The sequence below is a fragment of the uncultured Fibrobacter sp. genome, assembly GCF_946062555.1.
Classification (GTDB): Bacteria; Fibrobacterota; Fibrobacteria; order Fibrobacterales; family Fibrobacteraceae; genus Fibrobacter.
In genome coordinates, this window is sequence record NZ_CAMGVQ010000023.1 from 1 (window position 1) to 53,673 (window position 53,673).

The 53,673-nt window shown below is 51.0% G+C and carries 50 protein-coding genes, 1 tRNA gene and 1 pseudogene; 22 read left to right on the top strand and 30 right to left on the bottom strand.

All coding sequences use genetic code 11. The annotated features are described in order from the left end of the window. Positions 1-219 (top strand): annotated as a pseudogene (locus Q0P86_RS08485) (hypothetical protein); the annotation flags it as partial. Between the two features lie 81 nt (positions 220-300). On the opposite strand, the gene Q0P86_RS08490 reads toward Q0P86_RS08485, so the two are convergent. Together Q0P86_RS08490 and Q0P86_RS08495 are read right to left on the bottom strand one after the other, a co-directional pair. Beyond that, positions 301-666: a hypothetical protein gene (locus tag Q0P86_RS08490; RefSeq protein ID WP_295038805.1), complete on the bottom strand. Its 366-nt coding sequence runs from the start codon at positions 664-666 to the stop codon at positions 301-303. 143 nt (positions 667-809) lie between these two features. Then, positions 810-1,940: a hypothetical protein gene (locus tag Q0P86_RS08495; protein ID WP_290995243.1), complete on the bottom strand. Its 1,131-nt coding sequence runs from the start codon at positions 1,938-1,940 to the stop codon at positions 810-812. A 124-nt stretch (positions 1,941-2,064) separates the two neighbouring features. On the opposite strand from Q0P86_RS08495, the gene Q0P86_RS08500 reads away from it, so the two are divergent. From Q0P86_RS08500 to Q0P86_RS08515, 4 genes are all read left to right on the top strand, one after another. Next, positions 2,065-2,697: an outer-membrane lipoprotein carrier protein LolA gene (locus Q0P86_RS08500; protein ID WP_290995246.1), complete on the top strand. Its 633-nt coding sequence runs from the start codon at positions 2,065-2,067 to the stop codon at positions 2,695-2,697. Between the two features lie 3 nt (positions 2,698-2,700). Beyond that, positions 2,701-4,332, top strand: coding sequence for a hypothetical protein (locus Q0P86_RS08505; protein ID WP_290995249.1), 1,632 nt, complete (start codon positions 2,701-2,703; stop codon positions 4,330-4,332). 143 nt (positions 4,333-4,475) lie between these two features. Further along, entirely contained in the window at positions 4,476-5,480 is a 1,005-nt protein-coding gene (locus Q0P86_RS08510) for a hypothetical protein (RefSeq protein WP_290995251.1), read from the top strand. After that, complete coding sequence (locus Q0P86_RS08515; RefSeq protein WP_294112608.1) at positions 5,477-6,688, top strand: DNA replication/repair protein RecF; 1,212 nt, start codon at positions 5,477-5,479, stop codon at positions 6,686-6,688. Before Q0P86_RS08510 ends, Q0P86_RS08515 begins: the two co-directional genes overlap by 4 nt. A 126-nt stretch (positions 6,689-6,814) precedes the next feature. Here the strand turns inward: Q0P86_RS08515 and mscL are convergent, their stop codons facing one another. Then, a complete protein-coding gene (gene mscL, locus Q0P86_RS08520) occupies positions 6,815-7,258 on the bottom strand; it encodes a large-conductance mechanosensitive channel protein MscL (protein WP_290995255.1) in 444 nt (147 codons plus the stop codon). A gap of 82 nt (positions 7,259-7,340) precedes the next feature. Between mscL and Q0P86_RS08525 the strand changes: the two genes are divergently transcribed. Both Q0P86_RS08525 and coaE read left to right on the top strand, forming a co-directional pair. Beyond that, the gene (locus tag Q0P86_RS08525) at positions 7,341-8,210 is read left to right on the top strand and encodes a DMT family transporter (protein WP_294112609.1); all 870 of its coding nucleotides are present in this window, start codon (positions 7,341-7,343) and stop codon (positions 8,208-8,210) included. Next, entirely contained in the window at positions 8,211-8,777 is a 567-nt protein-coding gene (gene coaE / locus Q0P86_RS08530) for a dephospho-CoA kinase (RefSeq protein WP_294112610.1), read from the top strand. 94 nt (positions 8,778-8,871) lie between these two features. On the opposite strand, the gene Q0P86_RS08535 is transcribed toward coaE, so the two are convergent. Both Q0P86_RS08535 and Q0P86_RS08540 read right to left on the bottom strand, forming a co-directional pair. Continuing rightward, entirely contained in the window at positions 8,872-10,773 is a 1,902-nt protein-coding gene (locus tag Q0P86_RS08535; protein WP_295038810.1) for a glycoside hydrolase family 9 protein, read from the bottom strand. 97 nt (positions 10,774-10,870) lie between these two features. Continuing rightward, positions 10,871-12,445, bottom strand: coding sequence for a hypothetical protein (locus Q0P86_RS08540; protein ID WP_295038812.1), 1,575 nt, complete (start codon positions 12,443-12,445; stop codon positions 10,871-10,873). 165 nt (positions 12,446-12,610) lie between these two features. On the opposite strand from Q0P86_RS08540, the gene Q0P86_RS08545 reads away from it, so the two are divergent. Genes Q0P86_RS08545 through Q0P86_RS08560 form a run of 4 tightly spaced genes read left to right on the top strand, consistent with a single transcriptional unit; the run spans position 12,611 to position 15,700 of the window. After that, entirely contained in the window at positions 12,611-13,825 is a 1,215-nt protein-coding gene (locus Q0P86_RS08545) for a class I SAM-dependent RNA methyltransferase (RefSeq protein ID WP_295038814.1), read from the top strand. A 55-nt stretch (positions 13,826-13,880) separates the two neighbouring features. Beyond that, positions 13,881-14,315: a lipoprotein gene (locus Q0P86_RS08550; RefSeq protein WP_295038816.1), complete on the top strand. Its 435-nt coding sequence runs from the start codon at positions 13,881-13,883 to the stop codon at positions 14,313-14,315. Between the two features lie 3 nt (positions 14,316-14,318). After that, on the top strand, positions 14,319-15,233 hold the full coding sequence (locus Q0P86_RS08555) for a hypothetical protein (protein ID WP_294112974.1): 915 nt from the start codon (positions 14,319-14,321) through the stop codon (positions 15,231-15,233). 5 nt (positions 15,234-15,238) lie between these two features. Then, the gene (locus tag Q0P86_RS08560) at positions 15,239-15,700 is read left to right on the top strand and encodes a hypothetical protein (protein ID WP_290995274.1); all 462 of its coding nucleotides are present in this window, start codon (positions 15,239-15,241) and stop codon (positions 15,698-15,700) included. Between the two features lie 70 nt (positions 15,701-15,770). Here the strand turns inward: Q0P86_RS08560 and Q0P86_RS08565 are convergent, their stop codons facing one another. Together Q0P86_RS08565 and Q0P86_RS08570 are read right to left on the bottom strand one after the other, a co-directional pair. Continuing rightward, positions 15,771-19,319, bottom strand: coding sequence for a hypothetical protein (locus Q0P86_RS08565; RefSeq protein ID WP_295038818.1), 3,549 nt, complete (start codon positions 19,317-19,319; stop codon positions 15,771-15,773). A gap of 95 nt (positions 19,320-19,414) precedes the next feature. Beyond that, complete coding sequence (locus Q0P86_RS08570; RefSeq protein WP_366941286.1) at positions 19,415-21,484, bottom strand: cellulase family glycosylhydrolase; 2,070 nt, start codon at positions 21,482-21,484, stop codon at positions 19,415-19,417. 255 nt (positions 21,485-21,739) lie between these two features. Here Q0P86_RS08570 and Q0P86_RS08575 point away from each other — a divergent pair, with 255 nt between their 5' ends. The 4 genes from Q0P86_RS08575 to Q0P86_RS08590 all read left to right on the top strand — a co-directional run bounded on the left by Q0P86_RS08575 (position 21,740) and on the right by Q0P86_RS08590 (position 24,121). After that, positions 21,740-23,116 (top strand): nitroreductase family protein, encoded by a 1,377-nt coding sequence (locus tag Q0P86_RS08575; RefSeq protein ID WP_294112976.1) that lies wholly within the window; start codon positions 21,740-21,742, stop codon positions 23,114-23,116. Positions 23,117-23,195: 79 nt separating this feature from the next. Beyond that, positions 23,196-23,585 carry a hypothetical protein gene (locus tag Q0P86_RS08580; RefSeq protein ID WP_295038820.1) on the top strand — a complete coding sequence of 130 codons (390 nt, stop codon included), beginning with the start codon at positions 23,196-23,198 and terminating at the stop codon, positions 23,583-23,585. Between the two features lie 4 nt (positions 23,586-23,589). After that, entirely contained in the window at positions 23,590-23,961 is a 372-nt protein-coding gene (locus Q0P86_RS08585) for an FISUMP domain-containing protein (protein WP_295038822.1), read from the top strand. Between the two features lie 19 nt (positions 23,962-23,980). Then, complete coding sequence (locus tag Q0P86_RS08590; RefSeq protein ID WP_294113004.1) at positions 23,981-24,121, top strand: hypothetical protein; 141 nt, start codon at positions 23,981-23,983, stop codon at positions 24,119-24,121. A 12-nt stretch (positions 24,122-24,133) separates the two neighbouring features. Here Q0P86_RS08590 and Q0P86_RS08595 read toward each other — a convergent pair whose 3' ends face one another. Beyond that, the gene (locus Q0P86_RS08595) at positions 24,134-24,823 is read right to left on the bottom strand and encodes an LrgB family protein (RefSeq protein WP_290995288.1); all 690 of its coding nucleotides are present in this window, start codon (positions 24,821-24,823) and stop codon (positions 24,134-24,136) included. Continuing rightward, entirely contained in the window at positions 24,820-25,260 is a 441-nt protein-coding gene (locus tag Q0P86_RS08600; protein WP_290995290.1) for a CidA/LrgA family protein, read from the bottom strand. Before Q0P86_RS08600 ends, Q0P86_RS08595 begins: the two co-directional genes overlap by 4 nt. Before the next feature lie 104 nt (positions 25,261-25,364). Here Q0P86_RS08600 and Q0P86_RS08605 point away from each other — a divergent pair, with 104 nt between their 5' ends. Genes Q0P86_RS08605 through Q0P86_RS08615 form a run of 3 tightly spaced genes read left to right on the top strand, consistent with a single transcriptional unit; the run spans position 25,365 to position 28,581 of the window. Further along, positions 25,365-26,978, top strand: coding sequence for a phosphomannomutase (locus Q0P86_RS08605; protein WP_295038825.1), 1,614 nt, complete (start codon positions 25,365-25,367; stop codon positions 26,976-26,978). Between the two features lie 24 nt (positions 26,979-27,002). Beyond that, complete coding sequence (locus tag Q0P86_RS08610; RefSeq protein ID WP_290995295.1) at positions 27,003-27,806, top strand: hypothetical protein; 804 nt, start codon at positions 27,003-27,005, stop codon at positions 27,804-27,806. A gap of 31 nt (positions 27,807-27,837) precedes the next feature. Next, positions 27,838-28,581, top strand: a complete 744-nt coding sequence (locus Q0P86_RS08615) for a YebC/PmpR family DNA-binding transcriptional regulator (protein WP_290995297.1) — start codon at positions 27,838-27,840, stop codon at positions 28,579-28,581. A 283-nt stretch (positions 28,582-28,864) separates the two neighbouring features. Here Q0P86_RS08615 and Q0P86_RS08620 read toward each other — a convergent pair whose 3' ends face one another. From Q0P86_RS08620 to Q0P86_RS08660, 9 genes are all read right to left on the bottom strand, one after another. After that, on the bottom strand, positions 28,865-30,091 hold the full coding sequence (locus tag Q0P86_RS08620) for an N-acetylmuramoyl-L-alanine amidase (protein WP_290995299.1): 1,227 nt from the start codon (positions 30,089-30,091) through the stop codon (positions 28,865-28,867). Then, positions 30,091-30,561: an SsrA-binding protein SmpB gene (gene smpB / locus Q0P86_RS08625; RefSeq protein WP_291022111.1), complete on the bottom strand. Its 471-nt coding sequence runs from the start codon at positions 30,559-30,561 to the stop codon at positions 30,091-30,093. Before smpB ends, Q0P86_RS08620 begins: the two co-directional genes overlap by 1 nt. A 3-nt stretch (positions 30,562-30,564) precedes the next feature. Further along, a complete protein-coding gene (gene obgE / locus Q0P86_RS08630; RefSeq protein ID WP_295038829.1) occupies positions 30,565-31,704 on the bottom strand; it encodes a GTPase ObgE in 1,140 nt (379 codons plus the stop codon). A gap of 30 nt (positions 31,705-31,734) precedes the next feature. Further along, positions 31,735-32,700 (bottom strand): N-acetyl-gamma-glutamyl-phosphate reductase, encoded by a 966-nt coding sequence (gene argC / locus Q0P86_RS08635; RefSeq protein WP_295038831.1) that lies wholly within the window; start codon positions 32,698-32,700, stop codon positions 31,735-31,737. 87 nt (positions 32,701-32,787) lie between these two features. Beyond that, a complete protein-coding gene (locus Q0P86_RS08640) occupies positions 32,788-33,285 on the bottom strand; it encodes a YchJ family protein (protein WP_290995308.1) in 498 nt (165 codons plus the stop codon). A 679-nt stretch (positions 33,286-33,964) separates the two neighbouring features. Next, positions 33,965-34,585 (bottom strand): methyltransferase, encoded by a 621-nt coding sequence (locus Q0P86_RS08645; protein ID WP_290995311.1) that lies wholly within the window; start codon positions 34,583-34,585, stop codon positions 33,965-33,967. Further along, the gene (gene rlmN / locus Q0P86_RS08650; RefSeq protein WP_294113018.1) at positions 34,579-35,652 is read right to left on the bottom strand and encodes a 23S rRNA (adenine(2503)-C(2))-methyltransferase RlmN; all 1,074 of its coding nucleotides are present in this window, start codon (positions 35,650-35,652) and stop codon (positions 34,579-34,581) included. Before rlmN ends, Q0P86_RS08645 begins: the two co-directional genes overlap by 7 nt. 86 nt (positions 35,653-35,738) lie before the next feature. Beyond that, positions 35,739-36,095 carry a helix-turn-helix domain-containing protein gene (locus Q0P86_RS08655; RefSeq protein ID WP_294113021.1) on the bottom strand — a complete coding sequence of 119 codons (357 nt, stop codon included), beginning with the start codon at positions 36,093-36,095 and terminating at the stop codon, positions 35,739-35,741. A gap of 436 nt (positions 36,096-36,531) precedes the next feature. Next, a tRNA-Arg gene (locus tag Q0P86_RS08660) sits at positions 36,532-36,605 on the bottom strand. A 106-nt stretch (positions 36,606-36,711) separates the two neighbouring features. On the opposite strand from Q0P86_RS08660, the gene Q0P86_RS08665 reads away from it, so the two are divergent. Then, positions 36,712-39,018: a penicillin-binding protein 1A gene (locus tag Q0P86_RS08665; protein ID WP_295038834.1), complete on the top strand. Its 2,307-nt coding sequence runs from the start codon at positions 36,712-36,714 to the stop codon at positions 39,016-39,018. Between the two features lie 113 nt (positions 39,019-39,131). Here Q0P86_RS08665 and Q0P86_RS08670 read toward each other — a convergent pair whose 3' ends face one another. After that, complete coding sequence (locus Q0P86_RS08670; RefSeq protein WP_290995319.1) at positions 39,132-39,677, bottom strand: TlpA disulfide reductase family protein; 546 nt, start codon at positions 39,675-39,677, stop codon at positions 39,132-39,134. Positions 39,678-39,840: 163 nt separating this feature from the next. Continuing rightward, positions 39,841-41,643 carry a hypothetical protein gene (locus Q0P86_RS08675; RefSeq protein ID WP_295038836.1) on the bottom strand — a complete coding sequence of 601 codons (1,803 nt, stop codon included), beginning with the start codon at positions 41,641-41,643 and terminating at the stop codon, positions 39,841-39,843. 130 nt (positions 41,644-41,773) lie between these two features. On the opposite strand from Q0P86_RS08675, the gene Q0P86_RS08680 reads away from it, so the two are divergent. Continuing rightward, positions 41,774-42,634 carry a hypothetical protein gene (locus Q0P86_RS08680; protein WP_295038838.1) on the top strand — a complete coding sequence of 287 codons (861 nt, stop codon included), beginning with the start codon at positions 41,774-41,776 and terminating at the stop codon, positions 42,632-42,634. A gap of 13 nt (positions 42,635-42,647) precedes the next feature. Continuing rightward, positions 42,648-43,193: a DJ-1 family glyoxalase III gene (locus tag Q0P86_RS08685; protein WP_290995325.1), complete on the top strand. Its 546-nt coding sequence runs from the start codon at positions 42,648-42,650 to the stop codon at positions 43,191-43,193. Between the two features lie 115 nt (positions 43,194-43,308). On the opposite strand, the gene sufB is transcribed toward Q0P86_RS08685, so the two are convergent. Further along, a complete protein-coding gene (gene sufB / locus Q0P86_RS08690) occupies positions 43,309-44,724 on the bottom strand; it encodes a Fe-S cluster assembly protein SufB (protein ID WP_291022125.1) in 1,416 nt (471 codons plus the stop codon). Positions 44,725-44,913: 189 nt separating this feature from the next. On the opposite strand from sufB, the gene fliB reads away from it, so the two are divergent. Beyond that, positions 44,914-45,894, top strand: coding sequence for a flagellin lysine-N-methylase (fliB, locus tag Q0P86_RS08695; RefSeq protein WP_295038840.1), 981 nt, complete (start codon positions 44,914-44,916; stop codon positions 45,892-45,894). Here the strand turns inward: fliB and Q0P86_RS08700 are convergent. The 9 genes from Q0P86_RS08700 to Q0P86_RS08740 all read right to left on the bottom strand — a co-directional run bounded on the left by Q0P86_RS08700 (position 45,891) and on the right by Q0P86_RS08740 (position 53,573). Then, on the bottom strand, positions 45,891-46,157 hold the full coding sequence (locus Q0P86_RS08700; protein WP_295038842.1) for a hypothetical protein: 267 nt from the start codon (positions 46,155-46,157) through the stop codon (positions 45,891-45,893). The genes fliB and Q0P86_RS08700 overlap by 4 nt on opposite strands. A 194-nt stretch (positions 46,158-46,351) precedes the next feature. Next, the gene (locus Q0P86_RS08705; RefSeq protein ID WP_290995331.1) at positions 46,352-46,519 is read right to left on the bottom strand and encodes a hypothetical protein; all 168 of its coding nucleotides are present in this window, start codon (positions 46,517-46,519) and stop codon (positions 46,352-46,354) included. Positions 46,520-46,597: 78 nt separating this feature from the next. Further along, the gene (locus Q0P86_RS08710; protein WP_295038844.1) at positions 46,598-47,218 is read right to left on the bottom strand and encodes a formate/nitrite transporter family protein; all 621 of its coding nucleotides are present in this window, start codon (positions 47,216-47,218) and stop codon (positions 46,598-46,600) included. Positions 47,219-47,277: 59 nt separating this feature from the next. After that, the gene (locus Q0P86_RS08715) at positions 47,278-48,384 is read right to left on the bottom strand and encodes an iron-containing alcohol dehydrogenase family protein (protein ID WP_290995336.1); all 1,107 of its coding nucleotides are present in this window, start codon (positions 48,382-48,384) and stop codon (positions 47,278-47,280) included. Positions 48,385-48,413: 29 nt separating this feature from the next. Continuing rightward, positions 48,414-51,476: a DNA methyltransferase gene (locus Q0P86_RS08720; protein WP_295038846.1), complete on the bottom strand. Its 3,063-nt coding sequence runs from the start codon at positions 51,474-51,476 to the stop codon at positions 48,414-48,416. Positions 51,477-51,544: 68 nt separating this feature from the next. Next, positions 51,545-52,198, bottom strand: a complete 654-nt coding sequence (locus Q0P86_RS08725; protein WP_295038848.1) for a hypothetical protein — start codon at positions 52,196-52,198, stop codon at positions 51,545-51,547. 2 nt (positions 52,199-52,200) lie between these two features. After that, positions 52,201-52,776, bottom strand: coding sequence for an HD domain-containing protein (locus Q0P86_RS08730; RefSeq protein WP_295038850.1), 576 nt, complete (start codon positions 52,774-52,776; stop codon positions 52,201-52,203). Between the two features lie 347 nt (positions 52,777-53,123). Beyond that, a complete protein-coding gene (locus Q0P86_RS08735; RefSeq protein WP_295038852.1) occupies positions 53,124-53,393 on the bottom strand; it encodes a hypothetical protein in 270 nt (89 codons plus the stop codon). A 15-nt stretch (positions 53,394-53,408) separates the two neighbouring features. Further along, a complete protein-coding gene (locus Q0P86_RS08740; protein ID WP_295038854.1) occupies positions 53,409-53,573 on the bottom strand; it encodes a hypothetical protein in 165 nt (54 codons plus the stop codon). Positions 53,574-53,673: the final 100 nt, after the last annotated feature.

The following is a 53,673-nucleotide window of genomic DNA, read 5'->3' on the forward strand; positions in this document are numbered from 1 at the left end:
AAGGGTAACAGCGGCTGGTGCGAAGCTGAAGTGCTCGTGGGCAAGAAGGGCCAGGAAAAGATCGAAAAGAAGAAGCAGAACTTCAAGGGTAAGGGCAAGCTCATGAACGAGTTCCAGTGCTCTGTGAATGTTTCCTTCTCTTACGCCAAGGACTTCGTTCCGGACTACATCGAATACAAGGATGAATTCGGTATCGGTCGTAAGTACCTCGGTCAGTAACTAATAGTTACTAGGAAGTTAAGTAGACGCCTCCGGTTAACCCCCGGGGGCTTTCTTGCTCCCGAGTAGTAAGTTCGGAATTCAGAATTCGGATTTATAAAGCCGGACGGCGAGATTTTCCCGCCGTCTTTTGCGTATAAAGCCGGGTGTTGTTGCGGACAGCACAGGTCTATATCCTTTAGTGCGCATGGCCTCCATGGTGGAACTGGCACCTGAAGCCCGCGGGTTCACTTCAAAATCAGGGGGAGGGTTCCCCTTACAAAAAAACACCGGGCAGAACCTGGTGAAGAATGCTTTATGCTGGAGCTCCTGTCCGTGAGTAACAAACGCCTCGTATTGCAATATGATTGCATAAACCGGCGCCTCAACAATAGAAACAAGTAAACTTGTTTCTGCTGTATTCGGCTTAGGTTTATTTAACGAGGCGTGGTTACGACCTTTGATCACTTAGCGCTTTTATACGATACTTGGTGCTTTAGCACCTTAGTAGAGTTATCCTCTTTGGGGAAGCGCTTAGGTGAGCATGGCCCCCCCCCTGCGGGGGTAGCGAGCGCTCTGGGTATGTACTTTTATGATTGGGCGCGAGCGGTCTAAAAACTTGCCTTGCCGCTCAAACCGAGGGAGAACCTTGCCTTGCCGAACGGCGTGTCGTCGGTGTCGGTGAAGTTATAGCCGTACCAGATGACGATTTCGGTGTTCATGGTCGGGTAGATGTAATGGTTCATGCCCAGGAACTGGAAGTCGTCGCCATGAATTTCCTTGTCCGGATCGTGGTATTCGTAGCTGACACCCAGGGTGTACTTCTTGTGGATGTTGAAGCTGGGTTCAACGGCGAACAGCATCTGGTCGTCTGTCATGAGCTGGGGCTCGGCCGCGTAGCTCTTGTCGGTAATGGTGTAGAAGTAGGTCAGAGCGAGGTTGAAAATGGAGTAGTTCATGCTCGGTTCGAGCAAGAAGGAGTGGACACCCTGTCCCTTGTACGGGTGGAGTCCCCATACGGCGTAGATGCCGTAGTTGAAATTCTCGTAGCTCTTGGAGTAGTCGATTTCGGTACCGAGGACGTAGGTGTGGGACCGGCTGATTTCGGAACCGAACACCCAGTCGAGGCTCGGGGTGATGATCAAGTGCTCGTCAGTGTGGTTGATGAGCGGAAAGCCGTAGGTGGCGAAGAGGGCTACGGTGTGGTCGGTCGCATCGGATGCGCCCAAGTACAGGGAGCCGCGTCCGTACTTGTCGTTACCGACATCGAAGCCGATACCGCGGAGGTTTTGTTCACGGACGATGACGGCGTAACGGGAAGCATCGCGCCAGAAGTAGTAGTTGAAGGCGCCCGCGCTGTAAGTCATGTCGCCGAAGATAAGGGTGACTTCGTGGCTGACATCCCAGCGGAACTGGACTCCGTCAAATTCAAAGGAATTGTAGCGGCCATCCGAACCCATGGCGGTGGAACGGGCAAGTCCGTGGCGGACTTCGGATTCCTGGAGTTCTCCGTTTTCGTTGACAAAGGTGCTGTGGGTCGTTCCCTTGACGACGACGGCGATGTTTTCGTCGAGGTGCGCCTTCAGGGCGAGGTTGATGTCCTGGTTGCCGGCGTTAGTCGGGTCAAAATCGCTGTCAAAGTAGCTGGCGTAGTCCATGTTCACGTCGCCGTGGATTTCGATATCGGCGGCGGAAGCGATGGTGGCGGTGGCCATGGCCAGGGGCAAAATCAGTTTGCGCATACGTTTTTTCCAATAGAATTAAATTTTTCTTGAGCAAAGATAGAAATTTCGCCGGATAAAAGCCAATCGCGAATAGGCGTAATTTTGTAAATTTGCACATATTCTTAAAGGATGGAGTTCCCTGATGCTGTATTTACTTCGTTTATTTGCGTTTGTTCTGTTTTTCGCTGTGTTGCCGGTGATGTCGATGACCGCTGACGAGGCAATGGAAAAATCCAAGGCCTGGTTCAAGTCGGGCAAGGCGTGGGATCTCAGTTTCCGTGTGCAAGTGTTCTATGTGGATTCTCCGGAAATCGCTTCCCAGGACGGCAAGCTCCTGGTGGCCGAAGGGGACCGCTTTGTGCTGGAAATGGCGGGAATCAAGTTCTATAGCGACGGAGAAAGCCTCTGGCAACACAATGTGGAACAGAAACAGGTGCTGATCAAGGCGGTGGAAGACCTGTCCAGTTCGCTGCATCCGTCGGAACTCCTGTTCAAGTATTTGAATTGCAAGGCGAAGTCTATTTCTGAAGGTGAATTTGGCGGCGAAAAACTGTGGGTGCTCAAGCTGGATCCGTCCAAGTATGCGGGACAGTTTACCCAGATGGAAGTATGGCTCTCGAAAAAGGATTTCTCTCCGAAGCGTCTGTTTACCGTGGATCCGTCGGGAAACGGTTCCTGGTACAATATCGTGAATCTCAAGGTGATGAAGAAGGTTTCGGCTGAAGATTTCAAGTATAAGCCAATTAAGGGTGTCGATGAAATCGACATGCGGTAATTTATGAAGAATAATTTGTTTGTAAAAAACTTGTGGGCGGCCTTGCTTGTCGGCCTGGTGGCCTTGCCGGTAGGGGCGGCGGAAACGCTGTTCAGCAACTACGCCATGAATGTGACCGGCTCCGGAAATAACGGGGAACTTTGGGTATTTTCCCGTAGTGGAACCTATAGCGGCGTTACGCTTTTGAACCTGAATGCGGGATCGTCCGGTATCCAGGTGAACGGTTCGAAACAGGGACAGGCGTCCGATTCCATGACCGCGATGCAGGACGGAATCTACAGTGGAGTGCTGGCGGAACACCGTCGAATATCGTCGGGGTATGCCGGTAAGATTGGTTATGTCCTTCCGATGTATGGCCTCGATGACGACGGCAACCATTTACTGCCTGCGGGATTTTTTTCGGTGCGCGGAACAGAAGAAGTCCAGGAAAATCCCCTTGATGTTGATCATAGCTTGTTGCCCGAGGCAGTGGCCGAGGATTCGGCGATGTATTATGCCGTGAGTGGTTTTGCATTCGATTCAACTAGTGGCCGGTTGTGGCTTGCGCGAGGCGCGGCTGGTCTTGGCTTCTACGAAGAATTGAAAAGTGGAAAAAAACAGGGTATGTTCCAGTTGAACCTGAAGACGGGTGCGCTGGATACGGCCAAGGTCAACTATAAGTGGGACGCCAAGAACAATCCCCGCGTACTCGATGTGAAGTTGCATCCCGAAACGGGTGAACTCTGGATGGCGACCTCGAAGGGCTTGTGGAAACGTTCCTCGGAGGGCAAGGTTTCGAAGATTTCGACGAGTCTTGATACGTCTGCCCGCGTGACGGGACTTTGGATGGGAGGAAATCCGCTGACGATTATTGCGGAAACGTCCTATATGCAGAAGGAGTCCATGAAAGGCGCGCTGTGGGTGCTTCGCAAAAACGCAAAGGATTTTGCCAAGGTCGATTTCCTGGATACGGCGGGAAAGCAACAAAAGAAGGATGTATATGACGATGGAGATTATACCGTCAGCGGTGTGGCTTTTATAGGCAAGGTTGCCTATGTCGCCGTGACTTCGGGTGGATCGGTGAGTGGATTTTTCAGGCTGGATTCTACGGGTGTTCGCGCCTGGGAAACCGACGATGACGGCAAGAATAACTGGCTGTACGGCTTTGAAACGGGCGCGACGGATCGTGATGCAATCATTACCTCGATATGTTCTTTCCCGCTAGATACGAAAACGGAGGGGTTAGCCCTTGCGACCTACGGGAACGGAATCTCGGTTTCGGCGGATTCGGGGAAAACCTGGACCACTATTCTGAACCGAGCCAAGCTGGGGGGCGATCTTGGAACAATCCGTATGGTTCCTTCGGTGATTACCTCGGGTGACGGGGACCAGTCCCTTGTTTCGTACAAGGTAAGTAAGGATTCTAAAATTACGATTGACGTGTTCAGCTACGACATGAGAAAGATCCGCACGATTGTAAAGGATGCTCCCCGTAGTGCCGATAAATCAAGAAGCACGAACCCCAAGGAAGATTTCTGGGATGGTAAGGACAAGGCGGGTAGGCCCTGCACCATGGGCGTGTACTATGTGCGTGTCAAGGACAATCACGGCCATATCGGCTGGGGCAAGGTGATGACCTTGGGAGGGCACAAGTGATGATGCTTAGACGAAAGACGAAAGACGAGAGACGAGAGAGTGTCATCCTGAGCTATACGAAACTAAGAACTTTAGTTCTCAAGTTGAGTTATCCTCTTTGGGGAAAGCGAAGCGCGTCGAAGGATCTAGGTCTTATATTCGTAATGCTTTTGCTTTTAACGGCATCGGCGGTTGCGGGAAAAAAGGCGACGCTCGGCAGCTTTGACGGCTTTGTGGAACGTATGGGTGCGGGTACTCGCGAACTGGGCCGTGGCAATACGGGCTCTGCGGATACGGCGTCGATGCCCGCTGCCTACTGGAATCCGGCTATCCTTGGCTTCCGTCAGGATTTTGGATATTCGCTAAGTGGCGAAAAACGCGACCTGGATCGTATGGGCGGCTCGCTGGGCCTGGAATCGCCTGTGGGAAAGCGCATGGGTGTTGGCTTCGCGATGCTTTACCGCGGTGACCTTGCCTTTGACGTGATTAACGAAGATGACGAAACGATGGGAACCGCGACTCCATACTTTACCATGATGTATCTCGGCTTTGCCTATCGAGTCACGCGTCGCGACGCGTTCGGCCTGTCGCTTTCGATGAGCTACGACAATATGGATATTGCGGAATATTACGACGGTGTAGAACTGGTCGATGATTACCGCAGTCCCGTGACTCTTAACCTCAGCTGGCTTAGACAGTGGAACGAACAGTGGTCTACGTCGGTGGTAATCCGTAACTTGAGCTTTAGTAAGAACTTGTCTGCAAAATGGAGCAAGAATACCAGTACCGACAATTCCGTGGCAAGCACCGATGGCGTACGTCCGAAGGTTTTGCAGATTGGCTTGGGGTATCGTTCCAGGGTTATGGGGAAACCCGTTTACGCCTGGATGGAAGCGATAGACTACCAGGTGGCCGATACATTACTTGCTTTTGATCCTGATTTGCATGTGTGGACGGGTCGCGTCGGTTTTGAGTGTGAAATCATTCCTGACGGCACGCTCCGTCTGGGCATGGATGATTTGGACTGGACGGTGGGTGCCGGATACAAGTTCCGGATTCGTATCGGAAAGAAGAAGTATCCGTTTGATGTGAACTACGCCCTGATTTATGAATCGGAAGCGGGGCTGTGGACGCCGCTTAGCTTTGGTCTCCGGGGCTATATTCCGTGATTTCCAAAATCTATATAGAAGGCGTGCGCAGCCTATTCGGGTTTGAACAGGAGTTCGGGCCCGGAATTACGGTCGTTCATGGGCCGAACGGTTGCGGCAAAACTTCCATACTGGAATCGGTCCATTTGCTGGCCCAGGGATTTTCATTCAGGGCAAGAGACTTGAAGGAACTGATCGCCTGGAACGGCGATGAGTTCCTGCTGCGGGCGACCTTTGAAGATTCGGGGCGGACGACGGCGCGCGCGATTCGCGTGGGCCGTCGCAGTTGCGATGTCCGGGAGAATGGCGAAAACTTGAAATCGGCGGCGGCGCTCTTCGGGAGCCTGCCTGCAGTCGTGATGCAGCCGTCTGATATAGAACTCTTGCGAGGGGCGCCCGATGTGCGGCGTCGGTGGCTGAACGAAATTCTCTGTTTTCGTTCGAAGGCGAATGCCTCTTTGTTGCGGCGGTACGGCCGCGTGCTGCAACAGCGCAATAAGTGGCTCAGGGATTTCAAGCGCGGGGGTGGAATGGCGCCCTTGGGCGGCGAGGAACTCTTTGGAATCTTGACTGAACAGCTGATTGACCTGGGGGCGAAATTATGGGCAGCCCGACTTTCGCTATCGAAAGAAATTTCTCCGATTATCACGGGGTACTACCGTAAGCTTTCGGGGGGTGTAGACGAAATTACCTGCGCCTACAAGAGTTCGATTCTGAAGGAACTCGATGCGCTTGACGGAGCGGAATTTTTGGATGATGCGGAACTGGACAAGGTTGCCGCGGAGCCTTCGGTGCCGTACAATGTCTCGGGCGATGATTCGGGAATGTCCGACGACGGATCGGTTGACGAGGAATCTCTGCGGACTGCCTTTAGTCGAAAACTCCGCAGCCTGGAAATTGCGGAACGCTCTTTCGGCGGTACGCTTGCCGGTCCGCACCGCGATGATCTGGGAATCTGCATTGGCGGATCCGAAATGCGTTCTTCGGGATCGCAGGGGCAGTGCCGTTGTGCTGCGATCGCGATGCGCTTTGCTGCGGTTGATGTGGCGAGCCGTTTCCTTAGTAAGCCGATTCTCTTGCTCGATGATATTTTTGCGGAACTCGACGTGAAGCGTCGCGATGCGGTGGCGGCGCTCATTCGTGAAAAGGCTTGCCAGGTGATTATTGCGACTCCGCAGCTGGAAGAAATGCCTTTTACCGCAGAAGCTAGTATAGAGCTTAGAGTTTAGAACTTAGAACTTAGAATTTAGAACTTAGAGCTTAGAGCTTAGTAACGAAATAAATGAAGAGCCGCCAAAGGCGGCTCTCTAGGCTCTACCAATTAAGTTCTGGTAACTACGGCGTTGCCGTGTAAATTACTTCTTCAGCAGGTCACGAATTTCGGTGAGGAGTTTTTCTTCGGCGCTCGGTTCAGGAGGTGCCGGAGGAGCGGCCGGGGCTTCTGCTTCCTGCTTACGCATGTGCTGCATGAAGCCGAGGAACTTCTTCATCACGAGGAACACCACGATGGCAACGATGAGGAAGTCGACGATTCCGCCGATGAAGTTGCCGTAGGGGATTTCTACGCCGGCAGCAGTGGTGTATGAGAGGGACTTGAGGCCTTCGCCAGCATCTTTACCGCCAGCCATGGCGATGATTGCCGTTACGCCCGGCATCACGATGTCGTTCACGAAGGAGGTGACGATTTTGCCGAATGCACCACCGATAATCACACCGATGGCCATATCGACGATGTTGCCCTTGAACGCGAAGGCCTTGAACTCTTCGAGAAGGGACGTTGCTTTACCTTTAATACCCATATTGGTTCCTTTTGTTGAAGTTAAAATAAAAATATGTTTAAAATATTGCTTTGGCAAGAGGGTTTTCTAAATTTGAGTTGTTATGTCGTGGTTTATTCTAGCCCTTTTATCAGCATTTTTCTTGGGTTGCTATGACCTCGCCAAGAAAAAATCGGTGCAGGACAATGCCGTCCGCGTGACTCTTTTTTTCTGTAGCGCCTTTTATGCTCTTTTCATGAGCCCGCTTTTGCTGATGGGATATTGTGAAAGTCTGCCTCTGCAGAGCCATGTCTACCTGTTTGGCAAGGCAGCCATTGTGGGCGGCAGCTGGATTTTGACCTACAACGCCCTGGCGCACCTTCCCTTGAGTATCGCGACCACGATTCGAGCGCTTGCTCCCGTATTTACGATTTTTATCGCGGTGACCTTTATGGGGGAACGTCCGTTTGCGCTCCAGTGGATAGGTGTCGCCATCTGCATTTGCTCCTATGTGGGACTCAGCCTTGCCGGCCGTAAAGAAATGGGGCATTTTTTCAGCAACGGTTGGGTGATTTGCATGGTGATGGGGACCATTCTTGCGGCATGCAGCGGCGTGTACGACAAGTTTATCCTGCAGCGCATGAATTTTGACCCGCTTACGGTACAGGTGTGGTTCAGCGTTTATATGGCCCTCTGGCAGTTCGTGATTTGCGCCGTGACATGGTTCCCGACGCGGCACAAGACGGCGCCGTTTCAGTTCCGTTGGACCATGCTTCTGGTCGCTATCCTCCTGATTGTGGCGGATCGATGCTATTTCGTGGCGGTGAGCGACCCGGATGCCCTGATTTCGATTATTACGGTGTTCCGCCGCTCCAGCGTGCTGATTTCGTTCTTTGCGGGTTTACTACTTTTCAAGGAACGCAAGAGCAAGATGAAATTAGTCGCCCTGCTCGGCGTGATTCTGGGTATCTGCCTGATTGCTTTAGGAAAATAGATGATCGGTATTACGGGATCCATAGGTGCGGGAAAGTCTCTTGTAGGTCGACTTCTGCGAGACCGCAAAATTCGCGTCATAGATGCGGATGTGGCCGTGCATCATCTCTATCGTGACGATGCCGGATTGCGCACGGCTATTGCCGATGCTTTTGGAGCGGACATGCTTACCGAAAAGGGAATCTGCCGTAGCCGAATGGCTGACTTGATTTTTAAGGATCCTTCTGCGAGGGCGAAACTTGAATCGCTTGTGTATCCGGTATTGACAAGGTACCTGCTCCGAGCGAATCCCGCCTTTGTTGAAGCGGCCTTGTTTGAAAATGTTCCCGAATTGGTAGAAAAACTCGAGGCTATCTGGGTTGTAACGGCATCTGAAGAGGTTCGCCTGAAGCGTTTGATTGAAAATCGTGGATTCAGCGAAGAAGATGCTCGCCGTCGCATTGAATTGCAGCGCCCGCGGGATTCCGAAGAATTTTGGCGTAGGTTATTCCCGAATACTCCGGTTAAATTTATTGACAATTCTAGCGACGATTCTGCGTTGCGGAACACGGTTGTCGCTTTGCTGTAGGGATTCCTGAAATTTTGAGATGACAATACAGCCCCTGAAACCAGGGGCTGTATTGAGTGTTTAGGAGGGAGTGTTTTAGGAGTTTCTTTGATGATTAGCGGATACGTTTGCCGCCGATGTTGAAATACTGAACCTTTCCTTCGCGGTTTATCTTCTGGACCTGGACTGCGCCGTTACGGATGACAAGCTTGCTCCCGGCGGAAACCTGCTTTTGGAGGTTTCTTGCAGTCTTGATTCCTTCGACTTCCAGGAACTTGGCCGGAACGGTCGTGATATCGTAGGTCTTTCCGGTGGTGTAAATTGCCTGCAGGCTGCCGATGACATAGGCAAAGGGTGCATTCCAGTTGATAGCCACTTCGTTGGTGGCGTAGCTACAGCTGTTGTCGTAGTAAGATTTGGCGACAGCATCCATTTGGACAAATTTCTTTGCGCAGTCGTTGGCCGTGTAGTTTGGACCACCAACGAGCATGCCGGGGACAGGTTCGTCGATTCCGTCTGCCTGGCTTGGGCGGTGGTGCGGATTCTTGGCCGAGTTGACTCCGTAACCGGTGAGATAGGAAATGTCGAGCGGGTTGCGTCCCAGGATGTAGTCAATAATGGCCGTAGCGGCGTTCAGGTACTTTTCTTCTTTGGAAAGAATGTAGGCGTGGATCAAGATCATGCCCTTGTTGGCGGCGAAACTATTGGAACCCCAGTTGAAGTCATTTTCCAGAAGCGGAACTCCGTAGCCGTTATTTTCCAAAGACAAGACGATACTGTCGGCGAGGGTGAATATGCATGCCTTGGCGGAATCCAGAATGTCCATATCGAAAATATCGGGATTCGTTGCGATGGTGAAGGCGGCCAGGGCGTAGGTGGTCTGCCAGCTTTGCAGTTTCCAACGGAACTTCTTAAAGGGGTATTTTGTGAAAACTTCGGTGAAAACGGGATTCTTGGAAATTCTGTAAAGTTCTGCATTTGCCCAGATTTCTTCATCGATTGGATAACCGTCGATATAGGTTCCCGTGTTGACTCCGGCGGGTTGCTCAAAGTAGGCTGCTTCATTATGCATGGCCCACCATCTAGCCTTGGAGGCGGCGGTCGCACACTTTATAGCGAACTCTTCGTCGTAGGGGGAATAGATTTCTGCGGCAAGAGCGGCGACAGCGGCAAGGTTCCAGGCTGCCGTAACGGACTTACCGATGGCATATCGTGCAGCGACATCCTTTTCGGGCATAACCGTTCCGCTGAACTTCAGGGTGGTCAGCTTGTGGAATACACCGCCGTCAGTAGGATCCTGCATGGTGAGCATCCATTCCAGGTTCCAACGAATTTCGTCCAAGATATCGGGGACGGTATTCTTGCTTTCTGGAATGTTCAAGTTGAGCTTATCGAAGTATTCCTTGTTCTGCTGGTAAAGCTGGAGCAGGGTATAGGTCGAAATGCCGGAATTGACGATATATTTTCCATAATCACCGGCGTCATACCAACCCTTGGCGCCGTTGAAAGTGGAGTCGGAATTTTCAATTCCCGTGGAAGAATGGTATTTTACGGCCGTATCAGGGTGACCTGCGGCACGGGCGTAGATATCGGCATATTCTTCGGTAAGTTCGATGGAGGCGCGCTGGAAGTAGAAGAACTTGAGTGAAGCCTTTGCAGCATCTTCAAGGGCGTCATCGGCGATGATGATGGGGTGACCGATCTTTTCGTCTCCGATGAATGCCTGGTAGGTGCCTGCCGTCTGGATTTCAGAAAAATCGACGAGCGAGGCCGCGGTATCGCCGGCGGGAAGCCAAGTTTCTGCCTTAGGTGCCGTTACCTTGAAAACTTCGTTACCATCGGAATCCTTGAAGGAAATTTCCTTGTCTTCGGCTCCGATGACAGCCATTTGCTTTTGACCTTTGGTGAAGTAGCCCACTTGGTTTTGGTAAGCAGTGGCTGCAAATAAGCCTGTAGCGGTGAATGCCGTTACGGCCAGTGCCGAGGCTAATGCGGAGTGGATTTTCTTGAGTCCCATACAACCATCCTTTTGTTTTGTTTTAAATTTAAACCTTTTATTTGGGGATAGGTAGGGGGCTGTTAGTAGAAAGTGGTTACACCTGAAAACTACTCCTCTAATAATAAAAGAATGCATTTTTGAGGTCTTCGGCGAAATTTTTTGCTCCGCAGATGTTGTCACTGGGTGTGGATCCGTGCGTACTAGAATAGCGGGGATCGTCGTCGTTAAATCTTATCTTAATGTGGTTATTTGTGTGATGGTCGCACTTGATTCCGAATTTGCACAAAATGTCGGTATTTCGGAGAAAGTTATTCTTGCGACTTGCATTGAGTAATTGCGAAACATCCTGCTTATAGGTCTTGTAGCGTTGTTCCGCATCGGAATTTGCCGAAATAAAAGCCTGCCATATATCCTGAGACCTTAGTTTACAGGAATTTGCCTTGACGGGGCCGTTTTCCATGGCAAAATGGAGGGCGCTCATCAGAGCGATTTCGAATTCACCTGCAAATTTTTCTGTTTCTTTTTCAGGAAGCGAGAATATGCCGGAATGCTCCTGTCGCTGACGGAGCGACTGTACCTGGGCCTGAAGGTTCTGAATTTGCCAGTCGGCATTTTGCAGGCGTTGCCCGAAGTTCTTGTTGTCGTTTTCGAGTGAAATTTTTTCCTGGTTGTTGTGTTCCAGCATCTGTTCGGCGATTTTTTGAATCTCGTCGATTTCTTCGTTTTTCTTTTCGATGGCGAAATTGTTGGATTGCTTTAATTTTTCAATTTTCTGCTGGAGGTTCTCGATTTCGCGGTCTCGTTTTCGGGTCGCGGTTTCGTTTGTATTCAAAAGAGCGGTGTAGGCCTTTTGGACGGTCTGCAGTTCTTTTTGCAGCAGGTCAATGGCTTTGTCTTGCCGGGCCACCTTATCGACGAGTTTTTCTCGCTTGGCTTTTTTGGCGCCTTTACGCTGTTCTTTTTCGGTGGCGTACCGTTGGATGTTGAACGTCCCTCTTTCGGTTTTGATGGTCTCCTTGATAACCTTGCGGTTGGAGTCCTCTCGGCGTGAGCAAAGTCTTACTTTCCAGGTGTCGTTGGGACCGCTAGACATATATTTGGGAATGTGTATGGGTGGCGTTTCGCGGATGACGAGGTCCCGGAAAATTTTATAGGCGACGGTGATGGGGCTTGCGCTATAGGCTTCTCCGATAGAAGCGGAAAATGTAGGCGTGCTATTGTCTTTGGCGAATGGGAGTAATATCTCAAGAATGTCTGAAAGGGCTGAATCCACTTTGGGCGGAGTCGTTTCCCATAGGGTGATGAAGAGCCTTGCCGTTTTCTTGTTTTGGCTTCGCAAAATAAGTCGTATGTTGGCATTGGGATTTAGGCGGCGTAATTCGCAGGTAATGATGTCGGTGGAGCCGATGTTTGTATGGTCGGTCCATTTCCCTGTTAGGTCGCATCCGGAATGGAGCAGGTCGAGCAGGTTCTCGTTATAGCATTTGGAAAGATCCAGGGGGGCGACATGGTAAATTTGCCAGCCGATAGTGATAATCCTGTAGATTTCCTTGATGGGAACGTCCAGAAGTTCTATTTCGGTATGGAGTGTGTACGGCAGCGGAGTGTTCTGGAGGGTGGAACCGCAGAATGTGATAAATTTTTTGCCGAATCGGCGAGCGAAGGTGTGAATTCGATAGGGGTATTTCATAGGTGTTTAGTGGGTGCCGCCTATAATTAGAAAACCCCTTTTTTACAAACAAGAGAAAAAAGATTTTACGTCCATTTTGCTAGCATCAGTTTGCAAAATGGCGGGCATGTTTGTTTTCGAAGAAAAAGTTGATTATATTTTGTGGATTTAGCTATATTTATTCTGATGATTCTTGATTTGCGTATAGAAAAGTTGGTGCAGGGGGGCGAGGGAATGGCGCGCCTTCCCGATGGCCGCGTGTGCTTTGTGCAGGGGGCCTTGCCCGGTGAACTTTGCACGGTTGAACTTTTGCAAAACAAGAAGGATTTTACGCGGGGTCGGGTGGTGAAGGTCATCGAGAAAAGTTCCGATCGCGCGCAACCGAAATGCCCCCTTTACGGAAAATGCGGCGGATGTAGCTTGCAGCACTTGGAAAGCGATAAGCAGGCTCTGTATTCGGAACGGGTGGAACGGGAAAACTTCAAACGGTTGGCCCATGTCGAGCTTCCGGAGAATTTCGTAATTCATACGGGGCCTGCGTGGGGCTATAGGAACCGTGCCCGAGTAGTCATCGCAACCTCAAAAGAGGGAAAGGTGCGCTATGGTTTCCGTATGCAAAAAAGCAACGGCATTGTTTCGTTTGAAAATTGTCCCGTATTGACGCCTGCCTTGAATGATTTCTTGAAGTCGAATGCTTCAAAAATTTATGATGAATTTGTCCGTTCCCAGTCAGTCAATCGTAAAAAGGCCTTTGAACTGGATGTAAATCTGTTCGATAACGGAAACGGCAAGGTCAGCTATTATTACAAGGGAATGCCTGCTTCTGATTTCGAAAAGAAGGCGGTAAGTATCGTTGAAATGGCGGGAAAGAGAATCCAGTCCGATGCTTCTGTCTTTTTCCAGAGCAATCTTCAGCTATTGCCGGAGCTCGTGAATGCGGTACAGAATGCCGTGGATGAGGGGCTTGCCAATGGCGAAGCGAGTGAAGCTTGGCTAATCGACCTCTTTAGCGGAGTGGGCTTCTTTGCTACCATCTTGAAAGATCGCTTCAAAAAGATTACGACGGTGGAACGTGACGAAGGGTGCCTCAAACACGCAAATGTGAATTTGTCAGCAGAGAATGTTTCTGCTCCGGCCGAAGATTGGCTTGCCGAAAATGTCGTCGACGTGCCTGCCACCTTGATCGTGGATCCTCCTCGGACAGGCCTTCCTCCGAGCGCCTTGGACACCATTGTGAAAAGTTCTGTTAACAGACTGATCTATGTTTCCTGTGACCCGGTGACCTTGGCGAGGGACTTTGCAATGTTTAGAGATGCCGGTTTTGTGCTGAAAAGGGCAGAAGGTTTTGCCTTTTATCCGCAAACGCCTCATTTGGAAATGATGTTCGTGCTTTCGCGTTAGCCGGATATTTCCAAATTTGCTAGTTTATTCATAGAAAAGTTTGATGGAGGTCGCTATGAAAAAGGTGACATTGGTATTGTTTGTTTTCGTCGCCCTGCTTACAGGGTGTAATGTCGAGGAAACCGCCATTGTGTGCGGTAGGGAATGGAACCCGAACCTCGAAGTGGTGGCGGATACGGCCAACGAATTCGAAATGAAGGATCAGCTGATCGTGCAGTTCCGCTACGGTAAGAATTTCGATTTTGCCAAGCTTAAAACGGCCTTCTACGAAGGGACCCTCGCAAATAAGGGAGCCGAAATCTGGAACCACGAAGTGGCCGTGAGCGAAAAGATGGGCGTCTATACGCTGCAAGGCAAGTCCCGCCACGGTGGATTGATGACGGCTCGCGAGCTGTGCCGTAAAAAGGAACCTGGTCCCGTCGTCATCGAAGTGAGTGGTGACGGAAAAGTTCTCTTGTCGAAGCAAATTTTATTGACCAAGAATCGGTAACTCATGAAAAAAGTGTTATGTGCGGTCGCAGCGGCCCTTCTCCTTGGCGGTTGCGGTGAGTCTAGAGTTGATGTCCAGTATAAGGTGGACGCTCCTGTTGTCGTAGAACTTTATGCAGAAGGGTATTTTTCGACAATAGACTTGAAAGGTGATGAAAAAATGGGGACGGTGACGGCTGCATACGCGAACCTGACCTACTCCAATGTGGGTGATACGCTCAAGCTCCATCGCGATTACGTGATGGACAAGTCCCGTGGCTATCTCAAGAACTTTATGCCGTCGGAGCTTGCTTGGCGTGTGAAATCCGTGGATATGGCCGCGGTGGACCGTGAAGTAAAAAGTGTCGATGGTCTCGATGACGGTTATGATTCGCTTTTGGCGAGGATTCCCATGCCCGAGGTCTGGCGAAAGCAGCTTCTCAATCCTGAATACAAACCGCACTTGAAACGCCTTGAAAAACACCGCTGGGAAATGGACCACATGTTGCTTGGCTCGGTGCCGACCAAGGGTAACATTACGCAGATGCTCAAGGACCAGGGGCGCCTGAATTTTGCCCTAATCCAGGTAGATTCTGTTGTGGTGAAGGGTTTTGAAAATCGCGATCACCGCCGCTGCCTGGACTATGTCGTTTACTTGCAGGAAAAGGAAAGCTTCCCGTATTACATCTGGGAACAGCACGTGAATAGCAACATCGTTCCTGAAAAGTTCAAGAAGTATAACAAGGGGCTCAAGGCGGAATACCGGACCCAGTTCGAGGTTATGATCGACCCGACGACCGGTGTCCCCTGTCAGGAACGCGAAGTCAAGGTCGGTACGCATACGATGGTGAACCCCGACACGAAGGATACGGCGACCTTCAAGAGCCAGATTACGCTTGAAAGGCTGTACACGATCAAGAAGCCGGAAGAAAACGAATAATAATTATGAAACAGAGCTTTTCCGTATACATCCTTCTGTCTACCGCCTACTTCCTCCTATTTCTTGTGGGCTGCACATCGCATCCGTCGCCGCAGCAGACGATGGTCGATGACCGTTACCTGGTATACAAGGAAATGGAAAAGGCTTATCGCAATGCCGAGGAAGATTACATGAACCTGCTCTTCAATATCGAGCGTATGCCCGAGGAAGAAGAGCTGTGGATCATGAAACGCGACAAGATGCTTGAACTGATGCAACTCAAGGAGCTGATGCTCAATGCTCGCGCGGAATTGGACCAGGCGATGCAGGAGTGGGAACGCCACATGATGGACCTGCAGGCCGAGCAGAAAAAGGCGCAGGTCAAACAGTTCAATCCTAATTTTACCGGAAAGGATGCTCAGCGGACCAGTCCGGGGCAACTGCTCCCTGGCGAGGTCAAGCCCCGCAAGAAATACGGCGAACTGTAGTAAATTCAGAATTCTGATTTCTGATTTCCGATTTTGAAATTATTTAAGATGTAGCGGTTGACTCATTGCCTTACTGCCATGAGTTAACAAACCCCATTCCAATGGCGAATTTGATTCTCGTGGGAGCGATGCTCTCGGGAATTACTGGGAGATCGATAGGCGTGAGTTTTTTGCCACCGTGCAGGTCTTCGTCTTCGCCGATGCGGTCTAGGCCTCGGGCGAGCGTGAATGTAATGTCGAACGGGGTCCCGTAGAATATCCTGTTGCTGATACGGAACGAAAGTCCCACGGAACGGTCCCAGAAACGGTGGTCGGTAAACTTGTCGGAGTCAAACCATTTGTCGCCATTCCAGGCGGCACCTATTTGTGCGAACAGGTCGATGTAGAAACTGCGCGTCTCGAATATCCAGGCGCCCTTGCGCCAGTCGTCGTAAACGGGGAAAAGGTAGTGGAGTTCTGCGATGGCGGTGCGCATTCCCGCGAGTGTGTAGTTTTCGGAACTGCGCAGGTACGGGTAACCTTCTAGGAATATCGGACTGTAGTAGTAGGAGTCCAGCGTGTCGTGGTCGGTGGAATCCTGGCGAGTGTCGGTGCTCCAGTTGAAGACTCCGCCGAGTTTGCCTCCGGCGGCGAGGCGCGCGCCTGTAAGCGGGCTCTGCACGCTTCCGTAGAGGTTGAGCCCTAGCTCGTTGACGATGAAATTCCTGTACTTCGGGGTGATTTTTCCGCTCGGGCTGATGATGAAACTTTCGGCGAATGTTCCCGGACGGAACAGGTCGGAATTCGTGTACTGGTAGTAGATGTTCAGCCCGTTTCCCTGGCCGGAGATTTCGGAGCCTTCGGCGTGGTCGGCGTAGAGGCCGAACGAAACGAGGGCGCTGATGCGTTTCTGGTAGGTCCAGTCAAAGTTGTCTTCGTAGAGGTTGAAATTCGCCCAGTCATAGCCCACGGCCACCTGGAGAGTGTCTATGCTCTTGAAGATACTGTATCCAATACCAGCGACGATGGCTTGCATCGGAATGGCGTAATGGCTCGTGTGGAGGCTGTCTCCCTTGGCACGGACGTCTTCGTTGCGGACGGTGTCCTGGCTGGTGTAGTTGGCGTAGGTGTAGCTGAGGGAGAGGTCAAGCGGCGTGCTCCTGTTTTCCCACGAAACGAAGAATTCTTTTTCCTGTTTCGGGTTGAGGCCGTCGCCGTTGATGTAGTTGAATCCGTTACCAAGTTCCAGAAGGAATCCGATCTGGACGGTGTTCTTCTTGAGTGCGTCGGAAATGATCGCGGCAAGTCCCGCCTTGGCCTTGAGCTTGCCTTCGCCGAATACCGTGAGGTCGGGGGCGTTCTCGCTGAATACGAGCATCGGGACGAATAGCGGAATGTTCGGGATGGGCTTGTAGTCCTTTTCGACTCCGGCGAATTCGACATCATTCAGTTCAAGTTGCTTTCTGTTTCGTGCGGGGAGCGTCCCGTGAAGCGAGATGCTTGCAGGGGCGGGCTTCTGCGTAACGGTGCGTGTGGTGTCCGTAATCTTGATGATGCTATCGCGGCGGGTGACTGCGGGAATCTTGTTGCAGCTTGTAGTGGAGTCCATGACAGAAGCTTCGGCTTGCAATGAGGTGTCCGCCTTGAAGTTCTCGCCTTGAGTTGAATCGGCCGGTATGATGCTGTCGGAACATTGCCACGTGGTGTCGGCCAGCTGAATGAGGCTATCGCGTTCGGTTACGGTGACGGTCGTGTCGTCGATGAGCGGAGGTGTACTGTAGCTCATCTTGTAAAGCGAAAAACCGTCCTTGTCATATTCGGTAAAGTAGAGCGTGTCGCCCGCGAGGGTCGGGGTGAATGCGCCGCCGACAACGTTGGTGAGCGGGCGTTCGGCTCCAGTCGAAAGAGTTTTCTCGATAAGGTTGAAGATGCCGTTCCTGTTGCTCGCGAAGACAATCTTGTCGTTGTCAAGCCAGTTCACATCGCGTTCGTCAAAACCTTCGGTAGAGACAATCTTATAGTTCTTGCCGTCGCTGTCAATCACGGCAAGGCCGCGTGTTATGTTGTCGAAGAAGCCAAAGGCGATGCGCTTGCCGTCGGGGCTGAACTTGGGACTGTAAATGTTGTAGTAATCGAATTTCGCGTCGGGAACGAAGATGTCCACAGGGTCTTCGGCGGTGTAGTCGTTCAGATCCTTCGGGTACGGAACCTTGGCTAGCTTGAACCGGGTGTTGTAGGATTCACGCATGGCAAAGACGATGGTGGTTCCTTGCTTGTCGATGGCGGGGTAGACGGCGTCCGCGAGGTAGGTGACTGAAACGATATTTTTGTTGGTGTCGCTGACGGCGATGTCAAAATGGGCGTGTCCGTTCTTGTCGCGGTTCTGGTAGTTGACATAGGCGAGTATGGGGCCCTGAACGCTATCTTCGTATACGTCGATTCCCTTGTCGAGCCACGCTTTCTTGAGCTTGAAGCCGTGCTTGGCGTAATCGGAAATATCGATGGTCTCGCTTTCGTTTTCTATTTCAATGTCTCCGATTTCGACACCGTCAATGACTTCTGCAGAATCCTTGACTGTTGCGGAATCTTTCGTCTCTTGTCTTTCGTCCTTCGTCTTACCGATTTCCATTTTGAAAACACTTCCGTCAAACCATGCTCCACCGAAGTTCGAGACCCCGTAGAGGTGGTTCCCTGCGACTACAGGAAAGTCCTGCCAGAAGGCGTCTTTGGTCAACTTGGTTCCCTCGACAAGCGTTCCAAGGCTGTCGCGTTGAGCCTTGTACTGTTCAGTGATATCTTCTTTCCACTTGTCGTAGAGTTCCTGCTCGTCGATGCCGAGGACTTTCTGAATGGCTCCGTCAAGTGTCATGCGGTGGTATTTTGACAACTCGTGCCAGATTTTGGGGACGGCATCTTCGCCGTACTTTTGGCTGATGTAGCGTACGAGCGAAAAACCCTGCGTGTAGGGGCCGAGTTCTGCAAACAGCGAGTTGTCCGAGAAGTCGTGCATGTAGGGGAGCGTGAGCAAGGAATCGTTCAGTGCCGCCACGCGGAGCAACATGTCGCGGTGGGAATCCCAGGCATCAAAACCCATGCGGCTCGATTCGTACTGGGCAGTTCCTTCGGCAAACCAGAGCGGTTGCAACGTGAAGGGAATCATTGTCGCGAAATCTTGTGTGGTGCGTTCGTTATAGTAGTCCGTGTAGCTGACTTGGAAACCGTACAGGTTAGGTGGAAACTTGCTTGCGTTTTCGATGCTGACTAGGTGGCTGAACTCGTGGGTAACCACGTCCGAAAGCCAACCGTGGCTGCTGCGCACCTTGAAATCCCAGTTCGTTAGCCATAGGTTGATCGAATTCTCGGCGGGAATGGCGTTGCCGTTGCTATAGAGGGCGTTGTTGAGGGTTGCGTTTACGCGGCCAGGCAAGTCATGGTGGTAACGGTTGACAACGGAATCATAGACGGCTTCGGCGTATGCGGAGACTTTGGCGGCGTGGCTCGAATATTCAACAGGATAGATAAAGTTGAAATGGTCTGTGGCGGCCGTTTTCCAATGGATATCGCTATTGTTGCCGTAAAAACCGTTGGCGAAAGCTACGCCAATGCAAAAAAATACAAGGCTCGAAATATAGGCACGCATAAGTGACTACAATATACAAAATACGCAGCGAAACCGCACAAAAGGTCGCCCGCGATGGGGCGACCTTGGATTATTATGGGAGTTCTAGAATTTTTTTACTTACCAAGACCGAACGCTTCGTCCATGCCTTCGATTAGCTTTGTTCCCTTGACGCCGTTGGTCGATTCGAAGAGTGCGAATCCGCCGGTGTAGCCCCAATGGGTGAGAGGAATTTCAAGTGTATCGCTGATTTCCCTCATGGCGGTCATGTAGTTCAGCACGGACTGCTTGTCTGTTTTCAGGTTGTAGGCGCCGAATTCGTTGATGATGACCGGGACATTGTTTTCGACGGCCCATTCCTTGGCGGGTAGGATCAAGTTGAGGATGTATTCCTTGTTGCCAACCTTATAGTAGTTGAAAATGTCATCCTTGTACCACTTGGGGAGCTCATTGGTGACACCAAAGTCGGCGCTGTATTCGGACCATCTTTCCTTGTCATAGGGGAACATTAGGTTCTTGACCTTCTTGAGGTCTGTCCAGTTGGCGTACTGGTGCGTGAATACGAAGGGCTCGTAGGTGTGGATGGCGTAGATGACGTTGTCGTCGTTCAACGGCTTGCCTGCTGCGAGTTTCTTGATGGAATACCATTCGACATCGCCGAAGATGATGGAATGCTTCTTGTCGACCGTGCGGATGGAGTCGATGATTTCCTGGGCAGCCTTGCGCCAGTTGGTGGTGCTGACCTTGCCGTTTTTCATGTCGGGTTCGTTCAGCAGCTCAAAGAAGATGTCTTCGCGTGCATTTTCTGCGTAGTGGGCAGCAACGTGCTTCCACACTTCGGCCATCATCTTGGTGTACCTGGCGTTGATGGCGGTCTTGGTGTTGTAGCCGTTGTCGTATTCGTGGTAGTCAATAACGAAGGACATCCCATACTTGGCGGTCCATTCTTCAAAGGCGTCGAGGACTTCGAACAGGTTCTTGTCGTCGTAGGAGAGGGTGGTCGTATCGGCAGTGTCTGCAACGAAGGCGTCGCGGTTGGTGGCGTACAGGTCAAGGTCGATGGGCAGACGCAGGGACTTGATGCCGTTTTGGGCCATCAGTTTTATGTCGTCCTCGTCAAACTTGAATTCTCCCTCGAATACGGTTCCGTCTTCTTCGAGCCAGTTGGTAATGTTGATACCCTTGTTCAGGTACTTCATTGCCTTGGCCTGGAGCGGGTTGGTAACGGCTATGTTACCAATGGTGACTTCAGGAATGACAGGATCCTTGATTTCCATGTCAGCAGCATCCTTTTCAACTTCGCTCGTGTCCTGCAGGTAGACGTTATCGATAAGCAGGGAATCCACCTTCTTGTCTCCCTTGGCCTGGAAACTGATGTTGGTGATGTGGGCTGGGTCGAAATCGACTTCTACACCGCCCCAACCTTCCTGGGCGAGATCCTTGAAGCGGATAACCGCCTTGGTCCAGGTGCGGGCAGCCTTCATGGTCATCATGTGGACATCGAAATTGGTTACGTCGGAAGTTTCGATGCGAATGGTGTGAGCACCACCCTTGTACCAGTATGTGAGTCCACCGTATTTAGTGTAATCCACTTCGGTATCCAGGGTCACGCCCCAGCCGACGTAAGGATCATACTTGTATTCGCCCTTGTCAAGTGCGTAGTAGACGGCCCAAGCGTAGTTGGTGCCGTTGTCGGACTTTCTTGCTACCGGGAATCCGTCTGCGCCGACGGGACTCTTGATTTCGGAAGCACCGTCGCCATCTGCGCCGCCGTTGTTGTCATTATAGTCGTACCAGTAGAATTCACCTTGCAGGGACATATTGTCGCCGTCTTCGAAGTCATCAATCAGGAGACCCTTGCCTTCTTCCTTGGGAATGGTGACTGCGGCTACGATGTCAGTGGCTTCAGGCGGTATGACAACCTTGCTTGTGGGGTCGGCGACGGAGTCTACAGGTGTAGCAGCGGTGTCTGCCGGGGTGGATGCCGTGTCGGCGGGAGTGGTTGTCGCAGTGTCTGCTGGCACAGGTGTCTGTGTCGAGTCTGTGACATTTGTTGAGTCTGCCGGAACCGGGGGCAGGTCTTCCGGTGCGTTAGGCTTGCTGCTAGAGGAGTCGCTTCCGCAGGCGCTCAGAACAAGGAGCGCTGCCGCAGATAGGGTGAGACTGGTCTTGGTTTTGAAATTCATCGTGACCTCGCTTGGGATTATGCATTTTAAAACTATAATGGAACGAGAAAAAAAACAAGCTTCGGGGCACGATTTGCGTATACACGGGTAACCTTGATGCCGGCGCCTTGGTGTAGCAAAAGCCTGTCTTTTTACCTTTTTTCATAAATTTATTCTTGGAATCAGTAATATGGTTCTTTTAAAAGGCTTGTTTTCGTGTTAGTGTATCAACTGTTTTTATGTAAGGGTAACGTCACTATTTACTATCTTTCGCCTGTGCGCTTCTTTTCTGAAAAATACCATGATTCCATAAAGCTTGCCCGTAAGGCCAAGTTACCGGATTTGCAATGGGAGTTGCAGAAAGGGGCTGATGTTCGTTATACTGTATGCAACCGGATCGATGTTCATCGAGGTGAAGTTCCTTCTTTTGGTTATGTTTCGGGTGATAACCTGAATCCGGTTGGAACTTTTGTCGTGGTGCGAGACCGTTCTATTCCGGATGGAGTCTATGCCTACGATGCTTCGGGAAAAAGCGATGCTCCCGATGTGGTGGGACAGTTGGCCCGCATGGGTGGCAAGGAAGATATCAAGCGGATTGTGTCCGCGTTTCCGGATTGCGATGTCGCAGAAGAAGCTCCGCTGCTCTATATTTTTACGGGGCATCTGGAACGTTCCGTATGGCGGTTTCGCGAGGCCTCGTATGCCCAGGTGATGCAGGATGTGGGGGCGTGTGCCGCAAGTGTCCTTTTGCATGCCAAGTCCAAAGGCGCAAAGGTCTTTGCCCTGGGTGGGTTTGTCGATGACGAAATCGCGGTAGTCCTTAATTTGTCTGCAACGGAGGTTCCGCTCGCGGCTTTGGCGGTTTTTCCGGAGTATAGCGAAACGGCTTTCAATTCCGTAGATGAAGGCGTCGGAGAAACGGCGTATTCCAACCGTAGCGAAATTGAAACCGCCGGTGACGAAACGCTTTCCCGTTATCCGTCGGTTTTTATGTTGCAGAATCGCGTCGAAAGTATCGTCGACCTTTCAAAATGCATTCGCATTCGCAGGCTTTCGGCGCAGGCTCTCCCCGGTGATGAATTTCCGCTGACGCCCGCCAAATACGATGTGTCGCAGTACCTAGAACGGCTTTCTGACTTGGAGGCGGTGCCGCAGACCTTTAGACCGTTCAAGAAAGTTGGACTCGACCTGGACGATTTTTCTGGGCTTTTGCGATGGCTGGAGGTGGGGCAGATTCATCTTTTCGGGGCGGGACTTCTGAAAATGTGGGTGGTCGCCTTCGACGTGATGTTCGTCTATCCGGGAGTCTACCGTTATATCCCGGTGCGCAAGTCCGTTTATATGCAGTCGGGTGCGGTTAACGAGAAAAAGTTCGCCAAGTGCCATGCGGCTCCGGAGGAGGCGGAAAATACGGCGTTTGCGCTCATCTTGACGGCGGACCTGAACGAGTCCTGCAATTTACTCGGTGAACGGGCTTACCGCTATATGAACCTTAATGCGGGGTATATGGTGCAGTCTTTGCACCTGTCTTCACGGATGATTCGGAAGTCGTCACGTAGCGAACGCTTCTTTTTCCACGACGAGTTGCGGAAACTTTGCGATATTCCCGAAAGCGAAAGCATCGTAGCCGAAATTCTTGTAGGAAAGTCATAGTTTTCTTGTGTTTTGTCTAAAAACTTAGGCTAGGAGTTAAAATATGCACCAAAAGCAAGGCTTAGTTATTTTATAGTCTTTGTTCGTTGCGCTACTTGCAGCTTGTGGCTCTTCCGACAGTTCCTCGTACGATGACGATGATGAAAGTTCGTCTTCTTATAAGACTGACGAAGAATCGGTGCTCGGCAAGTGCTCCGCCGAAAATAACGGAATGCTCGCCTATGACAGCAACCATGTTCTTGGGTACAGCTCCAACTACTATTATTATTGCGATGGATCGTGGGAATTCTGGGAAGCCGCTCCGTCCGAAATGATCGATACGCTCGGATGGGGAAGCGCCGAAGACGGCACCGTTTACTTTGTCCATGATGGTTCCTGGCGTCTTGCGACCGATATGGAACTTTGCTGGATGCTCGCGATAGCAATTCCTACAAGACGGTTGTTATTGGCGGAAAAACCTGGAGGCTGAAAATTTGAGGTATGCTGATTCTGTATCGACGAACACCTTGAAGGCCGGCGGTTCTTCTTGCTGGCGCGGTGATCCGAATAATTGCGAAATTGGTGGCCGTACCTATAAGTGGGCGGCCCTGATGGGGATCGCCAGTACCTACAATACGCAGAAATGCGCTGATTCCCTTGTCAAGAAACCGGTTCAGGGCGTCTGTCCTTCTGGCTGGCACGTGCCGGATTCAACGGAATGGAAAAGCTTGATTTCGGCCGCGAACAATTCGGCATCCATGATTAAATCCGAAACCGGTTGGCCTTACGACGAAGATGCGGTGCTCCCCGAACAATGCCTTGGGCTTTACCGCCGTTCCTGCGGGATATACTTACAGTTCTTATGATTACGGGAATCTCGGAGAAGTGTTCTGCACGATGCACCAGGTGGGGGCTTCCGCGTTTGTCGGCTACTCCGTGACGTACAGCTCGTCGTATATTTCTAGACGGGAAACGACGAAGGTGAGCGGCTGCCACTTAAGGTGCGTTCAGGATACGGAAGAATAATCTTCCTTTAAATTAAATCCACGGAACTATGATCGGGGCTATCACTGCGGTGAATAGCCCCGCTATTCCTATAGAGAGGCTGCTCATGGCGCCTTGGATTTCGCCGAGTTCCATTGCCTTGGTGGTTCCTAGGGCGTGGCTTGCGGTGCCGATAGCGATTCCCTGAGCCACCTTGTGCTTAATGCGGCAGAACCTGCAGACGGCTGGGGCGGAAACGGCTCCCGTGATTCCTGTAACGACTATCGAGATGATGGTTACCGAAGGGATGCCGCCAATCTGCTCAGAAACGACGGAGCCCATGGGAATCGTGATGGATTTGGGAAGCAGCGAAAGCATAAGGGTGTCGCTGAGCCCGATGGCCTTGCTGACAAGGATGACGCACGCCATGGAGGTCATGCTGCCGGCGATAATCCCGGCGAGGATGGGCTTCCAGAATTTGACGAGCTTGGTAATTTGCTTGTAGAGAGGAACGGCGAGTACGACCGTTGCGGGCGAGAGCAGCACCGAGATGTAGTCTCCGCCGACATTGTAGCTCTCGAGACTGATCCCTGTGGCCAGAAGAAATCCGACGATAAGGATGTTGGCTATCAGGAGCGGATTCAGGAAGGAATACTTCCATTTCTTGCTGATGGTAACGCCGAATTCAAAGGCCGTGACGGAAAGGAGAATGCCGAACAGGGGCGAGTTGACGATTTCGTTCATGGACGTCCTCCGTTCTTGACTTTATTAGAGGAGGTGCGGTTGGCGAGCCGTTGGGCGTGACGTTCGGCGCGGAGGGCCAGGTTCTCGCGGTATTCCTGCTTACGGATAAAAATCTGCGTACAACGCCCGCTGACGGCGAGGGCTGCAAGCGTGAAGACGATGCAGAGAAAGAGCAAAAGGGGCCATTTCGAAAGGACATCGTCGCCTACAGCCATAATGGCGATGCTCGGAGGGAGGAAAAATAGGGCGAGGTGGTTCAGGAAAAAGCTGGAAACCCCTGAAATTTGCTCAGGCTTGATGATTTTAAGACAAAGTAATGCGAGGAGCAGGACCATGCCGATAATGTTTCCTGGCAGGGGGATTCCCACGATGCGGTGGAGAAATTCTCCCGCAACGCAAATAGCGAAAATGACGGCGAGCTGAAGCGGTATTCTCATGACGGCCCCAAATGTAGAAAATGTCCGTTAGCGACCTCATCCGGTTTGCTGCTTCCTGTGTTTTTTTACTAAATTACACTCGTTAAAACTCAAAAGGAACCGTTATGGAAAACATTACGCAGATTTGGAAAAAGATTCAGTCCCCCGAATTTAACCCGGCTACCGATATGGGCCTAGTCGAACAGGTAAAGCAGGTCGCACTGACCTCCCAGGAGCCAGCCAAGGTGAGCTTTGGTACGTCCGGCTGGCGTGGCGAAATCGGCTCTGAATTCACCCTTCGCAATCTGCAGGTTGTGGGTGCCGCAATCGTCCGCCTCTATAAGGAAGCTACACCTGAACTTTTTGAAGCTCTCGGCGTGAAGGACTTTGCCGAACTCCAGAAGAAGGGCGTGGTCGTGGGTCACGACAACCGCTTGCTCGGTCACGAATTCTGCGAAGCCGTGGCTGACCAGTTCGCCAAGGCTGGTGTGAAGGTCTACTACGGCGGCGAAATGCCGACTCCGGAATTCAGCGCCTGCATCGAGATGCTCGGTGCCGCTTGTTCCATCAACATGACTCCGAGCCACAACCCGAGCCACTACAACGGCATCAAGTTTAACCCGGCCGATGGCGGTCCTGCCGGTCCGGAAATCACGAACGTGATTACCAAACTCAGCAACGAAATGATGGCCACTTGGAAGTTTGAACCGGTAGGCAAGGTTGACTGGGAAATCATCGACTCCCTCAAGATTTACAAGGAATTCTTGGTCAAGCAGGGCACCATCAAGTTCGACCGCATCAAGGACTTCATCAAGAAGGGCCGCCTGACTCTCGTTTGCGACCATGTGCACGGTTCTACCCGTCGCCGTCCGGCCGCTCTTCTCGACAATCCGGAATGCCTCATTACGCTCCGTAACGAAGACGATTCTCTGTTCGGTGGTATCGCTCCGGAACCGTCCAGCAAGAACCTTGAAAAGGTCCGCAAGGTGTTGGACGAAAGCAAGTCCTGGTTCCGCCTGGGCGCCATCTTTGACCCGGATGGAGACCGTATCCGTTTCTACGACGGCACCCGCGAAATCGACATGAACCAGTTCGGCGCAATCGCTTTCCACTACATGGCTACCTGGCGCAAGGAACAGGGCTGTGTCGCCAAGTCCGTCGCGACTTCTAACTTTGTGAACATCATTGCCGAAAAGCTCGGCGTGCCCGTGATGGAAACTCCGGTGGGCTTCAAGAACTTCCGCCCGTGGCTTTCCCGCAATGCGAAGCAGAAGGCTCTCGTGGCATTCGAAGAATCTGACGGTATCTCTGGCCTCAACAACACGCTCGAGAAGGATGCCCAGTTCGGCCTCCTCATCGCTCTTGAAATCATGGCGGTGACCGGCAAGAACCTTGGCGAATACCTCGACGCTCTGTACGAAGAATACGGCCGCTTCTATCCGACCCGTTCGGGCTTCGAAGTGGACAAGTCCCTCGTGGGAGAACCGCTCAAGGCCAAGGTGAACGCCATCGCCGATATCGCGAAGCCGGGTGCAAAGGTCATGGTCGGTAACAACGAAAAGACCGTGAAGCAGCTCCTCACGCTCGACGGCGTGAAGGTTATCTTCGACGATGATTCCTGGATGCTGGTGCGTCCGTCCGGTACCGAACCGAAGGTGCGCATTTATACGGAATGCCGCAATCCGGATGAAAAGGACCCGATGTTCGAGGCTGCCAAGGCTCTGTTCTTCAAGAATTAATAAGTCTTTCAAAGGGAGGTTCCTATGAAAAAACTTATAGCTGTTCTGTTTCTCGCTTTTGCCGTGGTTTGTTCGGCGCAGTCTTCCCTTAAACCTGAATTCCAGGCTTTCTCGGGTGCATTGCTGAAGCTCAAGAAGGTGGAAAAGGGGTATCACAAATTCCGCCTGACGGTGGATGTCAACCCGTGGGCCTTCCAAGCCGATGGTGAAGTGCAGGCTCCGGGCGGAGACGGCGATGCCCTGATTACGGGACTCTTCGATGGCGATGTCTATGCGGTTCTCGCCTATGTTCCTTCTACCGCGGCCGGTTCCGACGGTAAGGAATACCAGGTGGGCCTCTTTGACATGATGCTCTACTTCGATGACGAACCTACAAAGATTCGCAACCTTCGCTTCAAGTTGTTGCCGCCGGCAAACGATGAATGGGCGATGGGTATCTTGAAAGATGCTCTGGAATCTGGCTCGCTGCTCGGCAATGTCTGGGGCGGCAAGTACGACAAGGCAATCACCAAGGCTTCTGCCGATCCGATGGACAAGGCGAAACTTCGCACTCTCCAGAAGAAGAATGGCAAGAAAATCGATGAAGATGCGACCATCAATACTCGCAAGCGTCGTGTCGAGGCTGACGAAGAAGTCGCTCCGAAGAAGAAAAAGAAAGCGGCGATGGAAGAGGACGCTTCGTTCAACAAGCGCAAGCGCCGCGTCGAGGCCGAAGAGGAACCTGCTCCGACCAAGAAGAAAAAGAAGAAAAAAGTTTCTGGCGATGAATGCGATGATCCGAGTCTTTCTATCAAGGAAAAACGCCGTTGCCAACTCAAGAACAAGTAATTTTTTAACTAAAACCAATTAGAGGTAATCTATGTCCGGTCACTCCAAATGGGCCACCACCAAACGCAAGAAAGCCAAGACAGACGTTGCTCGCGCCAAGGCTTGGAACAAGTTGATCAAGGAAATCTCCATTGCTGCTAAGCTTGGCGGCGGAAACCCGGATGCGAACCCGCGTCTGCGAGCTGCAATTCTCAAGTCCAAGAGCCAGAGCCTTCCGACCAAGAACATTGAAAGCGCTATCGCCAAGGGTACGGGTGCCAACTCCGGTACCGAAATGACGGAACCGCTGTACGAAGGACGCGGTCCGGGTGGCATTGCCATCATGGTGCAGTGCCTGACCGACAACAAGGTCCGTACCGTTGCCGAAATCCGCAACATCTTCAACAAGAACAACGGCTCTATGGGCGAATCCGGTTCCGTTTCTTGGGCATTCACCTACAAGGGTGTGATTATCGTTGACGCTGAAAAGTATCCGGAAGACCAGGTGATGGACCTCGTTCTCGAAGCCGGTGCCGAAGACATGTCCACCGAAGACGGCGTGCATGAAATCTCCACTTCTCCGGAAGCATTCGACGCTGTTTCCAAGGCTCTCGAAGCTGCCGGTATCGAAATGATGAGCGCCGAAATCACCTACGTCGCTAACGACCCGGTGAAGCTCGGTCACGAAGATGCCCAGAAGCTCCTCAAGCTCATCGACAAGTTCGAAGACCACGACGACGTCCAGGACGTTTACCACAACGCTGAAATTGACGACGCCGACATGGATGCTGAGTAGCCACGAGCCGAGAGTCGCGGCGGAGTGCTTGCACGCCGACATGACCGAGGCGAAGAGGCGGACGCTGGAGCGCAGCGAAAGCGTCAATAATGATCATTTGCGCTAGAGATTGGTAAAGTGCGTCTCGCTGGCGCAAACTCTCGCAAGAAGAGCCTCGGTTTTACCGAGGCTCTTCTTGTTCACGGATGTCGTGAGCCGTTATACGAAACTAGGAACCTTTTGCTTATTGTCTCAAAACAAAAGCCTTGGTGTCAAACCAAGGCTTTTTCCTTAAACTTTATTGTTATCGTCCTAAAGTTTCGCGGTAGTTGTGGACGGCGGCCTTGTAGGTGCTGACGGCCATGGCGACGCGGGCTGCGATGTCTTCTTGCGCCTTGGTCGTCGTCATGTAGGTTTCTTCTTCGGGGTTGCTGATGAAGCCGATTTCAAAGAGGACTGCGGGCATGAGCGCACCTACGAGCACCATGAAACCTGCGCCGCCGACTCCTCCGCCCTGACGCTTGATTTTTCCGCCGTCAAAAGCCTTGAGCATTTCTTCGGTGAACATGTAGCTGTTCTGCTTGTACTTTTCGAGGCGCGCTTCTAGCTTGAACCATTCGATGGGAGAGAGTTCTTCCTTGGCGTTCTTTTCGCCGTAGAGTGTTGCCACCTTGTTTTCGCGACGGGCGATTGCCTTGTCTTCTTCGCTTTCGGGGGCGCGGAGTACATACACGTGGTAGCCCTTTATTTGCTTTTTGCGCTCGGGAGTTGCGTCAATGGCGTTGCAGTGCAGGCTGATGAACAGGTCGCCGTCCCACTGGTTGGCGAGGTTTGCGCGTTCGCCTAGTTCGATGAACACGTCCTTGTCGCGGGTCATCTTGACATTGAAACCTTCCTTTTCGAGTTCCTTCTTCAGGAGCTTTCCGACGGCGAGCACGATGTCCTTTTCGTTGGAATTCTTGCCCTGGGCGCCAGTGTCCTTGCCGCCGTGGCCCGGGTCGATCACAATGGTCTTGACTTCGCGGGTGCCTGCGGTTTCGTTTCTCGGCGTTGCTGTCTTTGCTGCCGGAATCGCTGCGGTTTTAGCTGGTGCGGCGGAAGCCGCTGAGACTGCGGCGACTTTTGTGGGGGCTGCAGCCGGTGCGGGAGTGGATGCCGCAGCGAGTTTTGCTGAAGACGAGGAAACCTTGGCGAGAGAACTGCTGCTTGCGGGAACGGCCGGTACTGTCTGCGCCTGGTCTGTTTTGTACAAACTAGCGACATCTGCGGAATCAAGCAGAATGTGTCCGTCTGTAATTTCGGGTGCGTGCTTAAGCTCAATGGAGTTGCCGTGGCTGCTCACATAGGGAAGTCCGATGGCGAACTTGAGCGTGTCACCTTCGCCTGCGAGCAGGAACGTCTTTTGAACGGGGAACCAGTGGAAACTCGCCTTGTGTTCCTTGGCGACTTGTTCGGCATCAACCTTGTTGCTAGCCCAGGCAGAAGCTGCGATAGCGACGCAAAGGAGGATGTGCCAAACAAGGTTTCTCATTACTTGTGCGCCTTTGCCGCACGGGCCATTTCGAGTTTTGCGTCGCGGTTGATGATGTCCTGACGCTTGTCGCGCTGATCCTTACCGCGGCAGATTCCCATTTCGAGCTTGGCGCGGCGGTTCTTGAAGTAGAGCTTCAGGGGAATGAGCGTACAGCCCTTCTGCTCCTTGGCCTTGCGCATCTTGGCGATTTCGTGCACGTGGGCCAAGAGCTTGCGGCGCCTTGCAGGAAAGTGGTTGAAGCGGTTTGCGAAAAGGTATTCGTCGATGTGGGCGCCGACGAGCCAGAGTTCGTTCTTGGATTCGTCGATGTCAATCCACGCTTCGCCCAAGGTGCACTTGCCGTCGCGGATAGATTTCACTTCGGAGCCAATCAGCATGATGCCCACTTCAAATGTCTCGTCGACAAAGTAGAGGTGGTTTGCCTTGCGGTTTACGATGACCGGAGTGCTTTGTTCCTTTTTCGCCATTCGTTAAGCCTTCTTCTTGCTGCGGGCTGTCTTTGCTCCGGCGGCCTTGGAGCCTGTTTTAGCGGAGCTTTTCGCTGCCGAGCTGGCCTTGCTCTTTGCGATTTTCTTGCCGGTGCCGTCGATGCCGGTGGTGGCGCTGCTGAGTTTCTTGCTTTCCCAGCCGACCTTCTTCTTTTGCACGTGGGGCACGGCTTCGTCCAGAGCCAAGGTGAGTTCCTTGCAGCCGTCGCCTGTTACGGCGGAGGTCACAATGACGGCTTCCTTGTGGGCCTTGAACTGCTTGATCGCTTCGTCGATGCCGAGGTCGCTCTTGTTGAGGGCGATCACGTAAGGTTTCTTGGCGAGCTTCGGGTGGAAAGCCTTGAGCTCTTCCTTAAGAACGCTGAACTGTTCGTAGGCGTTTTCGGCAAAGCCGTCGATCACGAACAACAGGGTGTGCGTACGTTCGATATGCTTTAAGAACTGGTGGCCGAGGCCCTTGCCTTCGCTGGCGCCTTCGAGCAAACCCGGAATATCTGCGACCACAAAGCTGTGGCCGTTCATCTGCACAATGCCGAGCACCGGTTCAAGTGTGGTGAACGGATAGTCGCCAACTTTCGGGCGGCCACTCGAAATCTTGTTCACGAGGCTAGACTTGCCTGCGTTCGGGAATCCGACGAGGCCCACATCTGCCATAAGCTTCAGTTCCAAGAAGAGTTCGCGACGTTCGCCTTTTTCGCCGGGGGTGCACTTGCGCGGGGCCTGGTTTGCGGGTGTCGCAAAATGCTGGTTTCCCATGCCGCCCTTGCCGCCGCGGGCAGCAATCCACTTCTGGCCGGGTTCGGTAAGGTCTGCCAAGATGCGACCTTCGGCATCTTTCACGATGGTGCCGCGGGGAACGTCTACGATCAGGTCTTCGGCGCTACGGCCGGTGCAGCGCTTGGCGCCACCGGGCAGTCCACTTTGCGCCTTGTACAGGCGAGCGTTACCCATGTCGAGGAGTGTTGAAAACTGTTCGTTCACTCGGAGTATCACGTGACCGCCGCGACCGCCGTCGCCGCCGTCGGGGCCTCCCAGGGGCACAAACTTTTCACGATGGAAACTGCAGATGCCGTCGCCACCTTTGCCGGAGCGAACTTCAATTGATTTTTCGTCTAGGAACATGGGAAGTGGTTCGTGGTTGGAGGTTAGTGGCTAGGAAAGGCTTACGCCTTCATCGATTCCCAGCGCGATATTCATGTTCTGAATAGCGGCACCGCTTGCGCCCTTGCCGAGGTTGTCGATGATGGTGGTCACCTGCATCACGGTTTCGTTGCCGAACACCTGGATGCGGGCGTTGTTCGTATCGTTCTCGACGGTGGCGTCAAGGCGGCCGTTGAACAGCACGGGTGCTGGCTCAAAGGGCATCACCTTCACAAAGCGGGAACCTTCGTAATGCTTGGCCAAAATTTCGGTGAGGCCTTCGGGGCCGACCTTCTTGGTGAGTTCATTTGCGAAGATGGCGACGGTGACCGCCATGCCCTTGTAATAAGGGCCAAGCACCGGGTTAAAGAACGGCGTGTTTTCAAGTTCGCAGTATTTCTTCATTTCGGGGAGGTGCTTGTGAGCAAGCGCTAAAGCGTACGGGGCGGGCGCCATGATAGCCTTCGATTCGCCTGCAGCGTGTGCAAGTGCCGCAGCTTCTTCGTATTCGGCAATCAGCTTCTTGCCGCCGCCGGAGTAACCGGTGATGCTGTAGGCGGCAAGGTTTGCGCTCTTTGGCAGAATGCCTGCAGCCACCAGCGGGTGCACGCCGAGGATAAAGCCCGAGGCGTGGCAGCCGGGGTTCGCGATGCGCTTGCTCTTGGCAATGGCTTCGCGCTGGGCAGCCGAAAGTTCCGGCATCCCGTAGGTCCAGTCGGGGTTTACGCGGTGTGCGGTCGATGCGTCAATCACGCGGGTGTTCGGATTTTCGCAGAGGGCTGCACTTTCGACAGCCGCAGCATCGGGCAGGCACAGGAACGTCACGTCGGACTCATTGATGAGTCGCTTGCGTTCGTTAATGTCTTTGCGGAGTTCGGGAGAAATGCGCAACACTTCGATGTCGTTACGCTTTGCGAGTCTCTCATAAATCTGCAGGCCAGTGGTTCCTGCTTCACCATCTACGAAAACTTTGAACATGGTTAATAGTGGTTAGTGGTTGGTGGTTAGTGGTTAGGACTAATAATAGCGGCGAAGCCGCCCTGTTTACTAACCACTGTCTACTGTTTACTTGCCTGCGCCGCAGCACTTCTTGTACTTCTTGCCGGAACCGCACGGGCACGGATCGTTACGGCCAACGACCGGACCTTCGTGACGGACAGTTTCCTGCTTGACTGCACGACCGTCGTAGAAATACCATGCGCCGCCCACCTTGTGGAATTCGCCGAGTTCGTGGTGGTTGCGGGTGATGTTGCCCTGCTTGAAGCGTGCGACGAATTCAACCCAGCCGATGTTCTTTTCTTCTTCGGTCTTGGTCTGCTTGATTTCGATGCCGAGCCATTCCGATTCCTTGCTCCAGGCGGTCACGCTCGGTTCGTCGAAGTCGCTACGCTGGGTAGCTTCGAGGGATTCCTTGAGCCAGCCGATTTCCTGCTTCACGTAGGCGGTGTAGCGGGAACGCATCAGGGCTTCGGGGCTTGCAGCAAGAGCCTTCTGCTTGATAATCGGTTCACAACATTCGCAGTATTCCTTACCGGAACCGCAGGGGCATAAATCTTTTGCCATAATTCAATCCTTGTGTCTACGTTAGAGCGGCTTGGCCGCCGTTAAAATCTAGAGAAAAAATAGAAAAAATAAGGGTCAAGAAATGCTGCTTATGAATAAAACTTGTTCCTCTTTGGACATAACTGCTGAAGGCTAATGTTGTACCTATAAAAAGGCTTGTGATTATATGCTTATAGGTATGGGGAAAGATTCATAAGATTGTCGTACCTATAAATGCGGCTGAAATTGAATGTTTATAGGTACGATTTAGGATAAAGTAATTGTTTTGCTTGTGGAATGTACCTATAAAATGCATTAAGGTGTGTTATTTATAGGTATTTTGGTGGAGGAAAAATCATTTAGCGTGGCTTTTGAAACGAAAAAAGTCGTTTTTGTACCTATAAATCCACCAAATAAAAAGCTTTTATAGGTACAAAAAGTCAAAATGGGCGTCCTACCACCCCAAAAATGTCAAATTTTTTGAAAAATAGGCGCTAGGTTAAATGGAAAAACTGACTTTCTAACGAAAAAGGCGAGTGCTTATCACTCGTCTTTTTCGTTAAGCTTCACACCAAAGATGGATAATTCAACTTAGGCAATAAATTGCCTGGTTTTGTATAGCTCTAGTCCCAAATGCTTGCCTCGGAAATGAACCCGCAAGAGATTCCGCTTTACTCGGTTTACGCATTTGCCGTCTAAATTACAGGCACTTCTTGAGAAGCCAAATTTCTTCCTTGCCCTCGCGGCCGGCGATGCTGCCTGTAGGCTTGATGCGTGCGACAACGTCGAATACGCCGCCGAGGCGCGCCATGAGTTCGCCTTCGCTGGTGGCATGCGGCGGACCCTGCAGGGTCTTGCCGTTCATGAGCGGATAGAGGAAGAGAATCAGCAGGCCGTCATCCTTCATCATCTTGTAGCAGACTTCGAAGAACTCGTCGCGGCGGCCCGGGTGGATTGCTGTAAAGCAGCAGTAATCGTAAACGATGTCAAAAAGCTGGCCGCCACGCTTGTCGTCTTTCGGCGAGAGCGAGAACAGGTCCAGGTCTAAGGAACGCAGGTTCTTGTGCTTGCGGCTCAAGTGGTCAAGTTCATCGACGGCAGAGGGGGCAAAGTCGACAGCCAGCACGTCATGACCGCGCAAAGCCCAAGCTTCGGCATCGTAGCCAAAGCCTGCGCCGGGAACCAGAACGGACCCCGTAGCGGGACAAGAGGGGTGCTTGAAAAATTCCGTCAGAGCGGGCGTCACCTTCTTGAGATTCCAGTAGTCCTTGCCTTCGGCATAAAGATTGTCCCAGAAATCCGGGAGGTTCTGCGTTAACATGATTTACCTTCCTTTTTGTACGCAAGCTGCCCGCAGGCGGCGAGAATGTCGCGGCCGCGCGGGTTGCGGATCGTGATTTGAATTTCGGCTGCCCTAACCATAGCCAAAAAGTCTTCTACCTGCTCCGGCGTGGGGGCATGCAGCGTGGGGTCGTCGCCGTCGTTTAGCACAATGGCGTTCACCTTGACGCGACGGGGGGCGCAAATGCGAATGAGCTCCTTGGCCGCCTTCGGGGTGCAGGTAATGTCCTGGATCAGGACAAATTCAAACGTTACATAATTGTCGGTTCTACGAATGTATTCGTCAACCGCTTCCAAAAGTTTTTCGATGGGCCAGGTCTTGTTTACCGGCATTACGGACGAACGGTATTCGTTATTCGTGCTGTTGAGGCTTACCGCAAGGCAACAGGGAGTATTGCGGTCCACCAGTTCCTTGATCTTGGGAACGACTCCGCTCGTGCTCACGGTCATGCGCTTTGCGCCCATGTTGAACAGACTCTGGTTATGCAATGTACAGCAGACGCGGTGAACGTTTTCCAGGTTGTTCAAGGGCTCGCCCATGCCCATGAAGATGATGTTGGTGACCTGGGCTGTCTTGCCTTCTTCGTTCAGGAGGCCAGAATCCTTCAGGTACCAGTTTACGTTGATGATTTCTTCCAGGATTTCGCCTGCTTCCAGGTTCCTGGTAAAGCCCATCTTGGCGGTACGGCAGAAAGCGCAGTTCATGGCGCAGCCGACCTGGGTCGAAACGCATACGGAATAGCGACCGTTTGCGGGAATCATCACTGTTTCGATATGATGGCCGTCGTGGGTCCTGAAAAGCCACTTGACAGTGCCGTCGACCGAGACCATGCGAGTTTCTTCAGTCAGTGTGCGAAGAGAGAACTGATTTGCCAGCTTTTCTCGGAGCGCGGGGGAAATGTTCCCCATTTCATCGTAGCTTTTGACCTGCTGGCAGAAAAGCCATTTCTGAATTTGGCTTGCTCGGAACGGCTTCTCGTCCTGCTCGCGGAGCCAAGCTTTGAGTTCGTCCTCCGTTAGCGTTTTTATGTTCTTCGGCCATTCCATCGGGGGGTAAAGATAGCAAAAAAATATATTTTTGTTAAGGGTGAAAACTCACTAAAAAATGAGAGTCCAGCCTTATAATTTGGCTTTTATTTGCGCTTCCGGTGGCATTTCTTTTTTGCGTTTTTGATGTAGGCTATTGCGATTTTGTTGGATTCGGATGCGTGAAGAGTGTCACTTGTGGGCTGGAAATTTTCGTTCGCCAGTAGTGGGTACAGTTTGTCTACTTCAGCGAAAAATTCGGATAGGGGAACATTATAGGCGTTTGCAAGAGCGCAAAGAGTGAATATAGATGGTTGGCGTTTCCCGATTTCTATTTGTGAGATGAATTGCCTGGTGATGTTCGAAATGATGGAAAGCCCGTTTTGAGTGAGTCCTCGTTTGTATCGGCTGGCGAGAAAAACGAGGCGGACCGCTTCTTGCAGAGTGTTGTTATTGTATTCCATGTTCCCGTAAAGATAAAGGTTTTATTCCCCTAGCACTCTCTACCCATACACTCTCTTTACGGGGCAATTTTAGAATATCGTTTGCCGCGTGCGTGCAAACAGTAGTTTGCAAAATTTGAAAAATAATCTTAACAAAAAAAGGCGACTCCAGTTTTTCGCCTGACTTCTGTCAAATAAAAAAAGACGACTTGCTTGTCGCAAATCGCCTTTTTTCTGCGGGTGCCAGGACTCGAACCTGGAGCGGTATATAGACCGGATGTGCCGAATTCATATAAAAAAGCCGGTTGTGGCACATCCTCTCGCAAATGGGCTTGCCCATTTGCTCACAAAGGCTCCAGTTTCTCGCCCGTTTGTATAAAGATGAGAATTGTTATTTGATGCTGTTTTGTATAGAAAAAAGAAAAGCGTCTCACTTGCCGTGAAACGCCTTTCTTTCTGCGGGTGCCAGGACTCGAACCTGGAGCCTTTTGGTTCGTAGCCAAACGCTCTATCCAGTTGGGCTACATCCGCTTGATTGATGGCCCAAATATAGCTTATTGCAGACTTTTGTCAAGGGGGATTGAATAAAAAAATGATTTTTTTTTCTATCTTTCGTGAAAAATAACAATATTTTATTATGAATAAAGTCAAGTCTATATTGCTTTCGATTCTTAATGCTTTGAAAGGGTGGTGTACTGACCGTAAAGTGGTCAAATGGTTGATCATCTTTGCCGTGCCTGTGGTTGCCGCCTTCATTGCGGTGATTGCCGTCTATAACCATTTCTCTCCGGAGCTGCCTTCGCTTTCGCAGCTCGAGCAGATCAATCCGAAGCTTGTCACGAATATCTACGACATGAACGGAAAGATTGCTCACGAATACTTTGTGGAACGCCGCGAATGGACGAGTTTCGATTCCATTCCCGAAAATGCGATCCACGCCGTGATGGCCACCGAAGACCGAGCCTTCTATAGCCACTGGGGCATGAACGTGTGGGCGATTCCCTCTGCTGTTATGGAAAGTGCCTTGTCGGGCAAGAAACTCCGCGGTGCATCCACTTTGACCCAGCAGCTGACCAAGCTCCTGTTCCTCACGCCGGAACGTACGATTTCGCGTAAGATCAAGGAAATGATGACGGCTATCCGTATCGAACAGACATATACGAAAGAAGAAATCCTTGAATTTTATATGAACGAAGTTTACCTCGCTGGCGGTAACTACGGCTTCCAGGCCGCGGGCAAGTTCTACTTTGGTCGTCCGCTCGATAGCCTTACGATTCCGGAACTCGCAGTGCTCGCCGGTATGTTGCAGCGTCCCGAAGCTTACCGCCCCGACCGTCATCCGAAGGCATCCCTAGAACGCCGCAATACGGTGCTCTATGCCATGCGCGATGCGGGCTACATCAACGATGACGAATATCATGAATATATCAAGACTCCGATTGAATTGGCGAAGAAAGAAGTCTCGAATGAATCCGGCTTGTATTTCTATGAAGAAATCCGCAAGTACATGGAAAAGAAGTACGGTGAAAATTCTCTGTATGCCGACGGCGTTTCAATCAACTCGACGATTGACCCGGACATTCAGGCTTATGCCGACAGCGTTGCCCATGTGCAGGTCGAAAAGGTTCGCCGCCGTGTGAAGTACCGCGCGACCCGCCGCCTGTACCTGAGCAAGAAGTATAACATGCCCGAAGATAGCGTGGTCGCTCATTTCGATAGCGTATACACTCTCTTTAAGAAGGAATACCTGGCCGACGACTTGAAGCGCCCTGCTGACAAGCGCCGTTTCCCGGACTCTATTCTTTACCATCATCCTGAAGTGGCTGCCATTCTGATCGAAAACGAGACGGGTGCAATCCGTGCCATGGTGGGTGGTTCCGATTTCAACCAGTCCCGCTGGAACCGTGCGGTGCAGTCCCTGCGTCAGCCGGGTTCCTCGTTCAAGCCGATTGTGTATTCAACTGCCATGGATAATGGCGCGAGCCCTTGCGATTCTGTGAACGACCAGCCGGTGAGCATTCCTGATCCCGACGACAAGGACAAGAACAAGGTCTGGCGTCCGGCGAACTTCGAACATGACTTCGAAGGTATGATGACGCTCCGTCGTGCGCTGTACCGCTCCAAGAACTTGCCGGCGATTCTTACTGGTATGAAATACGGCCTTAACAACGTGGTGAACTACGCCCGCAAGTTCGGTATCGTTCGTGCTCCGTTGATGGCTGTCCCGAGCCTTGCTTTGGGTTCCGTGGGTGCTACGCTTATGGAGATGACATCCGCCTATACGGTGTTCCCGAATGGCGGTAACCGCATAGAACCTTACATGATCGAATCGATTGTGGACCGCAACGGCGAAGTCATCGAAAAGAATTCCAAGGTCGAACACGAAGTGCTGCGTCCTGCGTCGGCCTACCTGATGGTCGACATGCTGAAGGACGTGAATATTCGCGGTACGGCTGCCCGTGTGTGGGCGAGCGGCTTTACTCATCCGAGTGGCGGCAAGACCGGTACCACAAACGATTACACCGACTGCTGGTACATCGGCTTTACCAAGCAGTACACGATGGGTGTGTGGGTCGGCTCCGACAGTCCGGGAACTTTAGGTGCAGGCCATACGGGTACCGAAGATGCGCTCCCGGTTTGGATGGCAGTGATGAAGGAACTTCATAAGGACTTGCCGCGCAAGCCGTTCCCAGTTCCGGCCGGCGTCGTGAGCAAGGGCGTATGCAACCATACGGGTAAGCTCGCTGGTGAATTCTGCTCCGAAAAGACTTATTGCCTCTATACGGCAGGCTATGCACCGACCGAAGTCTGCGACGGAAATCATTTCGAAGTTAAGACAAAGTCTGCTGACGACGCGACCCTCTTCAGCAACAAGGGTGCAAGTGCGGCTCCCAAGCCGAGCAGTAGTGGCCCTGCCAAGAAGAATACTCGCAAAATGTTCTAGTTGATTCGGAATTCTGATTCCAGAATTCCGGATTGTTTAGTTGGGCGGCTACGCCGCAATTATATTAGTTCGAAGTTAGATTTATAATAACATTGAATTCTGAATTCAGAATTCTACTTAAACATCTTATTGAGGGTGGCGCGCATGTGGTTCATGTTCGCTTCGTTCAAGGTCTCGTAACGGTAGAAGGTGCCGTCTTTTTGCACCACGTAGACGACTGGGATATAACCAGTGCCGTAGGCGGGGCCGAACTTGTAGTCGCTATCCTGGAATACGGGAATCGCTACGTGGAACTGGTCGATAAACAGGCGGATGTCGTTTTTCTTGATGCCACCGCCAAGACCGATGGCAATGCCAGTAAGTCCCTTGGGTTCGTATTCCTTGACGAGATCCTGAATTTCAGAAATGTGACGCTGGCAGTGCGGGCATTTGGGACTAAAGTAGTATATCAGGAGCGGCTTGTTGGCGAAATGGCTGAACAGAATTCCCGGGTCGCTGATTCCCGACAGCGGCTTCGAAAAGTCCATTTTCATGGGCTGGCCTGTGGTGGAATCTTGCATCAGTTGAACGTCTGCCATCGGAGGTTCCGGAGTGAACTGTGCAAACGGGGCTACTGTTGCAAGGGCGATAACACTTAAGAATTTCGAAACAAATCGCATGGTATACCTTCAAATCAAATATGTTTGGATGCGGTGACTTGCCGAACCCAACGGCATTAAAATACGAAAAATTTTCATAACAAGACAGGAAAACAACAAAAAAAAGCAATTTTTCGAAAAAAAGACCGTTAGGAGTAGTCCAACTTGGAATAATCGAATCGCGTTATAAGCTGTATGTCGTGGTGAGCATATAGTGGGGTTCGCCCTTGCGCACTCCGTTCAGCGGGATGCTCACGTCAAGCTTGTTGATGAGGCGGCTGATGGACTTGGTCTGTGCGAAACGGACTCCGAAACCGGCGAGGTAGACGAGGTCCCTGCGGTTGATTTCGTCGAGATTCCAGGCGGTTTCTCCGACACTTCCGAATACGACGAATACCGGCCTGAGGGTTGCCAGCTCGAAGTCAGAAAAATAACGCTGTTCCAGGTTGCCGTAAACGCGAGCTTGTCCTGCGTAGAATCCGGTTGGGAATCCGGCGAATCCGTTGTAGGCGTCGAGGGTAACCTGTTTGCCGTAGCGAGCGTCCTTGTAGAAATCAACAAGTCCCGTGAGCGCTGTCGAAAAGTAGTTGTTCGCATGGAAGATGTATTCGCCGAAAGCCTTTCCGTAGTAGTCGTGACTTTCGCCGTGGTCCAGATAGAAATTCATTTCGGTCTTGAGCGTTAGGTGGTGCGAGCCTCCACCGAGCATCAGGCTTGTCCAGAAGTCCAGTCGGATATCGTTGTCGCTTGCTCCGATCTGTTCGTAGTTCTTGGAAATTTGAGCCTTGAGGGAGTAGCCCTTTTCGATGTCCTCGGTCCACTTGACATTGTGCAGATTCTTGATTTTTTCGTAGCGGATGTTCGAGAACATGAGGTAAAGGCCGATGCGGGAATCCTTATGGTCGGGGAGCCAGTAGTCGTAGGCGAATGAGGAATCCATGACGTAGGTATTCAGGTCGTCGTCGGTGAAAATGTGGCGGAGAAGCGTGCCTTCGCTTGCGGATTCGTAGCGGTAATCGTAGGTGCCGCCGATATAGAACTTGCTGTAGGTTCCGCCGAAGGAGCGGCTGAGTCTGAAACTGAGCGAGTCGTCGATGAAGTCTTCGACCTGCATCAGCGAAACAGTCTTCTTGCTTGTCCAGCGGTTGTAGCGGGGGAGTGACTGGAGGTACTTATCCCTTGCGATGGAATCGATTTCGCTTTCGCTCTTGAGCTTGTTGAGGGTATCTGCTCGGACTGCTTTCATCTGGGCGAGGAAACCCTTGTTTTGCTCGTAGTTGTAGGATACAATTCCCGGTGCGAGCTTTCCGCTGCCGTAGTAGTAGGCGATACGTTTGTTCTTCAGGCCTTCGAGCGTGTAAGCCCATTGGTTCTGGGTGCGGCTGAGGAACGGAACGTACATTTTCCAGTAGGCGAGGTGCCCATCGGTGTTGTGGCTGTATAAAAAGTCAAGGTGGTTGTAGCGGAACAAAAAGTGCGGGTCGCCGTATTCCATTTGCCACATATTGCGGAATTCGTTGTGTCCGTAGTAGAAACCGAGCTTTTGACCGAGACCGAGCAAGTTGCTTTCCTGGATACCGATTCCCCAGTTCAGGTTGTCGTAGCTCCATTCGCTGCCCGCAAATCCAAAACTCACGGGTACGGCTAGCGTCCAGTTGTCGCTGGTGTTCACAGTTGCAATGTTCTTTCCGTTTTCGTTAGAAATGTCGATGCTCGCGTCCGAAAGAAAATTCTGGCTGCGCAGGAAGCGTTCCGCTTCTTGTACCTGAAGGTTAGTGAGGGTTTCGCCCTCGTTGAACAGAAGGAGCTTGCGGACGGTCGACTCGCGCGTTTCGACATGGAGCCAGTTCAGAAGGTCGTAGGCCCACTTGTCGTATTTGGTGTGGTACTTGGAATCGTCAAACGCGTCGCCGATGTTGTAACGGATGGAATCAATCTTGAACGCACCGGGGGTGTCCTGTGCCAAGGCAGCAAGGGGGATAAACATTAAGATGAACAAGATAATCGGCATTGCGGGATAATATAGAAAAAAGCACCCTCCCAAGAAAAATGTTTGGAATATGTTGCTATTTTACGAGTATGAAAAATCTTTAGAAATTCAGAATGTCGGTACGGATATGAAGAGTAGAATGGGCTTCAAGGCGTTTAAATTATTTTGTCTGTTTGCTGTGGCGATGCTGGTTGGCTGCGCCGGTGGTCGCGACGGGGATGACCTGGAGGGCGGTGCCGGCGATTCCGGCATGAAGGACGCCCCTTGCGAAGTTTGTGGCAAGCGCGGCGATATCGAACTGAAAATCACCGGTGAGAAGTCTTACCGGGAGTGGAACAAGAAGGCTTTTGCCCGCCTGGATTCGTCGGCGGTCATGGGCGTTTTTCCGGCGCTTTCGGTGAAGGCGGAGCGCCCAGCCAAATGCAAGTTCTGCCATAGCTACAGTGCCGATGCGTTGGATTTTGACTTGGCGAGGGTGGAAGATTCCCTGATGGTGAGGGCATTCCCGAAAATGCGCCGCGAACTGATGCTTCCCGGGATGCGTCTGCCGAATGCCGATTCGTCATTTGCCGATAGTTTGTCCAAGATGCTGCTCGAATCGGTTTTCGCGGATGGAAAGAAACTGGCTGATTTTACGCCGTGGCTAGAACGCGACGGCGTGGAACAGGATATATCTCGTGAGCTGCCCGCTTCGTTCAAGAATTTGCTGAATGCGTTGGCGAACCGCTATGAGTTGCGCTATCTTTCGATTCCCGTTGCGCTTCAGGTGCGAATGGATACGGACTTGGGAAAGAGTGGCGGATTCACCTGGAAAATCCTATGGACGCTGTGGGATGCCCGTTACGGGGAACTCGTTTTCCTGGTGTATTCGGAATTTACTGCCGAAACGACGAGTCGCGTGGCGCCTGAAAAGGAATGGGCGGAACCGTTTGCGGCCCGCTTGTGGAAAATGCTCGCGACTGATTTAAGCAAATTGGAAAATCATTAAAAAGAGGTAAACAATGCAGATTTTATTCTTGATGGCTGATGGTTTCGAAGAAACAGAGTTTGTGACCCCGTTTGACTACTTGCAGCGGGCGGGCTTTGAGGTCGCTCTTGCAAGCGTTTCCGGCAAGGCCGAAGTGATTGGGTCGCGCGGCCTTAAAATCCAGACGGACTTTGCTCTTTCGGGGGCCGATACCGCAAAGTTTGGCGCTGTCCTTTTGCCTGGTGGTGGCATTGGTGTCAAGAACCTGAAGGCCTCTGCTGATGTAGAAAAGGTCATCTGCGATTTCAACGATCAGGGCAAGTGGATTTTTGCCATTTGTGCAGCCCCGCTGGTGCTTAGCAAGGCGGGAATCCTCGCCGGTAAAACCGCGACCTGTTTCCCGGGCTGCGAAGATGAACTTGTCTGTAAAAAGTTCGTTGAAGACCGTGTGGTTGTAGATGCTCATGTTGTCACGAGCCGTGGCGCAGGCACTGCCGAAGAATTTGCGTTTGAATGTATTGCGCAGCTCGGTGGCCGCGAACTTTCGGAAAAAATTCGCAAGCAGGTCGTCGCGCGGTAGATTTCATTCAGCAGGTCATTCTCGACTGACCCTATAGAGGAAAGGTGGGGGGCTTTGAACTGCATTATGGATCCCGTCGCCACGGCATGGCTCCAGGATGACTGCTTCTAGGCCGTTAACCTACAGAATGTTCGAGCTTAAGAGTCAGTAACTGACGGGCTTCCGTGGCGAATTCGCCGGGGAGCTCTTTAAACACGTCTTTACAGAAACCGCCCACCATCGCCTGAATGGCGTCTTCGCGCTTGATGCCGCGGCTTTCGAAGTAGAAAAGCTGGTCTTCGCTGATGCGGCTGGTAGTTGCCTCGTGTTCGGTGGTGGAGCTCGCGTTTGCAACAGTGATGTAGGGGAACGTGTGAGCAGCACTCTTGTCGCCCACGAGCATGCTGTCGCACTGCGTGTAGTTGCGGGCGCCTGTGGCGGACTTGCGGATGCTCACTTCGCCGCGGTAGGCGTTGCTGGAGTAGTCGGCGCTGATGCCCTTCGAAATGATGGTACTCTTGGTGTTCTTGCCGATGTGGATCATCTTGGTGCCGGTGTCGGCCTGCATGTGCCCGTTGGTGAGGGCCACGCTGTAGAATTCTCCGACGGAGTTGTCGCCCAGAAGCACGCAGCTCGGATACTTCCATGTGATGGCGGAGCCTGTTTCGACCTGCGTCCAGCTGATGCGGCTGTTCTTGCCGGCGCACTTTCCGCGCTTGGTGACAAAGTTGTACACGCCGCCGGCTCCCGTTTCGCGGTCGCCCGCGTACCAGTTCTGCACGGTCGAATATTTAATCGAAGCGTTGTCTTTGGCTACCAATTCCACGATGGCGCTGTGCAGCTGCTTGCTGCTGAATTCCGGCGCGGTGCAACCTTCGAGGTAGCTCACTGATGCGCCTTCGTCGGCGATAATCAAGGTGCGTTCGAACTGGCCTGCTTCCTTGTTGTTGATGCGGAAGTAGGTGGAAAGATCCATCGGACACTTGACTCCAGGTGGGATGTACACGAAACTTCCGTCGCCAAAGACGGCACTGTTGAGGGCGGCGAAGTAGTTGTCGCCTGAGGGCACCACGCTTCCCAAGTATTCCTCGATGAGTTCGGGGTATTCCTTGATGGCGTCGCTAATGCTGCAGAACAAAATGCCCATTTCCATGAGCTTGCGCTTATGGCTGGTGTAAATGCTGACTGAGTCGAAAACTGCATCCACGGCCACATTCGCCAGACGCTTCTGTTCGTCCAGCGGGATGCCAAGCTTTTCGAAGGTCGCGAGCAACTCGGGGTCCACGTCCTCGATTTTCTCATGACTCTTTTTGGTCTTCGGGGCGGAGTAGTAGACGATGTCCTGCAGGTCCACTGGCGCAAAGTTCAGTTCACCCCAGTTCGGCTGCTCCATCGTCTGGAGCTTTTCATAGGCTTTCAGTCGGAAATCGAGCATGAACTGCGGTTCTTTGCGCAAGGCTGATGCCCTGCGGATAATATCTTCGTTTAGGCCTTTCTCGAAGGCTTCGTTTTCGATATCTGTTACAAAACCGTATTTATAGTTTTCGCTCATTTTACACCTTTTGCGCGGACCAATATAGAAAAAGGCGCGCGTTACGACAACCGTGCTTGCTCGGATTGTCATAACCGAGTCGCCCTACATGCTATTGCTAATTGCGATATAAAAGTTATATTGTAGGGTATAAATCCATTCTAGGATGGAACTCCTCTAATCGGATTATGGTTGTGAGGTGATTGGTCTATGATTCTTCGAAAACCCGATTTCTACGATAAATTCAAGTGTACCGCATCGCGGTGCTCCGATACATGTTGCGTCGGTTGGGAAATAGATATCGACAAGGATTCGCTGGATGCATACCGCAAGGTAGCAGGTGTTTTTGGAGATAAGCTGCGGGCTAACATCGAGGATGGGCATTTCAAGTTGCTGCCTCATGACCGCTGCCCCTTTTTGGACAAGGAAAACCTTTGCGAAATTTATACGCATCTCGGCGAGGACGCCCTTTGCGATATCTGCACCGAGCATCCGCGATTTGTGGAGGTCTTCGGCGATATGATGGAACGCGGAATCGGTCTCTGCTGTGAAGAAGCGGCGAGGCTTCTTTTTGCGGGGGATGGTCCGCTTCAGTTTGTGACCTGTGAATGCGACGAACCTGAAGATGAGCTGGATGAAGATGATATCGAAGTCCGCGATCAGGTGCTATACATGCGTGACGATTTTTTCAATACGCTTGCCGATAGCGATATGAAGTTTGGGAACAAACTCTACAATGTTTTTGGCTACACCGGTGAGAATCCCTTTGCTCCGTTTGAAAGCGTAGAAGATTTTGTGGACCAACTCGCAAAGACAATCAGTTACGGCCCTGCATGGGATGCGGCGCTCGCACGAATTCAGAACCGCATCAAGGCTCCCTCAAGTCCCCAAGAACGTGTGACGCGCATCGAAGACGAAGGCTGTTTTTCAGAGAACGACAGTGTCCGACTGCTGGCTTATCTGATTTACCGCCATTACGCCAAAAGCTTATATGACGGTCTCGAACAGGGGAAACTGCAGTTCGCCCTGTTCTTCTGGAACGTGGCCCGATTCTTTACAAAGGAACTGGCGGGAGATGCTCCAGGCGACATCAAGGTCAACGCCGTGAAAATTCTTTCGAAACAGCTTGAATACTGCGAAGAGAATATGGCGATGATTGAAACCGCCTTGGACGAATACGATTCTCTTTAATTGCAGGGCTGAGTGGAAAAACAGGTGCCGAGGGGCGTTGTAAACGGTCCCTTGGTTCCCTGTCCGTTCTGCAAGAAAACTTCAAGAGAATGGCTTTTCTCGTCTTCTCTCGTCCAGCGCATCTTAAAATTGTATTCAGTATAATCCTTTGCGTCATTATAGTTCCTTTTTTCTCTCGCCTTAAGAATGTTTGCAACGGCGCCGAAGTCGGCGTCTTTCTGAGCTTGACTCCAAAAACCGTCGCTAGTAAGGAGCCCGCACATATTTTGGATGTCCGTGATTCTGTTTTTGTTGTCGGATTGATAGTTGGCGGGGAGAATATCGTGTAGCTCGATAATGAAAAACGTTACGCCGTCTTCGTACAGAGCCCTATTAAGGGCATCGCGCAGGTCATAAAGCTTTAGGAGGTCAATCTTTTGTCGGGTTCTCTCATTTTTCTTACTCCAAGTTGGAAAATCTATGCTTCGAGGCGTTCCCCAATTACAAGACTGAGGTAGGCGACCGCTGCTGAAATGGCGGCGAGGATGCTTCCCGAACCTAGGAACATCGCTCCGAACACGACTGGAGTGAGCATCAGGAGTGTAGAAAACAGGATCTTGTTGTTTGCTATGCTAAAACGATTCATAATTTACCTCTCTTTTACAGAGGTAAATATAGATTCGAAACAATGTCAAAAACTGACAAAATACAATAATTTCTGTTATTATTCCCGCGTAGGCACGAATCTCCACGCTAGCGGAATCAGTCCACCGCCAATAGAGTTCCCGATGGTAATGACCACGAGGGATTTTAGCATAGGTGCTGAAAAATCACCGGCGAGCGAGAAGTAGAACATGTCTGCGATGCAGTGCTCGAATCCGCTCAAGATGAAGACCATGACCGAGAGAAAAACGATGACAACTTTTCCGGCCTGGTTTTCAATTCTCTTGTAACCGTCGGCGGCAATGAACATGAGCATGCCGCAGAAAATGCCCAGTATGAAGAGGCTTACGATACTGTCGCCTTCCTTGACGAGGCAGAGGGCGCTTGCCTTGGCCTGCAGGGAGTCACCATAGCGTGTGAGCGCAATCATTCTTGCGAAAAGGAAAGTCCCGATAAAGTTGCCGAGCCATACGATTCCGAGGAATCCCCAGTAGCAAGGCTTGTTGTTGACGAAATAGCCGACTTTACCCGTGAAAAGGTTGAAGCCGAAATTCAAAATGGTAAACAGCCCGAGTCCGAAAAGGAATGAACCTAGAATCTTGTTGTCGCAAGAAAGGTAGGCGGTGCCTCCAAGGCCGATGCAGAGGCCCGAGTAAATAGACAGAATAAGATTTTTTATCACGGGCGACAAGTTTAGAAAATTTATACTCGAGTCTAACTTTTAAATGAAATAATTTTTTCTTATTCTACGGCCAGCGACTTGTCGTAAATAAAGTCGACTTCTTCGGACGTGATTCCGCCGGGGACAAGGTCCAGCTTGGAGCGGTTCACCTTCATGATGGCAGCGAACTGGTCGCACATTTCGCGGGAAACCTTGCATTTGCCGATGAGCTTGTCGAGCATCGCGGCGAAATCGGCGGTGCTTTTGAGGTCCAAAAGTTCCAGAATGCGCTTGACATCTTCGGGAATCTTTTTTTCGCAGATTTCCACGTAGGCGGCAAGGAAGTAGCCTACGGCGGGGCCGTGGGGCACGCCCTGATGCAGCGTGAGGTCGTAGCTCATGCCGTGCGGTACGGCGGTGCTCGTGTGCGCGATAGACATACCCGCGATAGTCGAGGTGAGCATGAGTTTTTCGTAAAGGCTTTCGCTTACGGGCGCGTCGGAAAGGAGCGCGTCCTTGAATTCGCCCCAGAGCTTGAGGCCGTATTCCGGGCACATGCGGTTGAACGCGTTGGAATAGACGTTCAGGATGCTTTCGACCATGTGGGCGAGGGCGTCGACCGCGGTATTGATAATTAGCGTTTTTGGGGCCGAGGCGAGGTACTTGCCGTCGACAAGCGCGAGTGTGGGGAATATCTTGTGCGGGATGCTCTTTTTCAGGTGAATCTTGTGGTTCGTGATGATGGCGACCGGCGTTGCCTCGGAACCCGTTCCGCAGGTAGTCGGTACAGCAACGACAGGTACGTGTCCGAGCGGCTTTTCGGGAACCTTGTGCAAGTTGTCTGCGTCAACACTCGGGTTCGCAAGGAGCAATGCAACTGCCTTCGCCGCGTCAATAGCGGAACCGCCCCCGATACCGATGATGTAATCGGTGCCGAATTCGCGAGCCTGCTGTGCGGCGTTCCCCACGGTATCGGTTGACGGATTTTCTTCGACCTGGTCAAAAACTTGGTACGGCACGTGGGCCGCATCCAGAATGGCGGTGACATCGTTCAAGGAACCGTTCTTCTTGGCAGAAGTTTTGCCCGTCATGATGAATGCGCGCTTTCCAACCGTAAGCAAGTTATGCGCGTGGTTCTTCACGCAGTCCTTTTCGACGTAGATGTCCGTGGGCACATAGAAACGCATAGAATGGTCCTGAAGTTTTTATTGTTAATCTACTTGTTGTTTTTTGAGGCTTCTTCAGAGAGCTTTTGGTACATCTTTAGTAGCTCAATGGCAATTTCGGATTCGGACATTTTGACATTGAATCCGTAAGCCTCCATGACGGATTTGTCGTTGTCGGCGTGAGCCTTGCGAAGGTCTTCCGGCATTGTCAAGTCATCGTATAAATCTGCGAGGCTGCTGTCGGGGTACTTTGTTCGAACGTCAAGAATGGCTTGCGCCGTTTGCTCAATACGTGACTTAAGGTCATTGAACTTGCCGAAATGACCGTTGGCTGGTTTAGGCAATTCGGGCCACGGGAAGTTGTTGTAGACGATGTCCTTGCTGTAACGATAGTCGCTTTTGAGCTTGCCACTTACAGTGCGCATCCACGCCATGTGAACACTGGAAGTGAGGATGCCGAATAAATACAAGGGGTTTACATCTTGTGTTATTTTGTCGCAATTAAGAACATGGACAGAATCGCTGCACAAAACCTCTGGTGTGACGAAACCCAATGGAATATAATGGCGTCGTTCGGAGGAAACTCTTGGTATTAAAATATAGTTTCCCGAAGGAAAATTTTCGACATGGAACCGGGTTGGTCTATCGGCAAGCTTTCGAGTGGGGGCACTCTTGCTTGCTAAGCGGAACTCCTTTACAGCTTGGACTCGCTTGTAACATTCTTTCATTTGACGGATTTCTGCTGGGGTGCAATCGCCTAACCACAAACACCAACGATGAAAGCGGTTAATGAATTCTTCCGAACCAATCCATTTCTTGAAAAATTTTTCTGAATTGGGTTCCTTTTTGACGAAGGCTTCTTTTTCTGCTTCGGTGAAAAGATAATTTCCGCCATCAATAGGCTTGTTTCCGATACCGATTTCAGGAACATCACATAGCGGAACTTGTCTGCTTTTGACGAGAATGTTCGGAGCATCAATCAGATAAGGATTGATGTTTTTTGCTTCGATAACTTTTCCGTCTGAATGGAAAATCCGTTTGAGATTGTCGTTCTGGTGCCTCGTAGAGGCGACGGAATCCGCCGATGAAAATCCGATAATTACGCAGTGCACGTGGGCCACCTGTTCAGATTCGCTGTCCCAGCGGAAAGTGCGGTAAGCGAAATCAATTTGCATGCCCGTTGCAAAAAGGGCATCCCATAAAATGGAGGGTTGTTCCCCTTGTGTAATGCTGTTGGTAGAAACGAGTGCTGCCTTTGTATTTGTTCCCTTTATCAAAACAGCTGTTTTCTTGTACCAACATGAAACGTAATCAAGGTTGCCACTGTTTTTTACGCCTTTGAAAATTTCTTGAAGTTCGCTTTTCTGTTCGGCGTTCATTAGGCGTGCGCCCACGAACGGCGGATTCCCCATGATGTAATCGTAATGGATTGGCTCAATTTTAGCATCAGGGGTGTCACCGATATTCACGTTTTTGGTGACTGCATAGAAAACATCGTAGTGTGCTTGCTTGTCATGCAATTCTGTAAACTTGATATCTTTGAAACGAGGGTCGTCTGGGTCGATGATTTGAACCTTGTTGGCGTGAACCCCGAATTTAGGATCTTCTTCGTGCAGGCGTTCCCAGTTCATCTTCAGGGCGTTGCCTTCGATGATGGTTGCATGGTTTTTGAGGGGCAGAAAGTCAAGTGAATGTGATACGATTGCTTCGGTTTCGATAATCATCTGCGATTCGGCAATCCAGAGGGCTGTTCTTGCCACGGCGACTGCAAAGTCGTTGATTTCGATACCGTGGAATTGGTTAATAGATACTTGTATGGGGTCGCTAATTTGACCCATGGTAATCTGTCTGCCCTTAATACGCAAGATATCGTTTTCGAGACGCCTTAACGATATGTAGGTTTCGGTAAGAAAGTTTCCCGAACCACAGGCTGGGTCTAGAAATTTGAGTGAACCAAGTTTCTTCTGAAATTTATCTAGTTTATCGTTGCGATTTTTGTCGGTTTTCGTCTCGCAAATCGCTGAAAATTCAGCTTTCAAGTCATCTAGAAATAGTGGATCAATCACCTTGTGGATGTTCTCGATGCTGGTATAGTGCATCCCGCCGCTGCGACGCGTTTCGGGGTTTAGAGTGCTTTCAAAAACGGCTCCGAAAATTGTAGGGCTGATTTCGCTCCAGTCAAAGTCGAGACTGCCGTGTGTCAAGATGATTTCGGCGGTCTTTTCCGAAATGGGCGGGATGGTTTCGCCTTCTTTTTCTTGAAAGAGCGAACCGTTTACATAAGGAAACTCGGCGAGTTTTTCTTCTATGAATCGGTCGCGATTCTCTGGCTTCGTATCGAGTACGCGGAATAGTTCGCGGAGCGCTACGCGCATGTTTTCAGCGCGGAAACTCTTGAGGTAGTTATAGAACTGTTCCTTTTTGAAAATGCCGGCGTCTTCGGCGTACAGGCAGAAAACCAAGCGTACACATAGCACATTTAATGCATGGAGGTCTGCCGCTGTCGGTTTTTCTCCAAATTCGGGCAACAGGGCGTCGTAAATTTTGCCGACGATTTCGCCCGCCTTGATAGAAACTTCGACTTCACGTTTGATGTGCTCGCTGCGGCTGTCCACCAGGAAATTTAGACGATGGTATTCTTTCGACAGGTTTTTCAGGAAAATCTGTTCAGGTTCTCCATTCGGATTGTCCATATCATAAATCAGAAATTCTGAAAAATTGCAGGTGACAATCCATTTCGGATGCAGGCTTACAGGCAGGTCGGCCACATATTTTTTTGCTTGCTGAAACGGAGTTAGCAATCGGCCGTCGCTTTGTCTAGTTGGCTCACGTAAGTTCTTGTCACACGACTTCTGCTCAATCATCACACGTGTCGAAGGAATGTAGGCGTCGATGAAGTTCGTGATGGTCTTGCCTTGGAGGCTATCCTTTACCTGTCCTTCAAAGAATATGAATTCAGCAAAGTTTTCGATGCCGAAAACACTTGAAAGTAAGTCCATCCAGAATTTTTGAGACTCTCCTTTTTCGTAGCCCTTACCAGCCCAACGCTCTGCAAAAGCCTTGGCTGCGGCTTTCTTTTCCTTTTCGGTCATCTTTTCCTGCGCGATTGACATAAACCTGAATAAAAAGATTGCTATGGGTGCAAATCTACAAATAAAATCCGTTTGACTTTGGGTAAACCTCATTTCACGTATAGTATCGTTGGGTTGTCTTTGTGAATGTCACATAGGGACAATGTAATGCCCTGTTCGGTGCTGTAATTTTGCCAAAATTCGTTCATCTTTTGGTGGTTGAAAGGCTTCGCGATGAGGTGTAGCCCGTGTTTGGTTGGGATTTCGATGATGTCTTCCCTGGCTTGGAATGGTTCGCATTTTGTAATCATGTCTGCAATTGCATTTTTGTGCGGGATATATTCGGCATCAACATCGACAATCCATGTTTTTTCTTTGCCTGCGCTATTGGCTCGACCGGCTCCGCTTGAAATTAAGTGAAACGGAGAAGCGTAAGTGTCTCCAGAGCAGATTTCTTCGGTGATATGCTTGAAAATTACCATTGAAATATCCTTGTAATTGCGCTTGTTTAGGCGAATATAGGCGCGAACATCGAATGTTTTGCAGAGCGTCTTGATTTCTTCTTCTTTTTCGTCGAAATGAACTAAAGATGAAATCAGATAGTCCTTGAGGGGACGGCTGTACATATTGCCGTGATAAGCCGGATTGGGTATGCCGCCGATTTTAGGATCGTCACTTTGCCTGCGGAGCAGTTGAACATAATAGCAATCGCCAGGTTTTTCGAATTTCAATAGTGTGCGGATAATTTTGAAATTGTCAACCATTGTTATTCTCCTTGAAGGATAATCTCTGCTACGATGGGGCGCTTTAGGATATCGTTGAAATCGTCCCGTGGGTTGCCATTCTTGTCTAGTGTCCCGAAACAATCTGCTCGCGCGAGTCGTGTAAGCCTTCCAAAAAGAGGATGGTGAACTAATTCATGAATTCGTCCTCGTTTCTTCATCACTTTCAGTTCTAACGCGAGTGTATGATTTCTAATGAGCCACAGAATGGTCTCGCGTATTTGTGTGTCAAATTCCATATCTGTAAGCCATTCTGAGGCGATTTGTTCGCTGTAGATTTCGTGTACGTGCATATTCTTACCGCTATTGCGCGTTAGCGCTTCTTTTTTGCCTACATCATGAAGTAATGCCGCTAATACATCAATCCAGTCATGTTCCTGCATAACCATATTCTGAATCACTAGTTTCGTGTGCTCCCAAACATCACCTTCGCAGTGAAAATTCTTGTGTTCGCAACCGACCATATAGCGGTCAATAAAGCTGAAATACTTGTCCTTGTTCGTCTCGATTCTTTGAATCGGGTCAGTGTTGGAAAGAATTTCGATAATCTTGCTTTGCATATTTATTTTGATATTGGTATGTATGATTCTTGCTTGATTAAATGTATATTATTTTGAATGTCATAAAATGACAACGTTTGATAATTCGCGGTGATTGAACATAAGAGAATCCTTTTTTTGGTATTATCGTTTTGGAGAGTATTTTTGTAAAGTATTCCCTATGAATTTATATTATCGATTAAGTAGGTGCAATAGGCTGAGATGGTGGCGAAAGGTGTAGAGGGTTATCTCCAAAAAAATAGACTCCTTCGTGGCGAAGGAGTCTGTAAAGGCTTGCCCCGGTTTTTCATACCTTACGAGGCCGTTCGATGTTTTTTTCCTCGGCTCATAAAGAGCCCCTATAAGATCTAAAAACAATAATCCATCACCATAGGTGCTTTGTTTGCAAGAACACCATATTTGTCACACATTTTTTTGTTATAGGGTCTCCCATAGCGTCCGCCGTAAAGCACAACTATGTCAAGACATCCAGCATAGGGGCTATTGACGACGCTTTGGAGGTATTCGAAGCGCCTTTCCCAGTTACATCCTGTAATAGCCTTGAACTGTTCCGGCGTTATGTCGTGGTCAAGGACACTTTCGTATTTCCAGAAGAATTCTTTTTTCTGTTCAGCCATAATCAAACCTACATATCAGTTTTTCCTCGGCTCATAAAGAGCCCCTATAAGATTGAGGGCGTCATATTCTTCCTTGGAACCGTCAACAACAACAACGTTGTCCGGTTCGCACATTGCGATGCATTCTTCAACCCAAGCCTTGATCTTGCTGTGCTTGATGTCGTTGAGAGTGAGACTCATATAGGAACTCCGTTTTTCCTCGGCTCATAAAGAGCCCCTATAAGATTCAAACGGAATATCGACAGTAAAACTTTCATTCAAGTGACGGCCATCCAGCGCG

Bases quoted from the DNA above. Each gene is read 5' to 3' on its own strand.
- Q0P86_RS08495 (WP_290995243.1), bottom strand. From the start codon at position 1,940: ATGCGCAAACTGATTTTGCCCCTGGCCATGGCCACCGCCACCATCGCT.
- Q0P86_RS08500 (WP_290995246.1), top strand. From the start codon at position 2,065: ATGCTGTATTTACTTCGTTTATTTGCGTTTGTTCTGTTTTTCGCTGTG.
- Q0P86_RS08505 (WP_290995249.1), top strand. From the start codon at position 2,701: ATGAAGAATAATTTGTTTGTAAAAAACTTGTGGGCGGCCTTGCTTGTC.
- Q0P86_RS08510 (WP_290995251.1), top strand. From the start codon at position 4,476: ATGCTTTTGCTTTTAACGGCATCGGCGGTTGCGGGAAAAAAGGCGACG.
- mscL (WP_290995255.1), bottom strand. From the start codon at position 7,258: ATGGGTATTAAAGGTAAAGCAACGTCCCTTCTCGAAGAGTTCAAGGCC.
- Q0P86_RS08525 (WP_294112609.1), top strand. From the start codon at position 7,341: ATGTCGTGGTTTATTCTAGCCCTTTTATCAGCATTTTTCTTGGGTTGC.
- coaE (WP_294112610.1), top strand. From the start codon at position 8,211: ATGATCGGTATTACGGGATCCATAGGTGCGGGAAAGTCTCTTGTAGGT.
- Q0P86_RS08535 (WP_295038810.1), bottom strand. From the start codon at position 10,773: ATGGGACTCAAGAAAATCCACTCCGCATTAGCCTCGGCACTGGCCGTA.
- Q0P86_RS08540 (WP_295038812.1), bottom strand. From the start codon at position 12,445: ATGAAATACCCCTATCGAATTCACACCTTCGCTCGCCGATTCGGCAAA.
- Q0P86_RS08545 (WP_295038814.1), top strand. From the start codon at position 12,611: ATGATTCTTGATTTGCGTATAGAAAAGTTGGTGCAGGGGGGCGAGGGA.
- Q0P86_RS08550 (WP_295038816.1), top strand. From the start codon at position 13,881: ATGAAAAAGGTGACATTGGTATTGTTTGTTTTCGTCGCCCTGCTTACA.
- Q0P86_RS08555 (WP_294112974.1), top strand. From the start codon at position 14,319: ATGAAAAAAGTGTTATGTGCGGTCGCAGCGGCCCTTCTCCTTGGCGGT.
- Q0P86_RS08560 (WP_290995274.1), top strand. From the start codon at position 15,239: ATGAAACAGAGCTTTTCCGTATACATCCTTCTGTCTACCGCCTACTTC.
- Q0P86_RS08565 (WP_295038818.1), bottom strand. From the start codon at position 19,319: ATGCGTGCCTATATTTCGAGCCTTGTATTTTTTTGCATTGGCGTAGCT.
- Q0P86_RS08570 (WP_366941286.1), bottom strand. From the start codon at position 21,484: ATGAATTTCAAAACCAAGACCAGTCTCACCCTATCTGCGGCAGCGCTC.
- Q0P86_RS08595 (WP_290995288.1), bottom strand. From the start codon at position 24,823: ATGAACGAAATCGTCAACTCGCCCCTGTTCGGCATTCTCCTTTCCGTC.
- Q0P86_RS08600 (WP_290995290.1), bottom strand. From the start codon at position 25,260: ATGAGAATACCGCTTCAGCTCGCCGTCATTTTCGCTATTTGCGTTGCG.
- Q0P86_RS08605 (WP_295038825.1), top strand. From the start codon at position 25,365: ATGGAAAACATTACGCAGATTTGGAAAAAGATTCAGTCCCCCGAATTT.
- Q0P86_RS08610 (WP_290995295.1), top strand. From the start codon at position 27,003: ATGAAAAAACTTATAGCTGTTCTGTTTCTCGCTTTTGCCGTGGTTTGT.
- Q0P86_RS08615 (WP_290995297.1), top strand. From the start codon at position 27,838: ATGTCCGGTCACTCCAAATGGGCCACCACCAAACGCAAGAAAGCCAAG.
- Q0P86_RS08620 (WP_290995299.1), bottom strand. From the start codon at position 30,091: ATGAGAAACCTTGTTTGGCACATCCTCCTTTGCGTCGCTATCGCAGCT.
- smpB (WP_291022111.1), bottom strand. From the start codon at position 30,561: ATGGCGAAAAAGGAACAAAGCACTCCGGTCATCGTAAACCGCAAGGCA.
- obgE (WP_295038829.1), bottom strand. From the start codon at position 31,704: ATGTTCCTAGACGAAAAATCAATTGAAGTTCGCTCCGGCAAAGGTGGC.
- argC (WP_295038831.1), bottom strand. From the start codon at position 32,700: ATGTTCAAAGTTTTCGTAGATGGTGAAGCAGGAACCACTGGCCTGCAG.
- Q0P86_RS08640 (WP_290995308.1), bottom strand. From the start codon at position 33,285: ATGGCAAAAGATTTATGCCCCTGCGGTTCCGGTAAGGAATACTGCGAA.
- Q0P86_RS08645 (WP_290995311.1), bottom strand. From the start codon at position 34,585: ATGTTAACGCAGAACCTCCCGGATTTCTGGGACAATCTTTATGCCGAA.
- rlmN (WP_294113018.1), bottom strand. From the start codon at position 35,652: ATGGAATGGCCGAAGAACATAAAAACGCTAACGGAGGACGAACTCAAA.
- Q0P86_RS08655 (WP_294113021.1), bottom strand. From the start codon at position 36,095: ATGGAATACAATAACAACACTCTGCAAGAAGCGGTCCGCCTCGTTTTT.
- Q0P86_RS08665 (WP_295038834.1), top strand. From the start codon at position 36,712: ATGAATAAAGTCAAGTCTATATTGCTTTCGATTCTTAATGCTTTGAAA.
- Q0P86_RS08670 (WP_290995319.1), bottom strand. From the start codon at position 39,677: ATGCGATTTGTTTCGAAATTCTTAAGTGTTATCGCCCTTGCAACAGTA.
- Q0P86_RS08675 (WP_295038836.1), bottom strand. From the start codon at position 41,643: ATGTTTATCCCCCTTGCTGCCTTGGCACAGGACACCCCCGGTGCGTTC.
- Q0P86_RS08680 (WP_295038838.1), top strand. From the start codon at position 41,774: ATGAAGAGTAGAATGGGCTTCAAGGCGTTTAAATTATTTTGTCTGTTT.
- Q0P86_RS08685 (WP_290995325.1), top strand. From the start codon at position 42,648: ATGCAGATTTTATTCTTGATGGCTGATGGTTTCGAAGAAACAGAGTTT.
- sufB (WP_291022125.1), bottom strand. From the start codon at position 44,724: ATGAGCGAAAACTATAAATACGGTTTTGTAACAGATATCGAAAACGAA.
- fliB (WP_295038840.1), top strand. From the start codon at position 44,914: ATGATTCTTCGAAAACCCGATTTCTACGATAAATTCAAGTGTACCGCA.
- Q0P86_RS08700 (WP_295038842.1), bottom strand. From the start codon at position 46,157: ATGTGCGGGCTCCTTACTAGCGACGGTTTTTGGAGTCAAGCTCAGAAA.
- Q0P86_RS08705 (WP_290995331.1), bottom strand. From the start codon at position 46,519: ATGAATCGTTTTAGCATAGCAAACAACAAGATCCTGTTTTCTACACTC.
- Q0P86_RS08715 (WP_290995336.1), bottom strand. From the start codon at position 48,384: ATGCGTTTCTATGTGCCCACGGACATCTACGTCGAAAAGGACTGCGTG.
- Q0P86_RS08720 (WP_295038846.1), bottom strand. From the start codon at position 51,476: ATGTCAATCGCGCAGGAAAAGATGACCGAAAAGGAAAAGAAAGCCGCA.
- Q0P86_RS08725 (WP_295038848.1), bottom strand. From the start codon at position 52,198: ATGGTTGACAATTTCAAAATTATCCGCACACTATTGAAATTCGAAAAA.
- Q0P86_RS08730 (WP_295038850.1), bottom strand. From the start codon at position 52,776: ATGCAAAGCAAGATTATCGAAATTCTTTCCAACACTGACCCGATTCAA.
- Q0P86_RS08735 (WP_295038852.1), bottom strand. From the start codon at position 53,393: ATGGCTGAACAGAAAAAAGAATTCTTCTGGAAATACGAAAGTGTCCTT.
- Q0P86_RS08740 (WP_295038854.1), bottom strand. From the start codon at position 53,573: ATGAGTCTCACTCTCAACGACATCAAGCACAGCAAGATCAAGGCTTGG.